Source organism: Actinocorallia sp. API 0066 (assembly GCF_020991275.1).
In the GTDB taxonomy this organism is placed as follows: Bacteria; Actinomycetota; Actinomycetes; order Streptosporangiales; family Streptosporangiaceae; genus Actinocorallia.
On sequence record NZ_JAJLQY010000004.1, the window covers coordinates 1 to 55,791 of the forward strand.

Sequence of the window (55,791 nt, forward strand, 5' to 3'; positions counted from 1 at the left end):
GTCCTTTATTGGTTGATGAGTCTTTAGTCCGCTTTATGGGGTCGAGGGTGGCGGGGTGTCCCACCCCAGCGCCTTTACGTAGTAAGGTAAGTCTCGGGCCGTTCCCGACAGGGGGCGGCCCGAGACTGGGGGGTCAGGGGGTGGGGGTTCGGGTGAGGGGTGGGGGGGTGAAGGGGGTGTAGCGGGGGGTGCCGCCTGTCTTCTTGACGGCGGTGTTCAGGGACTCTGGGGTGGCGGTGGACCAGGTGCCGGTGGTGAGGCGGTGTTCCAGGGCGTGGAGGGCGGCGATCGTCTCCTGGGGTTGGAAGGCGCAGTGGCCGGGGGCCCGCACAAAAGCCTGGTGGAGGTCGGGGGCGTGGCCCGCAGTGGTGACGCGGGCGGCGTACCAGTGGGCGTGTCCGACGGGGACGATGTCGTCGGCGGTGGTGTGGATGCCCAGGACGGGCACCTTCAGCGCCCCCGTGGGTGTTGACGTGTTCAGGAGGTTCCGCACGGCCTTCGGGTCGGGTTCGACCGAGGCGTCTCGGGTGAGGGCGGCGAGGTCGGCGGCCAGGTCGAGGCCGGCGCGCCGGTACAGGTGGTGGACCTGGTCGGCGGTGGCGCTGCGGAGCAGCACCGCCCGGTAGTCCACGCCCCTGTTGCCCGAGCTGTTGCCGCCCGCCGCCAGCTCGATCTGCCGCCGCGCGTCGGTGAACTGGCCGATCCGGCCCTCGGTCAGGATCCGGAACTGGTGCTCCTGCTGCGCCGCGTGGTCGCGCGGGCCGGGCGGGTCCTCGGCGTCCTGGCTCCAGGTCGGCAGGTTCAGCAGCGCGGCGGCGAGGGCGAGCCGGGCGCGGCCCCGCGGGGTCTTCTGCGCCTTGACGGCCGCGTCCTGAAGCAGGTCGGTCGTCTCCTTGGTCTGCTTGTCGTCCCGGTAGCGGACGAGCGGGACGTCGCGGCCGGGCAGCAGCAGCCGGGACAGCGCGTACTCGCCGTCGAGTTGGACGTCGTTCACGGTGACGGCGCCCGCGACGAGCCCGCACGTGGTGAGCACCCCGTCGATCTTCCCGCGCGGGTCCTCGGCCTGCCGGGCCGCGACGAGCCCGCCCATGGACAGGCCGAGCGCGATCGTCCGGCGGGCCGGGCCGATCCGGCGCTCCAGCGCGTCGAGGGCGGCGAACTGGTCGTCCGCCGCGGTCTCCAGCGGCCACAGCGACGGCCCCGAGTAGGACGAGCCGACGAGCGCGTACCCCTCGGCGAGAAGCCGGTCCTTCGTCTCGTCGTCGGGCGCGGAGCGCGCGGTGAGCTCGCCGTACCCGTGCGCGTACAGGACGGCGGTGCCGTTCCACTCCTCGGGCACGTCGGCGACCCAGGTGGCGCCGCTCGGCAGCGTCCCGGACTGGCCGCCGCGCGGGCGCGGTGACTCGCGGGCCTCGCCCAGCGCGCACGCCGCGCACGCGAGGGCCACGGCCGCCGCCGCGAGACCCGATCTCAGCTTCCCCATCGAACCACTTCCCCGTTCACTCGCGATTAATGGCTACAGCGTTGCCATTAATCGGGGATGTGTCAAGTGGGCGATACTTGCCGGGTGGCGACGACACACGACGACGAGGCGGGCACCGGCGCGGCGCGCGGGCGGCGCGGCAGGCCGCCCGTGCCGCCGGAGCGGATCCTCGCGACGGCGCTGCTGATCGTCGACGAGGAGGGCGCCGACGCCCTGTCGATGCGGGCGCTCGCGCAGCGGCTCGGCTCGGGCACCGCGACGCTCTACCGCCACTTCGACGACCGCGCCGCCCTCGTCGCCGGGATCGCCGACCGCCTCTACGGCGAGATCGACGTCCCGGCCGGCACGTTCGACCCCGGCACCGACTGGCGCGAAGCCTGCCGCGCCCTCGCCCTGGCCATGTTCGACACCCTGGCCCGGCACCGGAACGTGGCGCCGCTCCTGGTCGGCCAGACCCCCACCGGGCCGCACGCGACGGCGCTGCGCGAACGCCACCTCACCGTCCTGCTCGGCGCGGGCTTCTCCCCCGCCACCGCCGCCCGCGCGCACGCCACCCTCTCCCGCCACGTCCTCGGCTTCGCCGTCCAGCTCACCCCGCCCCCCCAGGACGCGCCGCACGAGCCGCCCGCCCCGGCGGACCCCCGGCGCCTCCCGGCGACGGCGGCCGTGGCGGACGTCCTGCCGATCCCGCTGGAGGAGGAGTTCGCCTTCGGCCTCGACCTGATCCTGGGCGGCCTCAGCGCCCTACGCGACACCCGGTGAGAACGGGACGCGGCAGGTCGCGCGGGGTGAGGCGGTCGGCTTGGGGTGGGCTTTACCTAGTAAGGTGAGGGGATGGAGACGTTGCGGGTGGGGGCGGCGCAGGTTCCTTCGGCGCCGGGGGACGTGCGGCGGAACGCGCGGACGGCGGCGGAGGTGGTGCGGCGGGCCGGGGAGCTCGGGGTCCGGCTTGTGGTGTTCCCCGAACTGTCGCTCATCGGCTACGACCTCGCCGCCGTCCGCGACCGGGAGAACGTGGTGACCGCCGACGACGTCCGCCTCGACGTGCTCCGCGACACCGCGCGCGCCGCCGGGGTCACCGCCGTCGTCGGCGCCGCGTGCCGCCGCGAGGGCGGCGCGGTGTGGATCGCCGCGCTCGCCGCCTGCCCCGACGGGCAGGTCCACGTGCACGGCAAGCGGTACCTGCACGGCCCGGAACGCGACCTGTTCCAGCCCGGCGGCGAGGGCGTCGTCCTCAACGTCGACGGCTGGAAGGTCGCGCTGGCCGTCTGCTACGACGCGGGCGTGCCCGACCACGCGGCCGAGGCGGCGCGCCGGGGCGCCGAGGTGTACGCGGGGTCGGTCCTGTACGACACGGGCGAGGCGCGCAGGTTCGACGTGCACTTCGCCGCCCGCGCCATGGACCACCGGATGTACGCGGTGGCCGCGAACTACCCGTGCGGTGAGGCGGGGCTCGGCGCGGGCTGGGCGTCGTGCGGCGCGAGCGGCGTCTGGCACCCCGACGGCCGCCGGATCCACCGCGCGGGCGCCGACTCCGGCCTCCTGCTCGCCGACCTGGCGCACGCCGAACTCCAGGCGCTGCGGGCCAGGGACACCCGCGCGGGCTACCCCAGGGGCGCGACCTGACGCCCGGCTCGGTAACGTCTGGGGCGAGTCTTTTCCTCCCGGGGGGTCGTCCATGCCCGTCATCCATCTGGTGCGGCACGCGCAGGCGTCGTTCGGCGCCGCCGACTACGACGCGCTGTCGCCGGTCGGCCCGGACCAGGCAGCCGTCGTCGGCAGGGCGCTCGCCGCGCGCAAGCCGCGCGAGCCGCTGATCACCGCGGGCACGCTGGTGCGGCAGCGGGAGACGGCGCTGGGCCTGGCCGGGACGGCGGGGTTCGCCGGTCCGGTGGACACCGACGCGCGCTGGAACGAGTACGACTTCCTGCACCTGGTCGCCGAGGCCGCCGAGGTCGGCCAGGCGCGGTCGAACGCGGACTTCCAGGGCCTGCTCGACGTGGCGTTGCGCGCGTGGATCGAGGAGGACGCGCCGGACGGGTGGCGGGCGTTCGCCGACGGCGCGCTGGCCGCCGTCACCGCGCTGGCCGAGCGGCTCGGCCGGGGCAGGGACGGGATCGCGGTCACCTCCGGCGGGGTGATCGCGGCGATCTGCGGGGCGCTGCTGGACGCGCCTCCGGCCGGGGTGGTGGCGCTGAACCGGGTCATGGTGAACGCCTCGATCACCACGCTGCTCGTGGGGTCGTCGGGCCTCACGTTGCTCACGGTCAACGATCACGCGCACTTCACCGGCGACGGCAGGGCGCTGCTCACCTACCGCTGACGGCCCCGCCGGTCACTGCCGGTACCGCTCGACCTCGTCGGCGGGGCGGGCGTGCGCCTCGCCGGGGTTGACGCCGTACTCGCGGGCGGCGCGGCGCTGGCGCAGCAGGTCCCAGCAGACGTCGAGCTCCTCCTCCAGCGCCCTCACCCGGGCCGCGTTGCCGGGCTCGCCGGACGCGCGCAGCTCGTGTTCCTCGGCGATCATCCGTTTGATCCGCTCCAGGATCTGTTCGTCACCCATGTGCGCAGCATTCCCCGGCGGCACGCGTCCAGTCACCCGCACCACGGGAACCGCCCCACCCGGCGACTTTACGCAGTAAGGTTACTTGAGGTCGCGGAGGGGAAGGACGGTCGGATGAACTGGACCCTGGAAGTCGTCGTGGTGCCCGTCGCGGACGTGCCGCGCGCCGTCGCGTTCTACGCCGACCGGCTCGGCTGGTCCCTCGACCACCACACGCCGCTGCCGGACGGCCGCGCGATGGCCCAGCTCACCCCGCCCGGCTCCGGCTGCTCGATCGTCGTGTCCGACGGGCTCACCGAGATGCCGCCGGGCTCGCTGCGCGGCCTCCAGCTCGTCGTCAACGACCTGCGCGCCGCGCACGCCGAGCTGCTCGAACGCGGTGTGGAGACCGGCGACATCGTCGTCTACGGGCGCACCGGCCAGCGCCCCTCCGACCTCGGCGACGACCTCAACAACGTCGGCTTCCTCCACTTCACCGACCCCGACGGCAACGCCTGGGCCGTCCAGCAGATCACCGACCGGCCCTGACCCCGGCGAGCGCGGACAGCACCCGGCGGCTCACCGGACCCGCACGCTGAGGCAGGTGACGCAGCCTTCGAGCTTCTCGAACTCGGAGATGTCGACCATCTCCACCGGGTACCCGAGGCCGGTGAGGAGCGCGGCGGTCTCCGGCGCGGCCGAGCTGAGCAGCAGCGCGGCACCGAGCAGCACGACGTGCGCGCCCGCCTCCTCCGGGACGGCCAGGAACCGGTCGAACAGGGACGGGTCGTCCACCAGCGGCGGGTACCCGATGACCGTCCCGTCCGGCAGCGCGGTGACCGCGCTCTTCAGGTGCATCGCCCTGGTCACCGGGACCGCCGTCACCGTGTAGCCGTGCGGTTCGACGAGCGCGGCGAGCTGGGCGACGCCGTCGGCGTTGGTGCTGGCCGTCAGCCCGACGTACACCCGTGTGCCGATCTTGAGCACGTCGCCGCCGTCGAGGGTGGCGGGCGCGGTGATCGTCGCGACGGGCAGGCCGAGGCCGCGCACGAACGCCTCGACCGCGACGGTCTCCGGGCCGCGCGGCGCGGCGGGCCTGGTCACCACGGCGAGGTCCCCGAACATGACGACGGAGTCCTCGATGAACACCGAGTCGGGCAGCGTGTCGTCACCGGGCACCTGGAGGGTCGGCCAGCCGTGCCGCTCCAGCGCGGCGAGGTAGCCGGCCCACTGGCGGCGGGCGAGGTCGAGGTCGATCTCCTGGCGTTCGGCGAAGAGGACGACGCCGTCGGCGAGGGTCGCGGCGGGCGGCCGGACGAGCGCGACGGGGCGGGTGAGCGTGGGCATGTGTTCCTCCCGGGTGGTGCGCGGCCCTGCGACGGGCCGGGGCGGACGGGTCAGCGGGCGAGCGCCGCGTAGGTGTCGGGGCGGCGGGTGCGCAGGAACGGGAACAGGGCGAGCCAGTCGGCGCGCTGCGCGAGGTCGAGCCGGGCGACGAGCACGGCGTCCTCGTCGCGGGGCGCCTGGACGAGGACGCGCCCGTAGGGGTCGCTGATGAACGACGACCCGTAGAAGGTCAGCAGCCCTTCGGCGCCCCACCGGTTCGGCACGACCATGAACAGCCCGTTCGCGATGCCGTTCCCGACGATGACCTGGCGCCACAGCGGCGCGGTGTCGAAGTCGGGGTGGTCGGGCTCGGAGCCGATCGCCGTCGCGTAGACGAGGAGTTCCGCGCCGCCCAGGGAGTAGGCGCGGGCGACCTCGGGGAACCACTCGTCCCAGCAGGTCGGCATGCCGAGCCGGGGCGCGCCCGGCAGGTCCAGGTCGAGCACCGGGTAGGGGTCGCCGTCGGCGGGCCCCGGCCGGAAGTAGGCGTCCTCGTAGTACCCGGCGGTGACGGGAATGTGGAGCTTGCGGGTGCGGGCCGCGATCCGCCCGTCGGGGCCGACGAGGATCGCCGTGTTGTAGCCCAGCCCGTCTTCCGCGTCGGCCCTCTCGTACAGGGACGCGTGGACGTGCACGCCGTGCGCGGCGGCCGTCTCGGCGGCGAACGCGTGGGTCGGGCCGCCTTCGAGCGGCTCGGCGAGGTCGGCGGGGGTGCCCTCGGGCTTGGTGTCGGCCGGGTAGCGGGACAGCGTCAGCTCCGGCAGGAACACCACCTGAGCGCCCCGCGCGGCGGCCGCGGCGATCCCGGCGGCGAGCACGGCGCGGTGCTCGGCCGGGTCGGCGTGCCAGCGGGTCTGCACGGCGGCGACGGTCAGCGGCTCGCGTCCGGTGGCGGTGACGCGGGCGGGCGAGCCGTGTTCGGGGGCGACGATGACCTTCATGGCTCCTCCTTCGGGGCGGGGAGTGCGGGCTGCTGCTGGGTGATGCAGTGGACGCCGCCGCCGCGCGCGAACAGCGGCCTGGCGTCCACCGGGACGACCGCGCGGCCCGGGTAGGCGGCGGCGAGGATCTCCAGCGCCTCGGCGTCGTGCGGGTCGGCGAACGCGCACGCGATGACGGCGCCGTTGGCGACGAAGTGGTTGACGTAGCTGTAGTCGACGAACCCGTCGGCGTCCCGGAGCGTGGCGGGCGCGGGCAGGCGGGTCACCTCCAGGCGGCGGCCGCGCGCGTCGGTCGCCCGCGACAGCAGGGCGATGAGTTCGGCGGAGACGGCCGCGTCGGGGTGGGCCGGGTCGCGCTGGTCGTGCACGAGGACCCGGCCGGGCGCGGGGAACGTCGCGACGATGTCGACGTGGCCGCGGGTGCCGTACCGCTCGGAGTCGCGGGTGAGGCCGCGCGGCAGCCACAGCGTCTTCTCCGCCCCGACGGTCCTGGCGAGTTCGGCCTCGACGTCGGCCTCGGTCCAGCCGGGGTTGCGGCGCGGGTCGAGCTGGACGGTCCTGGTGGCCAGGAACGTGCCCTCGCCGTCGGTGTGCAGGCCGCCGCCCTCGTTGACCAGCGGCGACGTGATCGGTTCCGCGCCGGACGCGGCGGTGGCGATCTCGCTGGCGCGCGCGTCGTGCTTCCAGGACGCCCACTCCTGCGCGCCCCATCCGTTGAACACCCAGTTCACCGCGCCGAGCCCGGCGGGCCCGACGACGAAGGTGGGGCCGGTGTCGCGGTACCAGGCGTCGTCGAGGTCGGCCTCGTGCACGGTGACGGCCGCGCCGAGCAGCCGCCGCGCCTCGGCCCGCTCGACCGGCGGGACGATCATGTGCAGGGGTTCGTGTTCGGCGACCGCGTTGGCGACCGCCGCCCAGGTGCCGCGCGCGAGGTCGGCCTCGGCGCGGGTGTCGCCGAGCGTGTAGGCGGCCGACGGCCACGCCATCCAGGCGGCGTCGTGCGGGGCGGTCTCGGCGGGCATGCTCCAGCCGGTCACGCCGTGCCCCCGGACGTCCAGGGGAGCTGCGGGCCGGTGAAGCGGGCCAGGATGCGCATGGCGCGGTCGCGGGTGAGCGGCCGGTAGCCGACGACGACGCGGATGGTCAGGCCGTCCAGCAGCGCGGCGACGCCCTCGATGACGTCCTCGACGTCCAGGTCGGCGGGCAGCTCGCCGCGCTCCTTGCCGTACTCGGCGATCTCGCGGAGCAGCCCGAGCCAGGCGGCCTCCAGCTCGGTGATGAGGTCGTGGACCGCCTCGTGGTGGACGGCCAGCGCCCACGCCTCAAGCCACATGAGCAGGCCGCTGTCGTGCAGGCCCATGGGGGCGCCCGCCTCCATCAGCCAGTCCCACCGCTCACGGGCGGACTCCCGTTCGGTGAACGCGGCGCGCGCCCGGTCCCGCAGGTCCTGTTCGACGACGCGCAGGGCGGCCATGAACAGGTCGTTCTTCGACTCGAAGTAGTAGAGCAGGTGGGCGCCCGACATGCCGAGGCTGGCGCCGATGTCCTGGAGGCGCACGTTGCCGAGGCCCTGCTCGCTGAGCGGGCCGATCGCGGCGCGCGCGATCTCGGCCGCCTTCTCCTGGCGTCGTGTGGTCTTCACTGCCGGTCCTTTCCCGACGGCGCCGCGCTGAGGGTGGGGGCGGCGGCGATGAGCTCGCGCGTGTAGGGCTCGGCGGGATCGCTGAGGATCTCCGCCACCGGGCCCGACTCTACGATCTTGCCCGCGCGCATCACGACGGCCGTGTCGCACAGGTAGCGGACGAGGTCGAGGTCGTGGCTGACCGCGACGAGCGTCACGCCGGTGGTGGCACGCAGCTCGGCGAGCAGGTCGAGCACCGACGCCTGCACCACGACGTCGAGGGCGCTGGTCGCCTCGTCGGCGATGAGGAGGCGGGGTTCCAGGGCGAGCGCGCGGGCGATCGCGACGCGCTGCTTCTGCCCGCCCGACAGCCGGTGCGGGCGCGTTCCGGCGACCCCGTGCGGGAGCCGCACCAGGTCGAGCAGGTCCGTGACCCGCGCGGCGACCCGGTCGGCCGGGACGATCCGGTGCACCCGCAGCAGTTCGGCGAGGATCGACCCGCAGGTCCGGGCCGGGTTGAGGGTGGTGCCGGGGTCCTGGAAGACCATCTGGACGGCGCGGCGGGTCGCGGTGTCGCGGCGCGGCCCGAGCGGACGGCCGTCCAGCCGGATCGTCCCGGCGGTCGGCGGCACGAGGCCGAGGACGGCGCGCATGAGGGTGGACTTGCCCGAGCCGGACTCGCCGACGACGCCGACGGCGCCGCCGCGCGGCACGGTGAGGCTGACGCCGTCCACCGCGCGGACCCCTCCGCCGGGCGCGCCCTTCACGCCGCGCCGGACGGCGCGGGCGAGCGGGCCGGGCCCGCCGAACCTGACGGTCAGCCCGTCGATCTCCAGCAGCGGTGTGCTCACGCCGACTCCTTAGGCCGGGCCGCGAGCCTGCGGGCCAGGTTGGCCTCCAGCAGTTCGCGGGTGTACGGGTGGCGGGGCTCGGTCAGGACCCGCGCGGCGGGCCCCTCCTCGACGAGGCTCCCGGCGCGCATGACGGCGATCCGCGCGCACACCGACGCGACGACGGCGAGGTCGTGGCTGACGAACACCAGCGCCATGCCCCGGTCGGCGATCAGGCCGCGCAGCAGCGCGAGGATCCGCGCCTGGACCCTGACGTCGAGGGCGGTGGTCGGTTCGTCGCACAGCAGGACGCGCGGGTCGGTGGCGAGCGCGGCGGCGATCATCACGCGCTGCCGCATGCCGCCGGACAGCTCGTGCGGCCAGGCGCGCGTCCGGGCGGCCGGGTCGGCGATCCCCACCTGGGCGAGGAGGTCGACGGTGGCGGCGCGGGCGGCGGCGCGGCTCGCGCCCGGGTGGTGGCGGCGCCACGTCCCGGCGACGAACGAGCCGACCCGCAGGGTCGGGTTCAGCGCGGTCGCGGGCTCCTGGAAGACCATCGCGGCGCGCCCGTCGCGGCGGATGCCACCGGTGGCCTCCAGCGTGGGCGGCAGGATGCCGAGGGCGGCGCGCAGGGTGAGGCTCTTGCCGCTGCCGGACTCCCCCACGATCCCGAGGGTGCCGCCCGCCTCCACGGCGAGGGACACGTCGGTGACGAGGGCGGCGCCGTCGGCGCGGCGGCGCACCCCGAGCCGGTCGAGGCTGAGCACGGCGGTCATCGGCGTCCCGTCCCGTCCTGGAGGCCGTCGCCGAGCAGGGCGAGGCCGAACGCGAGGACGGCGATGACGAGGCCGGGCACGACCGTCAGCCACGGCGCGGCGTCCAGGTAGGGCTGGGCGGCGGCGATCATCGCGCCCCACTCGGGGGTGGGCTGCTGGACGCCGAACCCGAGGAAGGAGAACGCGGCGAGCGCGGTCACCGCGAAGACGAGGTCGGAGGTGAGGTACACGAACGTCTGCCTCAGGGTGTTGGGGAGCACGTGCAGGGCGATGATCCGGGGCGCGCGCAGGCCGCCGGTGACGGCGGCCGCGACGTACTCGGCGGAGCGGACGCGGGCGACCTCGCCGCGCACCAGCCGGGCGTAGACGACCCAGCCGACGGCGGTGAAGCTGATCAGCAGCGACGACGTGCCGGGGCCCAGGCCGAACACCAGGACGATCATGAGGATGTACATGGGGAACGCCTGGAGCAGGTCGCTGACCCGCATCACCACGGCGTCCGCCCAGCCGCCGAAGTACCCGGCGACGACGCCGAGCGCGGTGCCGAGCAGGCACGGCAGCAGCGTCACCGCGAGCGCGATCGGCAGGTCGATGGACGCGCCGGTGAGGATCCGGCTGAGCACGTCCCGGCCGAGTTCGTCGGTGCCGAGCCAGTGCCCGCCCGACGGCGGCGCGAGCGCGTTCGCGACGTCCTGGGCGAGCGGGTCGGCCGGGCGCAGCCACGGCGCGAGCAGCGCGACCAGCACGTACAGGCCGGTGATGGACAGCCCGACCGTGATCTTGGTGCGGCTGCCGTCGCGCCGGGCGCGCGACTGGGAGACGGCGACGGCGGTCATGCGCTGATCCTCACGCGGGGGTCGGTGGCGGCGGTGACGAGGTCGGACAGCAGGTGCAGCAGCACGACGAGCACGGCGAACACCAGCGTGTAGCCCTGCACCAGCGGGAAGTCGCGGGTGCCCGCCGCCGTCACCAGGCCCTGGCCCATGCCGGGCAGCCCGAACGCGACCTCGACCACGACGGTGCCGAACAGCGCGTACCCGGCCTGCGCCGCCGTCACGGTGACGAGCGGCGGGAGCGCGTTGCGGGCCTGGAACAGCCGCAGCAGGTCGACGCCCCGGTAGCCGAGGGCGCGGGCCGCGACGACGAACTCGGCGTCGTGCAGCTCGATCATGGCCGCGCGCAGCGAACGGACCATCGGCGGCACGATCCCGAGCGCGACGACCACGGCGGGCAGCACCAGCGCGCGGGCGTGCCCGGCGGCGTCCGCGCCCCAGCCCGCGACCGGGAACCAGCCGGTCGGCAGCGCCACCAGCCTGATCAGCATGATCGCGACCCAGAAGCCGGGCAGGCCGAGCGCGAGCGCCCCGAACACCCGGACGGCCTGGTCGACCGGCCCGCCGGGGCGGCGCGCGGCCAGCACCGCGAGCGGCACCGCGAGCGCCAGCGCCAGCAGCACCCCGGCGGCGGCCACCGCGACCGTCACCGGGAGCTGCGCGGCGATCTGCTCGGACACCGACTGGCCGGTCTTGAAGGACGTGCCCAGGTCGCCGGTCAGGACGTCGCCGACGTAGTGGAGGTAGCGCTCCCAGACGGGCAGGTCGAGCCCCAGTTGGCGGGCGACGGCGTCCACCTCGTCCTGTCCTGCGCGCGGCCCGGCCACCATCCGGGCGGCGCTGCCGGGGGTGACGCTGAGCAGCAGCATCACCAGGAACAGGATGCCCGCGAGCAGCGGCACGAGGCTGAGCGCGCGCCGCCCGACAAAGCCGTAGCGCGATCCCCGCACCGTCACTCCGACTTCCAGACGGTGTCGAGGTAGTAGGTGCCCCACGGGGTGATCTCGGCGCCCTTCACCACGGTCCGCTGGCCCTCCAGCGCCGACACGTGCGCCAGCGCGAGGAACGGCGCCTGCTCGAACAGGATGTCCTGCACGCGGGTGACCGCCGCCGCCTTGGCCTTGACGTCGTCGGTGCCGGCGTAGTCGCCGAGCGCGGCGACGAGCGGGTCGGGGTTCAGGCCGGTGAACATCGAGCGGGTGCCCGCGACGTACCAGGCGGGGTCGGACACGTCGGGCGAGATCGCGTTGTAGGAGAACATGCCGAGCTGGTAGTCGCCGCCGGAGACCGTCGCGAAGGTCGAGGAGGCGTCGCCGGACTGGAGCTCCACGGTGACGCCGACCGCGCCCAGGTTCCGCTGGACGATCTGCGCGACAAGCCCGGAGCTGGGGTCGTTGGCGTAGTGCAGGGTCAGCTTCGCCGGGCCCGCCGTGCCGAGCAGGGACTTGGCCTTGGCGGGGTCGTGCGCGAAGTACGGCTTGCTGGGCGCCGCCCAGTTCTTGCTGTTGGTCGGCAGCGCGCCGGACGGGACGGTGCCGAAGCCCTTGTAGGCGCTGGTGACGAGCGCGGAGTAGTCGAGCGCGTAGCCGATGGCCTGCCTGACCTTCGGGTCGGCCAGCGCCGGGTCCTCGGTGTTCATCAGCAGCACCGGCGTGAGGTGCTCGGGCTGGGACTTCACGTACTCCTTGGGCAGGGTGCTCGCGGTGACCGCCCAGATCTCGTCGGCCATGTCGGCCTGCCCGGAGCGCAGCCGCAGCCCGATCGTGTTGGGGTCGGCGGCGAACGTGCTGACGACCTGGTCAAGGTGCGGGAGTCCATCACGCCAGTAGCGCGGGTTCTTCTTCAGCACGACCTCGCCGTTGGCGCTCCACTTCTCCACCGTGAAGGCGCCCGCGCCCACGGGCTTCTGCCAGAACTCCTTGGCGGGCTTCCCGCCGAAGTCGTCGGGCACCACGCCCGCCGAGCTCCACGACAGGAACGCGGGAAGCGCGGTGTCGGGGTAGGCGAGGCGGAACTCGACGGTGTGCTCGTCCACCGCCTTGGCCTTGGCGATGACGGCGTAGGTCGCGCCGTAGTTGGAGCCGGACTTCCACGTCTCGGCGGAGAACACGACGTCCTCGGCCGTCACGGGCGTGCCGTCGCTGAACACGGCGTCGGGCTGGAGCTTCAGGGTCAGCACCGTGTTGCCCGCGTTGTAGGACCAGGACGCGGCGAGGCCGGGTTCGAGGGTCTTGCCGTCGGCGCCCGCGCGGATGAGCGGCTCCAGCACCGCGTCGGAGATCTGGAACGACGAATTGAGGGTCTGCTTGTCCAGTTCGAATCCCTCGAACGGGTTGGCGCGCATGACGTTGAGGGTCCCGCCGGCGACGGGATTCCCGCTGCCGGAATTCTCGGCGGGAGCCGAGGAACAGGCGGTGAGGCCGGTGGCGAGCAGGGCGGTCGCGACGGCGATCCGCAGGTGAGCACGGTCGCGACGGACCGGAAGGCGGCGTGGCATAGGGGGCGACCTTTCCCTGGCGCAAAACTTTGAACTGGATTCAAACACCGGTTCAAGACGCAATTCAAGCCCCTCGGGTAACTCCGCGGTTAAGTCGGCGTTACGCCGCGCGCCCTTACGTAGTAAGGTGGCCGGTCAGCGGCCAAAACCCGCCTGGCGGGCCCGGACGATCGCCTGCGCCCGGTCGGCCACCTGGAGCTTGGCGAAGATCGCCGACACGTTGTTGCGGACCGTCTTGGGCGACAGGAACAGCCGCTCGGCGATCTGCGGGTTGGACAGGCCCGCCGCGATGAGGTCCAGCACGTCCCGCTCCCGCGAGGTGAGCTGCGGGAACGCCTCCTCGGTCGGCGGCTTGGCGCCGACCAGCAGCGCGAAGTACCGGGTGATCCGCGCCGCCAGCGCCGGACCGAAGATCACCTCGCCGTGCGCGACCGCCTTGATCGCGCGCAGGATCTCCTCCTGGTCGGCGCCCTTCACCAGGTAGCCGCGCGCGCCCGCGAGCATCGCCGCGAACACGCTCTCGTCGTCGTCGTGCATGGTGAGCGCCAGCACCGCCGCCGCGGGCTCCCCCGACGTCAGCCGCCGGGTCGCCTCGATCCCGTCGAGCACCGGCATCTGCAGGTCCATCACCACCACGTCCGGGGCCAGTTCGGCCGCCAGCGCGACCGCCTCGCCGCCGTCGGCCGCCGTGCCGACGACCTCGACCTCCCCGGTCGAGGTCAGCATCAGCCGCAGCCCGTCCCGGTACACCGGGTGGTCGTCGGCGATGAGCACCCGCGGCATCACGCGCCCACCCCCACCGGGCGGGCCTGCTCCCCCACCGGGATGATCGCGCGCACCGTCGTGCCGCCGCCCGGCCGTGGCGCGATCGCGCACCTGCCGCCCAGCTCCTCGGCCCGCTCCCGCATCGCCACCAGCCCCACCCCGACCAGCGCGCGTTCCGGCACCCCGCTGCCGTCGTCGCTCACCTCCACCCGCACCGTGCCCTCCCCCGACTCCAGCCGGACGGTGCAGCGTCCGGCGCCCGAATGCCGCGCGACGTTGCTCAGCGCCTCGCCCGCGATCCTGAACACCGCGACCTCGACGGCGGCGGGCAGCTCGTCCAGGTCGCCCTCGGCCACCACGCCGATCGCCAGCCGACCGCCGCCGAACCGCTCGGCCTGCCGCTGGATCGCGCCGACGAGGCCGAACTGGTCGAGCGCGGGCGGCCGCAGGTCGTGCACCAGGCGGCGCACGTCCGCGAGGATCGTGGAGAGGTCGCCGCCGACCTCGGCGAGGGTCCGGTCGGCCGCCGCCCGGTCGCGGCGCGCGAGGTTGCGGGCCGCCTGGATCTTCAGCCCGGACGCGGCCAGCGCCGGGCCCAGGCCGTCGTGCAGGTCCCGGCGGAGCCTGCGCCGCTCCTCGGCGATCCCCTTCACCAGCTCCTCGCGGCTGCGCTGCAGCTCCTCGGTGAGCGCCGTGGCGCGGGCCGCTGCCGCCGCCTGCCGCACCACGTCGGCGAGCAGCCGCTGGTCGCCGTCCGACAGCGGCGAGCCGGGGCGCGGCACCAGCGTGAGCCGCCCGATCGGCACGTCCCGGTAGGCGAACGGCAGGCACACCGCGTCCGCGTGCGGGCTGCCGTGCTCGACGATGACGGTCGTGCCGTCCGGCCGGTCCAGCTCCACCCGCACGTAGGGGGACCGGAACGCCTGCGCGACGCCCCGGGCCGTCGCCTCCAGCAGCTCGTCGGGGCCCGGCGACTCCTCCAGCCGCCGGGCCAGCGCCGACACCACGTCGTAGGGCTCCCCGCGCCCGGTGACGAGCCGGTTCACCCACCGCTGCAACCGCACCCGCACCGGCCCGTACAGCACCGCGACGACGGCCGCCGCGACGACGCCCGCGAACCTGTCCTCCACCAGGGCGCCCGCCCCGACGAACACCGCGAGGTCCACCCCGACCACCACAGCGGCGAGCGCGCCGTACAGCAGCGTCCAGCCGATGAGCAGGTCCACCTGGTACAGCCGGTACCGGGTGACCGCGACGAGCACGGCCAGCGACAGCGTCAGGTTCTCGAAGACGAACAGGAGGTCCACCACGATCCCCGACAGCGACCTCGGGTCGTAGGGCACGTGCACCTGGTACAGCAGCGTGCCGATCATCGTGCCGACCGTCACCGCGCCCGCGAGCAGCATCCACCGCAGCTGCGCGCGCAGCTCCCCCTGCGCGCCCCGGAACCGTCCGGCGAACACCAGGACGCCGGACACCAGCGACGCCGTCGCGATCACCTTGAACCCTGAGGTGCCGTAGGAGTTCCACACGGCGTCGGGGACGAACGGGGGCGTCAGGAGGTCCAGGTCGAACCCGGCGAGCAGGTGCGCCATCGGGTCGCCCTGCGCGTAGACGTCCCACGGCATCGCGACGATCAGGCCGATCGCGAAGACCATCGAGGCGAGCGACGCCACCCCCGCCCAGCGCGACCGGCGGCCCTGCGGGAGGCGCCCGGTCGGGAACAGGACGAGCAGGGCGGGCACCGCCAGATGGATGAGCGGGCCGAACTTGCCACCGGCGAACACCGCGAGCGCCGTCAGCGGCAGCTCGCCGCCGTGCGCGAGCAGCGAGTACCGGGCGTACTCGCAGCCGAACGCCGCGGCGACCGAGCTGCCGCCGGTCAGCACCAGCAGCCAGCCCAGCCAGTGCCGGGGCAGCCGCAGCGCGAGCAGCAGCCCGGGGACGGCGAGGGCGACGCCCGAGGCGACCGAGCCCCAGTACAGCCAGTCGAGCATCGCGGGCACCGGGCCCGGCGGGGTCGCCGCCGACAGCCAGACCGCGGCGCCGCCCGCGACGAACGTGGCGGCCACGCACACGACGGCCGTGAGGCGCAGCGCGCGGTCGGCGGCGGGCCGCGCGGCCGGGGGGTCTTCGGAAGGCACCCACCCAGGGTGGCACGCGCCGCGTCCCGCGTCGCGGGAGCGTTGTCCCGAACGTCCGGGGACAGGCGTCCCCGAACCACGCCCCCGGATCCGTGACCGGGGCGGACACCGGAATCCCTGGCCGCCCGGGACGCGCCCCGCCGATCCTGGAGGCTCCCCCGGCACCCCCGCCGGGTGGTTCGCGCGAGGAGAGCGATGTCGATCAGGGTCGAGCGCAGCGAGGTCCACCCGTCGGGGCCGCCGCCGCCCGGACGGCCGGGGGCCTCGGTGGTCCGGCTGGTCGGCGTCGTCCTCGCCGGGGGCGCGGTCGGGTGGGGGGTGGCGCTGCTGTCCGTCGGCGGCGGGCAGGACCTGACGATCCACGCCGTCGACATGCTGACGTCCAGCGTGTACCTGGTGGGGCTCGTCGGGTTGTGCGTCGTCGTCGCCCTCGCCGGGGCCGCCGGGGCGGGGCGGGGACGCTGGCTCGCGTGGGCGCCGATGGCGCTGCTGCCGTTCGGCGTCGTCACCAACACCGTGGCCCTCGGGTACACGTCCTACGCGGACGTGCCGGGCTGGATGAAGATCCTCGACCTGTCGTGGCCGCTGTCGCAGCTCGCGGTGCTCGTCATGGCCGTCGCGATCGCGCGGGTCGGGCGGTGGCGCGGCCCGCTGCGGTGGCTGCCGCTCGGCGGCGCGCTCTGGCTCGTCAGCGTGATGGCCGTGCGGTCCTTCGCGCCGCCGATGGCGGCCGCCTGGTTCTTCCTCGTCTGGATGACCGCCACCTACGGGGCGCTCGGCGCGCTCCTGGCGGCCAGACCCGAGGCGGCACGCGGCAGGTGCTGACCCGGAACCGGCCGCAGACGAACGCGGAACGGCCGTGCCCCCGGGGGCACGGCCGTTCCGCGTCGGGAGCCGCCCGTCAGTGGAGGCCGGGGCGGTGCCGGTGGTCGCCCGGCGCGTGCTTGTGCCAGTGGTGCCGCATCCACCGGCTCGGCGGGCCGGACGCGTGGTGCGCGCCCCACGGGCACGGCGCGGCCCGGTGGTGGGGCCCGCCGTGGTGGTGGTGCCAGTGCGGTTTCGTCTGGTGCGGCCTGTCGTAGTGCTTCCGGCCCCACACCCAGACCTCAAGGCAGTCGCTGCCGCCCGGCCAGACCACCGAGTTGCGGATCTCCCCGGCCCGCACCGCGCGGATCCGGTAGGTGACGACGGCCGTCTGGCCCGCCGCCAGGTCGCCGGTCCAGTTGAGGAACGGGCTTTCGAGGTCGACGGTGCCGGTGCTCGCGGTGGGTCCGCTGATGATCTCGGCGTGCCGGAGCACGTCGGTGAGGTCGTCGGTGAAGGACGCGCCGATGAGCGGCTCCGTCCCGTGGTTGGTCGCGGTCAGCGTGTAGGTGAGGGTCTGGCCGACGTCGATGTGCCGCCGGTTGGCGCTCTTGTCCACGGTGAAGTCGCCCGGCGGCGTCGGGCTCGGCGTCGGCGTGGTGGGCGTCGGCGTCGGGGTCGGGGTGGCCCCGCAGTCGAGGGTCGCGGCGAACGGGAAGTGGTGGAACTCCCCGCCGTTGTCGTCGGCCGTCCCGTGGGTGAGCTGCGCGACCACGATGTCGCCCTCGATGTTCGAGGAGTTCTCGTCGATCAGGTGCGCCCTCGGCGCGTACAGGGTGCCTTCGAGGGACGCCCCGGCGGACGCGGGCAGCGTGATGGTGGTCGCGGTGGCGAAGTTCCACAGCACGTACCGCGCCTGCTCGCCGCCGAGGCCGATGTTCGGCACCGCCCAGGTGAACGCGTCGTCCACGCCCGCCGTGTCCACGTCCACGAGCAGCGGCGCCGTCGCCGACGGCGACGTGTCGAAGATGAGGTCGGCGACGTTCGCGAGGTTCTCCGCGCTGATCCTCAACACGTTGGTGACGCCGGGCGTCAGCTCGATCCGGATGTTGCTGCCCGCCGGAACCGAGCCCTGGTCGGGCAGCGGCCTGCCGTTGTCGTCGTACAGGATCACCGTGTTGGCGCACTCGGCGAGCTCCGCCGACCGCTCCCGGTAGGTCGCGAACAGGGACGTGAAGTCCAGGCCGGTCGCCGCGCCGACCGAGGGTACCGGCTGCTGCACGGTCAGCTCGACGTGCGGGGTGCTGTCGTATCCGGCGCCCGTCGCGACCACCCGGGTGTTCACGGACGCGCCGTTGGAGTCGGCGTTGAGGACCGTGGCGTTGCTCAGGTCGCCGATCTTGGCGTACCTGCCGCTGAGCACCTGGAGCGTGGCGCCCGGCGTGCTGCCGGTGAAGTCCACCTGCCCGCCGACGACGAGCGCGGTCGCGACGGTGTCGCCGGGGAAGGTGAAGCCGCCCTGCCCCTGGTTCCCGACCCGGTAGTTCCCGGCGAGTGTGAGGTTCCCGCCGACGGCGAGACTCCCCTCGTTCTCGTTGCTCGTGACGCGCGCGTCGCCCTCCACGATGACGGAGAAGCCCTGGTTGCCCGCGACCGGGTCGATCGGCGCGCCCGGCGCGGCCCCCACGGCTCCCGTGGCGAGGCCGCCCACGGTCGCGGCGAGGCTGCCCGCGAGCGCGACCGCCGCCGCGGCCAGCGCGGTGATGGTGATCTGCATCCCCCGATGATCACGCACCGTGGCCGCGTGGGCAACGACCGTGATCGCGTCAGGCGGGGCGTTCGGCGGTCAGCCGCGCCGTCTCGGCCGACGGGCGGGCCAGCAGGAGCGCCGCGACGAGGTCCACGGTGTGGCTGGTGAACAGCCTGTCGTCGGTGTGCGGCGCGGTCTGGGCGCGGCGCGCGAGCTCGGTGATGGTGAACCGGTAGGTGACGAACCGCCGGTGCAGCCGCAGCGACGTCGGGTCGAGCAGCGGGGTCAGCAGGGTGCGCCACCGGTAGAGGCTGTTGGCGGGGTCGCCCATGGCCGCCGGGTCGATCCAGGGGCGGGGCCGGTTGGCGAGGTCGGCGAGCAGCCGCAGGTAGGACGGGCCGCCGTCGTCGGCGAGCTTCGCGGCCAGCGGCCGGACGAGCGCCCCGGCCAGGGCCCGCACGTCCGGTTCGCCCTGCGCCTCGTAGGCGTCGAGCAGGATGTGCCGCCGCGCCTCGACGTCGGGCGTGTGCCGGGCCAGGACGGCGCGCAGCAGGCCGTCCCGGTCGCCGAAGTGGTACTGCAGCGCCGTCGCGTTGCGGGCGCCGGACGCGCGGACGATCTCGCGCAGGCTGACCGCGTCGATCCCCTGCGCGGCGAACAGCTCCGCGGCCGCCGTGATGAGCCGCTCGCGGGTGCCCGTGCCGCCCGCCGTGTCCGCCACCGCGCCTCCAGACGACCGCATTGACCGTTAATGCAGCCGTATTATACGGTCGCGGCGCCCAGCACAACCGCCTTGAGGAGGCGTCATGTGGGACTTCTCCACCGAACCGGAGTTCCAGGAGAAACTCGACTGGATGGACGCGTTCATCCGGGACGAGGTCGAACCGCTCGAACTCGTCTGGGGCGGCGGGATCCACCGGGCGCTCAAGGGCGAGCTGCGGCCCGTCCTGGAGCCGCTGAAGCAGCGGGTGAAGGAGCAGGGCCTGTGGGCGTGCCACCTGGGCCCCGAGCTGGGCGGCCAGGGCTACGGCCAGCTCAAGCTCGCGCTGATGAACGAGCTGATCGGACGCTCCGCGCTCGCCCCCTGGGTGTTCGGCTGCCAGGCCCCCGACACCGGCAACGCCGAGATCCTCGCGATGTTCGGCACCGAGGAACAGCGGAAGCGCTACCTTCACCCGCTGCTCAACGGCGAGTGCTTCAGCGCGTTCTCGATGACGGAGCCGCACGGCGGCGCCGACCCGCGGCTGTTCACCTGCGCCGCGGTCCCCGACGGCGACGGCTGGGTGATCAGCGGCGAGAAGTACTTCACCTCCAACGCCGACATCGCCGACTTCCTCATCGTCATGGCCGTCACCGACCCCGACGCCGACCCGCGCCGCCGCATGTCGATGTTCCTCGTGCCCGCCGACACCCCCGGCGTCGAGATCCTGCGGAACGTCGCCACCATGGGCGAGCGGTCCGAGCAGGGCCACCACGCCCACCTCCGGTACCACGACGTCAGGGTCGGCGGCGACGCGCTGCTCGGCGAGCGCGGCGGGGCGTTCGCCGTCTCCCAGGCCCGGCTCGGCGGCGGCCGTATCCACCACGCGATGCGCACCGTCGCGGCGGTCAGGCTGGCGTTCGACATGATGTGCGAGCGGGCGCTTTCCCGTGAGGTGTACGGCGGGCGGCCGCTGGCGTCCAAGCAGCTCGTGCAGGCCGCGATCGCCGACTCCCACATCCAGATCCAGCAGTTCCGGCTGATGATCCTGCACACCGCGTGGCTCATCGACCGGTCGTCCACCAAGGAGGCGCGCACCCAGATCGCCGCGTGCAAGGTCGCGGCGGCCCGCGTCTTCCACGACGTCGTGTACCGGGCGATGCACCTGCACGGCGCGCTGGGTGTGTCGCGCGACACCCCGCTGGCCCGCCTCTGGCAGCAGGCGCCGCTGATGGGCATCATGGACGGGCCCACCGAGGTGCACCAGAGCTCGATAGCGCGGCGCGTGCTCGCCGACTACGAGCCGTCCCCAACCGACTGGCCGACCCAGTACCTCCCGGACCGGCGCGCCGCCGCCCGAGCCGCGTACGAGGGACCGGCCCCAACCCGAGGCAGCCACTCTTCATGACAACCCCGCCGGAAGCCGTCGATCTCGCCGCACTGTCCTCGTGGATGGACGACCAGGGCCTACCGCCCGGTCCCATCGAGGAGGTCGCGGAACTCGGCGGCGGCACCCAGAACATCCTCCTGCTCTTCCGGCGGGGCGGTGTCCGGTACGTGCTGCGGCGCGGCCCGCGCCACCTGCGCCCCCGCACGAACGACGTGCTGCTCCGCGAGGCCCGCGTGCTCACCGCCCTGGACGGCACCGACGTGCCCGCGCCGCGCGTCCTCGCCGTCTGCGCCGACACCGACGTCATGGGCGGCGCCGTCTTCTACCTGATGACGCCGGTCGACGGGTTCAACGCGACCACCCGGCTACCCGAGCCGCACGCCGGGTCCGCCGAGATCCGGCACCGGATGGGCATCGAGGCCGTCTCGGCGCTGGCCAGCCTCGGCGCGGTGGACCACGTCGCGGTCGGTCTGGACGGGTACGGGTCGCCGGAGGGGTTCCTGGAGCGGCAGGTCCCGCGCTGGATGAGCGAGCTGGAGGGGTACGGCAAGCTCGACGGGTATCCCGGCCCGGAGATCCCCGGCCTGGAGCACGTCGCGTCGTGGCTGGAGGACAACCGTCCGGCGGACTGGCGTCCCGGCATCATGCACGGCGACTACCACCTGGCGAACCTCATGTTCTCGCCGACCGGGCCGGAGGTCGCCGCGATCGTCGACTGGGAGATGTCCACGATCGGCGACCCGCTCCTCGACCTCGGCTGGCTCCTGGCGACCTGGCCGCACGGCGACGCCGTCTCCATCGCGGGCCCCCTCGGCGCCGCGGGCGGCCTGGCCACCCGCGACGAGCTCATCGCCGCCTACGCCGCCCGCTCCAGCCGCTCCCTGGACGCCGTCGACTGGTACGAGGTCCTGGCCTGCTTCAAGCTCGGCATCGTCCTGGAGGGCACGCACGCCCGAGCCCACGCGGGCAAGGCCGACAAGGGCACCGGCGACCTCCTCCACGCGATGACCCTCGGCCTCTTCACCCGGGCCCGCCGCATCACCGGCTGACCGCCCTTCCGGGCGGGGCCCGACCCGGCCCCGCCCGAAAGTAGTTAGGCATGCCTTACTTTTGTCAGGGGCGGCTTATATATTCGGGTCATGGACGTCTCCGGGATCAGCGTGGTGCGGAGTGAGGACGAGCTTCGGGGGATCGTGAAGGAGCCCGTGAAGCCCGTCTGGGAGAAGGACATCGGACGGATCGACGAGCACGCGCGGACGATCATCGCGCACTCGCCGTTCGTGCTGCTGGCCACGGCCAACGAGGACGGCACGTGCGACGTCTCGCCGCGCGGGGACCCGGCCGGGTCGGTGCTGGTGCTGGACGACCAGCGGCTCGTCCTGGCCGACCGGCCCGGGAACCGGCGGCTCGACAGCTTCCGCAACGTGCTGCGCAACCCGCACGTGGGGCTGCTGTTCCTCGTGCCGGGCATGAACGAGACACTCCGGGTGAACGGCCGCGCGACGCTCGTGTCGGACGCGCCGTTCTTCGCCGACCTCGCCGTCCAGGGCAAACGCCCGCAACTCGCGGTCCTCGTGGACGTCGAGGAGCTGTACATGCACTGCGCGAAGGCGTTCCTGCGCTCGTCCCTGTGGGACCCCGAGACCTGGCCGGACCGCAGGACCCTGCCGACGCTCGGCCGGATCACCAAGGACCAGATGGGCCTCAAGGGCGTCCCCGCGAAGGTCATCGACGCGGGCCTCGCGCTGGACTCCAAAACCAACCGGTACTGACACACGACGCGCGGAGGACCGCCCCGGCCACCTGGGACGGTCCTCCCTGCTTGTCGTCAGCGGCGGACTTTGCTGCGGCCAGGCGTACGCGTGCCCGAGCGTGTGCTCGTGATCGGGTACGACGACCCCGAGGGTTACGCTCGCCAGCGGATCCTGTTCCAGCCCGAACTCGTCGTGCGGGAGTCGACAACGCCGTGAAGATCGCCCTGTTCGCCACCTGCGTGAACGACACGCTCCACCCCGGCACGGCCCAGGCCGTCGTCACGGTGCTGGAGCGGCTCGGCCACCACGTGGTCTTCCCCGAGGCGCAGACCTGCTGCGGGCAGCTGCACCTCAACACCGGCTATCCCGAAGAGGCCCTGCCGCTGGTGCGGTCCTTCACCGAGACCTTCGAGGACCACGACGCCGTCGTCGCCCCGTCCGGCTCGTGCGCCGCGATGGTCCGCGACTGGCACGGCAAGCTCGCCGCCCGCCAGGGCGACCACCGGCTCGCCGAACGCGCCCACGCGCTCACCCCGAGGGTGCACGAGCTGAGCGAGCTGCTCGTGGACGTGCTGGGCGTCACCGACGTCGGCGCCGTCTTCCCGCACCGGGTCACCTACCATCCGACCTGCCACGGGCTGCGCGTGCTGAAGCTCGGCGACAAGCCGCTCCAACTGCTGCGCGCCGTCAAGGAGATCGACCTCGTGGACCTGCCCGACGCCACCGAGTGCTGCGGCTTCGGCGGCACCTTCGCGCTGAAGAACGCCGACGTGTCCGCCGCGATGTGCGCGGACAAGACGGCGGCGGTCAAGCAGACCCGCGCCGAGGTGCTGTGCGCGGTGGACAACTCGTGCCTCACGCACATCGGCGGCACCCTGTCCCGGCAGCGCAGCGGGGTGCGGGTCATGCACCTCGCCGAGATCCTGGCGAGCGGCGCGTGAGCCGCCTGGACGCCTCGCCCGCCGAAGTGCTCCGGCGCGCCGAGCCCGAACACGACGGGCTTCACGCCGACGAGACAGCCGCGCGGATGCCCACCTACGTGGGGATGCCGTCGTTCCCGGAGGCGGCGCACGACGCCGTCGCCGACACCCAGTTGCGGCGCAACCTCGCGCACGCGACCGGGACGATCCGGGCGCGCCGGGCCGCCGCCGTCGCCGAGCTCGACGACTGGGCGGAGCTGCGCGACGCGGGCAGGCGGATCAAGGACCACACGCTCCAGTACCTCGGGCACTACCTGCGGCTCCTTGAGGAGAACGTCACGGCGGCCGGGGGCGTCGTGCACTGGGCGCGGGACGCCGGGGAGGCCAACACGATCGTCGCGCGGCTCGTCGCGGAGACGGGCGAGCGCGAGGTCGTCAAGGTCAAGTCGATGGCCACGCAGGAGATCGGGCTGAACGAGGCGCTGGCCGAGCACGGCATCACCGCCTACGAGACCGACCTCGCCGAGCTGATCGTGCAGCTCGCCGACGACAGGCCGTCGCACATCCTCGTCCCGGCCATCCACAAGAACCGGGCGGAGATCCGCGACCTGTTCAGCAGGCGGATGCCGTCCGCGCCCGCCGACCTGTCCGACGAGCCCGCCGAGCTGGCCGAGGCGGCGCGGCGCCACCTGCGCGCCAAGTTCCTGTCGGCGAAGGTCGCGGTGTCCGGGGCGAACTTCGCGATCGCCGAGACGGGCACCGTGCTCGTCGTGGAGTCCGAGGGCAACGGGCGGATGTGCCTGACGCTGCCCGACACGCTCATCACCGTCATGGGCATCGAGAAGCTCCTGCCGACCGCGCGCGACCTTGAAGTGTTCCTCCAGTTGCTGCCGCGCTCCTCGACGGCCGAGCGGATGAACCCGTACACGTCGGCGTGGACGGGCGTGACGCCGGGCGACGGGCCGCGCAACTTCCACCTCGTACTGCTGGACAACGGGCGCACCGAGATCAGGGACGAGGAGGTCGGACGGCAGGCGCTGCGCTGCATCCGCTGCTCGGCCTGCCTGAACGTGTGCCCGGTGTACGCGCGGGCGGGCGGGCACGCCTACGGGTCGCCCTATCCGGGGCCGATCGGGGCGATCCTGTCGCCGCAGATCCGGGGCATCGGCTCGACGGTGGACGCGTCGCTGCCGTTCGCTTCGTCGCTGTGCGGGGCCTGCTACGACGTGTGCCCCGTCGCGATCGACATCCCCGAGGTGCTCGTGCACCTGCGGGCCAAGACCGCGAAGAAGCTTCCCGAGAAGGCGGTGATGGGGCTCGCCGCGTGGGGGCTGCGCTCGCCCGCCCGGCTCGCCCTGGGCCAGGCGGTGGCGAGCCGGATGCGGCGGATCGCGCCGCATGTCCGGTTCCCCCGTGCCTGGGCCGACACCCGCGACCTGCCCGCGATCCCGAAGGAGTCCTTCCGCGCCTGGTGGAAGCGGACTCGGGGCTTCGCGGCGGCGCCCGACCGGAAGGACGGCTCCCGATGAGCGCCCGCACCGACATCCTCGCCCGGCTCGGCACGCCCGAGGGCGACCCCGAGACCGAGTACCGGCTGCTGCGCCGCGCCTACCGGGAGCGGCACCACGACGGCGACGTCACCGGGCTCTTCGCCGAGCGGGTCGCCCACTACAAGGCGGTCGTCCACCGCCTGTCCGAGGCGGAACTACCCGACGCCCTCGCCGCCGCCCTGCGCCCCCGCCCGGAGTCCGGGCACTCCCGGCAAGTCCAGGGCTCGCCGAGCGCGCGGCCTCCAGGCCCCGACAAGCACAGCCCTTACGTGTTGCCGGACGGCTTCCCTGAGGCGTGGGCGGCCGGGATCGACGCGTCCCTGCGCGCTCCGCGCGACGCCGACCTGGACACGGTGTCCGGGGTCGTCACCGCGTGCGCGGTCGCGATCGCCGAGACCGGCACCATCGTGCTGGACCACGGCCCCGGCCAGGGCCGACGGGCGCTGACCCTGGTGCCGGACCACCATCTTGTCGTCGTCAAGACCTCACAGATCGCCCCCGACGTACCCGGTGCGCTCGCCCGGCTCGACATCACCCGGCCGCTCACGTTCATCTCGGGGCCCTCCGCCACCAGCGACATCGAGCTGTCCCGCGTGGAGGGCGTCCACGGCCCCCGCACGCTGGAGGTCTTCCTCATCTGACCACCCGGTTCCGGGCGGTCGGGAAGAATCCCATATTTCCCATTGATTTCGTAGGGAATTGGGGGGATCATCGCTGTGACCTGACGTGAGGGTGGGTTCGGGGGCCGCCCGTGGACGGCTGAATGCCGTGGAAAGGCACGCGATGAGCGACCCCGACAAGCCCGCTGTCGCGCCCCCGCCGACCGAGGGCGAGAGCAAGACCGCGTTCAACGAGGACTGGGCGGCCACCATCCTCGGCCTGCTCCTGCTGGCGCTGGTCCTCACCGGCGTCATCCCGACCGGGGTGGTGCCGTAATGAGCACCGAACCGCAGGCGGCGCCCGCCGAGCCCACCCCCGAGTCCTCCTCCCCCGCCCAGAACGCCCTCGTGTGGGGCCTGCTCGGCTTCCTCGTCGTCCTCGTGATCGGGGCGCTCACGCGGCTGCTGGAGACCAAGGTCCCCGAGTGGTTCGACGGCTCGGACCTCGCGTCCGCGATCGAGTACCCCGTCTACGCGATCCTCCTCGGCCTGGCCGGGAACGCCATCCTCACCATCACCGGGGTGCGCGACAGACTCGCGGGCGGCTTCCGCACCGAGTTCCTGATCAAGACGGGCCTCGTGCTGCTGGGCGCGTCCATCAACCTCAAGGTCATCGTGACCGCCGCCGGGCCCGCGATCATCCAGGGGCTCATCCTCATCAGCTCGGTGTTCCTGTTCACCTGGTGGCTGGGCGGCAAGCTGGGCCTGGACGACAAGCTGCGGGCGCTGCTCTCGGCGGCCGTCTCGATCTGCGGGGTGAGCGCGGCGATCGCCGCGGCCGGTGCGGTGCAGGCGCGGCGCGAGCAGCTCGCCTACAGCGCGAGCCTGGTCATCGCGTTCGCGCTGCCGTCCATCTTCATCCTCCCGGCCCTGGCGTCGGTGTTCGGGCTGTCCGACGTCGTCGCGGGCGCCTGGATCGGCGGCAACATCGACACCACCGCCGCGGTGACGGCCGCCGGCGAGCTCGCCGGCGAGGACGCCCTGACCATCGCCGCGATCGTGAAGAGCACCCAGAACGCGCTCATCGGCGTTGTCGTCGTGGCGCTCACCGCCTGGTTCGCGTTCAAGATCGAGCGCACGCCGGGCTCGGCCCGCCCGTCGCTCGGCGCCTTCTGGCAGCGGTTCCCGAAGTTCATCATCGGGTTCGTGCTCGCCTCGGCCATCGCGACCTGGTACCTCACCACCGTCTCGTCGGCCGACGGCAAGGAGACCATCGGCGTCGTCAACGACCTGCGCACCTGGTTCCTCATCCTGGCCTTCGTCTCCATCGGCCTGGAGTTCAAGGTGACGGCCCTGAAGGAGGCCGGCTGGCGCCCCGTCATCGTCTTCGCCTCCGCCACCCTCGTCAACATCGTCCTGGCCCTCGGCCTGGCCCTCCTCCTCTTCCGCAACTTCACCATCCCCACCTGACAACCCGACCCCGCCCAGGTCCCCCACCGGACGCCCACCCAAGAACTTGACACCATCAAGATCTTCCGTGGGTGCCCGCCCGGGGGACCTGGCACCTCCCCCAACCCTCCTGCCCCTCGCGGACGCCGAGACGCAGGAACCTGGCATCGTCAAGATCCCCCGAAGCCACTCGCCCACGGGAATCCGGCATCGCCGATCCCCCGCTGGTGCCCGCACGGGAACCTGGCATCGTCAAGATACGACAACCTGACAGCGTCCGGACGTGGGAGCTCTCCCTCGACAAGATGTGAGAACTTGTCGCCGTCAAGATATGGGAACTTGCCACCGTCAGGATGCGGTACCTTGCCACTGTCAAGATGTTGGAACTTGTCGCCGACTAGATAGGGCCCGCTCCCCGCTGGGGGGCGGGCCCGGTGTCTGGTTTTGGCCACTGGGGCGGGAGCTCTTTGGATTGACGTCGGGGCGGGGGGTGCCTACGGTCGGTGGAGGCCCGTCACCGCGTGCGTTCGGCAGGTGCGGTGGAGACCCGCCGGTCCGTCCTGGCCGCGTTCTCGGGCGGCGCGGGCGGGGCGGGGCCGGTGTGCTCCGATGGACGGGCTCGCGGGTCAGAGGCGGACGATCATCTTGCCGATGTTGTCGCCTCTGAGCAGGCCCAGGAAGGCGTCCAGGGCGCTGGCGATGCCGTCGGTGAAGGTCTCGCGGTAGCGGAGTTCGCCGGACGCGACGCGCGGGCCCATCTCGGCGAGGAACTCCGGGCGGAGGTCGAGGTGGTCGCCGACGAGGAAGCCCTCGATCCGGCCCCGCGTCTGGATGAGGCGGGAGAGGTTGTCGGGGCCCGGCGCGGGGCTCGTGTCGTTGTAGCGGGAGATCATGCCGCAGACCGCGATCCGGCCGCGCAGCCGCAGCGCGCCGAGCGCCGCCTGGAGGTGGTCCCCGCCGACGTTGTCGAAGTAGACGTCGACGCCGTCGGGCGCGGCCACGGCGAGCTGTTCGGCGACGGGCGCCTTCTTGTAGTCGAACGCGGCGTCGAAGCCGAACTCCTCGCGCAGCAGCCGCACCTTCTCGGGGCTGCCCGCGGATCCGACGACGAGCGAGGCCCCCCTGATCCTGGCGATCTGCCCGACGGTACTGCCCACCGCTCCGGCCGCGCCGGACACGAACACCCTGTCGCCCGGCTGGAAGGCCGCTGTCCGCAGCAGGCCCGCGTAGGCCGTCAGACCCGTCATGCCGAGCACACCCAGGTAGACGCTGGCGGGGACCCCCTCCTGCGGGCGCAGGACGACACCCTGCCCGGCGTCCAGCACCGCGTACTCGCGCCAGCCCAGCATGTGCAGGACAAGATCACCCGGATCGAATCCGTCGACCGTGGAGGCGACGACCTCGCCTATCGCGCCGCCCGTCATCGGCTCGCCCAGCCCGTACGGGGCGATGTAGGACGGCACGTCCGACATCCGGCCCCGCATGTAGGGGTCCACCGAGACGAACACGTTGCGGACGAGGAGCTGGCCCGGGTCCGGCACGGGGACCTCGACCGTCGCGAGGTCGAAGTCCCCGGGGACGGGCACACCGACGGGCCGCCGCAGGAGCCGCCATTCGCGGCCGGTGAGAGCTGCCATGCCCCTCCCCTACCCGGCCGGGGTCACGTCCCGGTCAAGGACCAGCCCTGCCGTGGGTTCAGCCGCCGCAGCACGTCGGTGATCGTCACCACGCCGATCGGCTCGCCGCCCTCGGTGACGACGACGAGCTGGTTGCCGGTCTGCCGCATCTGGGCGAGCGCCGTGTAGACGGGCAGGTCGGCGTCCATCAGGTAGGCGGGCCGGACGAGCGCGTCGATCGGCGCGCCGTCGGGCAGCGCCAGGGTGTCGCGGACGTGCACGACGCCCCAGTCGGCCAGCGGCCCCGTCACCAGGATCCGCAGGTGCCCGGAGGTGCGGCTCACCTCCTGGACGTCGGCGACGGTCGAGCCCGGCGGGACGGCGCTGGGCGTCACCCCGCGCCGGACCAGCTCGCCGATCCTGAGGTTCTGCAGGTCGATGGCGAGCGAGAACTGGGCCGAGTAGCGCGGTTCCAGCGCGCCGACGTTCGCCGAGTGCTCGACCAGGTGGCGCAGCGCCGCCGGGTCCTGCCCTGCCGCGACGTGGTCGGCCGCCTCGACGCCGACCCGGCGCAGGCACCGGTTGGCCGCGTTGTTGAGGGCGATGAGCAGCGGCCGGGTCAGCCACATGAACGCCCGCATCGGCAGCGCCAGCAGCGTCGCGGACTTCTCCGGGTGGGCGATCGCCCAGGACTTGGGCGCCATCTCGCCGATCACCAGGTGCAGGAACGTGACGATCACCAGCGCCAGCACGAACCCGGCGCCGTCGGCCAGCCACAGCGGCGCGCCCCAGCGCTCCAGGAGCGGGGTGAGCCAGTGGTGCACGGCGGGTTTGGTGATCGCGCCGAGCGCCAGGGTGCAGACGGTGATGCCGAGCTGGGATCCGGCGAGCAGCACGGTCAGTTCGGACGAGCTGCGCAGCGCCGCCCGCGCCGACCTGCTGGTCTGCGCGGCGTCCTCCAGCCGGTGCCGTTTGGCGCCGATCAGGGCGAACTCGACGGCGACAAAAAAGGCGCTCAGCGCGATGATCGCCGCCGTCACGACGATGACGATCCACGGGTCGCTCATTCCGCGCTCCCCTCGTCGGTCTCCTCGGCGGGTTCGTCGACCTCAAGGCGGATGGACGACGGGACGTGGTTGTCGATCTCCAGGACCTCCACGTGGATCCAGCGGCGGGGCGGGTCGTCGGCGTGGGCGAGGTCGGCCGGGTCGGGCGGCAGCTCGATGTGGAGCTTTGTGCCGACGGACGGGAGCGCGCCGTGCTCGGCGATCACCAGCCCGGCGATCGTCTCGTAGTCGCCCTCGGGGAGCGCGTGGTCGATGGTCCGCTCGACCTCGTCCACGTGGAAGTCGCCGGGGATGATCCAGGCGTCGCCGCCCGCGGGGGCGGGTTCGTCCTCGTCCACGTCGTGCTCGTCGGTGATCTCGCCGACGAGTTCCTCGGAGAGGTCCTCCAGGGTGATGATCCCGGCGAAGCCCCCGAACTCGTCGACGACGCAGGCGAGTTGGGCCCGCGCGGCGGTCATCGCGTCCAGGGCGGCGGGCAGCGCCATGAGGGTCGCCACCACGGTCGCCGGACGCATGATCTTGGTGGCGGGCACCGTGTTGTCGGGCGCGGCGAGCACGTCGTCGAGGTGGACGACGCCGACCACGCGGTCGTCGTCGTCCAGGACGGGGTAGCGGGAGTGTCCGGCGCTCATCGTCATCCGGACGTCGGCGACGGTGTCGTCGGCCTCCACGACGTCCACCCGGGAGCGGGGGATCATGGCGTGTTCGACGTCGCGTTGGGGGAAGTCGAGGATCCGGTCGAGCAGGATCGACAGGTCGGGGGGCAGGTCGCCGGAGCGCCGCGAGTCCTTGACGATGTGGGCGAGGTCGCGGGCCGTCGCGGAGTGCTCGACGTCGTGGACGGGCTCGATCCGCAGCATCCGGAGCAGCGTGTTCGACGCCTGGTCGAACACCCAGATCAGCCAGCCGAACGCCTTGAGGTAGCCGAGGGTCGAGCGGGACAGCCAGCCCGCGACGGGCTCGGGCCTGGCGATCGCGAGGTTCTTCGGGAACAGTTCGCCGAAGACCATCTGCACGATGGTCGAGAAGGCCAGCGCCAGCACGGTGCCGACGGCGACGCCCACGCCGACCGGGACCCCGGTGACGCCGAGGAGGTCGCCGAGCGCGCGGCCGATGAGGGGTTCGGCGACGTAGCCGACGAGCAGGCCGGTCACGGTGATGCCCAGTTGGGCGCCGGACAGCATGAAGGAGGTGCGGCGGGTCACTCGGAGTGAGCGCGCCGCTGTCTTGTCACCGGCGTCGGCCCTGGCGTGGAGCCGTGAGCGGTCCACCGCCATGAAGGCGAACTCCTGGGCCACGAAGTAGCCGGTGAGCGCCGTGATCAGGAACACCACCGCGACGCCGAGCAGCAGTGAGAGCACCGCGGTCATCGGCGGCCCGCCAGGGGCTCGGTGGTGTCGGGACTAGGAGGATGGTCGGGGTCCAAGGTCGCTCTCTGCTGGTTGGATTCGGTCACGGATACAACGATCAGCACGGATGTCCGGTTCCCGGCCGATCACTCAGGTCATACCCGTCGCGCGGGGTGCGTCCGACACCGCCCCCTGGCGAAGGCCGGACGGCGCCGGGGCGGGCCCGGCGCCGTCCGGGGGTCAGTCGGCCACGAGGAGGGCGCGGCGGCCGTACAGCTCGCGCTGGCGGCGCACCGCGTAGACGCCGGGCGCGCACCCGGACGCGCCGTGTTCGGGGTGCAGGAGGTGGACGGGTTCGGTCGCCTCGAACAGGGCGACGGCGAGGCCGTCCCGGTCGTGGGGCCGCACGGTGTACCGGCAGGCGCCGGGGTCGGCGACGAGGGTGTGCGGGTTGCCGCCGTCGGCGCCGCGCACGAGCACGACGCCCTCGGGCGGCACCGGGGTCCACGGGGCGCTCGGGTGGTTCCGGCAGCCCGGCCGGTCGCCGCACGGCTGGACGCGGTCGGCGATCATCGGGAGGGGGACGACGATGAGGTCGCCCTGGGCCTGGATCCCGGCGGTCACGGGGATCGTGACGGCGAACTCCAGGTGGTCGAGGGCGGTCATCCCGGTCTGGTGGCAGAGGTCGGCGAGGGTCACGGAAGAGGTCATCGGCATCACCTTCAGGTCCGGCGGGTCAGGGTGGCGTACTCGTCGCGGGCCAGGCCGTACGTCCAGGCCGCGGCGGCGACGGGATCGGTGAAGCCCTCCGGCACGGTGAGCCCGTACCGGCGGCGGCGCCCGTCCCGTTCGACGGAGCCGTTGACGGCGAGCAGCACCCGCGTCCCGTCCCGTCCGAGGTCGTAGAGGCGCAGTTCCGCGCCGGGGTTGCCGGGGTCGGGGGCGGTCGCGAGCAGGGCGAGGCCCGCCTCGTCGAGGTAGCGGGCCCAGCCGATCCGCTCGATCGCGCAGCGCCGCACCTCGGCGTTGCGCTCCCGGCCGATCCGGCCGGGGTCGGGGTCGTCGATCACCCAGGCGGGCACCGTGGTGCCGTGCCAGGCGTGCAGGGCCCACCCGTCGGCGTAGCGGACGGCCGGTCCGTCGGCCCGGTGGAGGCGGACGGCGTCCGGCCGGTCGGCGGGCTCGGTGTGCAGCTCCACGGGCCGCTCGGCGACGACGCACACCCGCTGGCGCGGCCACCATGGGCCCGTGGACCGCGCGGCGGCCGTCCACAGGTCGAGGAGCCGCCGGAGGTCGGGGGCGAGGTGCAGGCCGGCGAGGCGGCACAGCGTGTCGTGGTGGGCGGCCCACGGCGCCGCCAGCGCGGTGTACCAGCCCCTGCCCCCGGCGTAGGGGTCGTCGTCGGCGGCGCGGAGGATCCGGTCGTGGACGGCGGCCTGGGTGGCGTTCAGCGGCACGTGGAGCATCGGCCTGAGGAGCCTGTCGGCGGTGACGTGGCCCGGCCGCAGCGCGGCGTCGGCGGCGAGGCCGAATCCCGTGACGAGGTGCCTGAGCGCCCTGACGACGGGCCAGGAGTCGAGGTCAGCGACGTCCTCGGCGCCGTCCCGGTGGCCGGGCGGCCGGGTGTGCAGGGCGGCGAAGGGCGAGGGGACCCAGTGGAACCGTGGTGGGGGGTGTCCGGCGAGCTGGTAGAGGCCGGAGATCGCGGCCTCGGCGGCCGGGCGGTCGGCGGGCGCGGTGGACAGCATCGTGTCCCGCCAGGCTTCTCGGATGGGCGCGACTTCCCGTCGCCCGAGAAGGCTCATCGCAGGGGGGCTTCGAGCCCCTTTCGCTTGATCATGTCCCTCAGGGTGCCAGAGGCCCGGCGCGGCTGTCCAGCCCCCGGCCTCCGGCCGGGACCTCGGCCAGCGCGGCGACGAGCGGCGCGAGCCGCGGGTTCTCGGCGGCGGCGGCCAACGCCTCGCGGAGCGCGCGGTCGTTGGTGGGGCGGGCTTCGGCGAGCAGTTCCAGGCCCGCGGGGGTGACGTCGGTGTAGATGCCGCGCCGGTCGGTCGGGCAGAGGTGGCGGGCGAGCAGGCCGCGGTTCTCCAGCCGGGTGACGAGCCGGGTCGTGGCGCTCTGGCTGAGCACGACGGCGTCGGCGACCTGCTTCATCTGGAGGTGGCCGCCCTCGCCCGCGTGCTGGCGGCTGAGCACGTCGAGGAGGGAGAACTCCCGGACGCTCAGGCCGTGCCCGGCCTGGAGCGCCCGTTCGAGGTGGGCGTCGATCCTGCCGTGCAGGAGGGACAGCGCGCACCAGCCCTGGGCCAGGGCCGTCGGCTCGGGGTGGGCGGTCATGCGCACAGCGTACCAAGACAGGCCGGTATCCCGCGCTTGCAAGTAATCGGCGTATGCAACTATTGTCTTCGCCTGTTAAGTGTGGACGCAATCTTTGGGGGACCCACATGCCCGTCGCGCTCCTGGCCCTGGCCATCGGGGCCTTTGCCATCGGCACCACCGAGTTCGCCATGATGGGCCTGCTGCCGCTCACCGCCGCCTCGTTCGACGTGTCCATCCCGACCGCGGGCTGGCTCGTCACCGGATACGCGCTCGGCGTCGTCGTGGGCGCACCCGTGATGACGGCGCTGGGCACCCGGGTCTCACGCAAGCGGATGCTCATGCTGCTCATGGTGCTCTTCGTCGTCGGCAACGCGCTGTCGGCGCTCGCGCCCACCTTCGGGATCATGCTCACCGGACGGGTCGTCGCCTCGCTCAGCCACGGCGCGTTCTTCGGCATCGGCTCGGTCGTCGCCGCCGGGCTCGTCGCGCCCGAGCGGGCCACCGCCGCCATCGCCGCGATGTTCACCGGGCTGACCGTGGCCAACCTCGTCGGCGTGCCGCTCGGCACGCACGTCGGGCAGGTGTTCGGGTGGCGCGCCACGTTCTGGGCGGTCGCCCTGCTCGGCGTCGCCGGGCTCGTCGGGATCGCCCGGCTCGTCCCGGAGATCCCCGCTCCTGAGGGCGTCCGGCTGCGGCACGAGATCCGCGCGCTCGGCGACGCGCAGGTGCTCCTGGCCATGGCCATGACGGTGCTGGGCTTCGGCGCGGTCTTCGCCGCCGTCACCTACCTCGCGCCGATGATGACCGAGACCGCCGGGTTCGCGGCGTCGTCGGTGAGCTGGCTGCTCGTACTGCTCGGCCTCGGCATGGTCGCCGGGAACCTGCTCGGCGGGCGGTTCGCCGACCGGGCGCTCCTCCCGACGCTCTACCTCTCGCTCGCCGGGCTCGCCGTCGTGCTGACGTTGTTCGCGTTCACCGCGCACGCCAAGCTGCCCGCCGCCGTCACGCTCGTGCTCGTCGGCGGGCTCGGCATGGCGACCGTGCCGCCGCTGCAGAAGCGCGTCCTGGACGGGGCCGCCGCCGCGCCCACGCTGGCGTCGGCGGTCAACGTCGGGGCGTTCAACCTCGGCAACGCGCTCGCCGCCTGGCTCGGCGGGCTCGTGATCGCCGCCGGGCACGGGTACACCGCGCCGAACTGGGTCGGGGCCGGGCTCGCGGGCGCGGCGCTCGCCGTCACCGGGCTGTCCCACGCGCTGGAGCGGCGGGCCGCCGGAGCGCCCGTGCCCGTCGCCGTGTGACGGCCGCCCGGTACGGGCAATCCATCCGTAACGGCCACGGAACGGGACGGACACCGGAATAAGCCAACTTGGTCGTCAACGGACGCGGCGGCCAGAATGGACGCCGGGAGACGGCCACGGACGGAGGTGGGACGGGTGCGGACAGCGGGTGACCTGCGGCGGCTCGTCCACCGGACCGCGTGGACGCGCGGCAGAGTCGCGCACGGGAGACAACGGGACCAGGCTGTAACAGCCTGAGCGCAGCACCGGACGCGCCCGCGTCCGGCCGGGGCCGCGCGCCCCTCCCCCCGCTCTCCCGAAACGGAGTCCCCGATGACCGCGACCGAGTCGCTGCCGCGCGGCTGCACCTTCGACCCCGCCGACTGGGCCATCCTCGCCCGGCACTGGTACCCCGTCGCCCTTACCCGCGAGGTGGATGGCGCGCCCTTGGCCGTCACCCTTCTCGACGAGCGCCTCGTCGTCTACCGGGCCAACGGCTCCGTCGTCGTCGCGCCCGACCTGTGCCCGCACCGCGGCCTGCCGCTCAGCATGGGCTCCGGCGACGGCACCGCGCTCGCCTGCGCCTACCACGGGCTGCGGTTCGGCGAGGGCGGCAGATGCGTCGGGATCCCCGCGCACCCGACAGCGAAGATCCCCGAGCGGATGCACCTGGCGACGTACCCGTCGGTCGAGCGGTACGGGCTGGTGTGGACGTGCCTGCGGCCGACATCGGACGAGCCGGACATCCCGCGCATGGCACTGTGGGACGAACCAGGATTCCAGCGGATCAACTGCCCGTGGATCGACATCGCCGCGTTCGCCGGACGCCAGGTCGAGGGGTTCCTCGACGTCGCCCACTTCGGGTTCGTCCACCTGGAGTCCTTCGGCGACCCCGGCAACACCGAGGTGCCCGAGTACACCCCCGTCCGGCACGAGAAGGGCTTCTCCGTCGACTACTGGAGCACCGTCAGCAACTACGCCCGAGGCGGACCCAAGGCGCCCGACGGGTACCTGTGGCTGCGGCACTTCGACGTGCACCTCCCCTTCACCGCGACGCTCGTCGTGCACTTCCCGGGCGGCGGAAGGCTCAACATCATGAACGCGGCCTCGCCCGTGTCGGCGCGCCGGACCCGGATGTTCGCGCCGATAGCCCGGGACTTCGACACCGACCAGCCCGTGCAGGGCGTGTACGACTTCAACCGGACGGTCTTCGAGGAGGACGCCCGCATCGTCGAGGCGCAGCGGCCGGAGAACCTGCCGCTCGACCCCCGGATCGAGGTCAACATCCCGGCCGACCGCAGCTCCGTCGCCTACCGGCGCGGCCTGCGCGACCTCGGCCTCAGCCACTTCTTCACCGCCTGAACCCCACCCGAGGAGAACACCCATGGACGTCTCGACCCTCGCCACCTCGTTCGGCGCGCGGCTGCCCGCGTGGGTGCTGGCGGAGCTGGCGGACGTGCCCGCCGCCGCGCCGTCCGACGCCGAGCGGCTCGCCCTCACCAACCGGCTCGCGGCCCGCAACCACCGGGAGGACACCGGCGGCCCGTTCGCGGCGCTCGTGGTGGAACGCGACAGCGGTCTGATCATCTCGGCGGGCGTGAACGTCGTGCTCGCGTCCGGGCTGTCGTCGGTGCACGCCGAGGTCACCGCGCTCTCGCTCGCGCAGACCCGGCTCGGCCGCTGGGACCTCGGCGCGCCCGGCACGCCCGACCTCGAACTCGTCGTCAACTGGCGGCCCTGCGTGATGTGCTACGGCGCCGCCATGTGGTCGGGCGTGCGGCGGCTGCTCATCGCGGGCGACGGCCCCGAACTGGAGGAGCTGACCGGCTTCGACGAGGGCCCGATGCGCGAGGACTGGGCGGCCCAGTTCGCCGCCCGCGGCATCGAGGTCGCCTTCGGCGACGCCCGCGAGGAGGCCATCGCCGTCTTCGCCGAGTACGGCGCCCGAGACGACGCCGTCGTCTACAACGCCCGAGGCACCGCCACCGTCTGAGCCCCTCCCCCTCCCCTGACCCGCGCGCGGGTCAGGGGGCGGGGGCCTGGGCGGCGGCGGTGAGCATGGCGGTGAGGTCGGCGGTGAAGACGTCGTGGGGCAGGAGCGGGGGGTCGGGGCGGGCGGCGCGGTCGGCGAGGACGGCGGTGAGGAAGGCGATGAGGGCGGCGACCCGCTCCAGGGCGACCGGCTCCGGCAGGCGCGCCATGAGTGCCTTCTCCAGGACGGAGAGCTGGCGGGAGATCTCGGTGCCCGCGAGGAACGCCGGGGACTCGCGGGTGCGCACCCCGGCCTGGCCCGCGACCTGGGCGACGACCCGCAGGAAGTGGCGGCCCTCGTCGGTGCGCAGCTCGGCGGCGATCGGCGCGACGATCGCGGCGACGATCTCCGGCACGTCGGCGGCGGCGAGGTCGGCGGCGGCGCGGACGGGCTCCATCCGGTCCATCCCGGCCTGGAGGATCGCTTCGAGCAGGCCGCGCCGCGAACCGAAGTGATAGGTGATCGCCGAGTCGTTGCCCTGGCCGGCGAGCCACACGATGTCGCGCGTCTTCGCGGCGTCCACACCCTGCTCGGCGAACAGGCGCGCGCCGGCCCGCACGAGCCGGGCCCTCGTTCCGGTTGCGTCCCTGGCCATGGGGTGATAGTAACAGGAGGTGTTAATAACGGGGTCCGTTAGTTCGGGTCGATCGGCGCGGTCGGCTCGGCGGGCGGGCTCCGTGCCGCCGCCCACCCCCGGCGAGGTGCCCGATGCGTTACGACCCGTTCGACCCCGCGTTCCAGGCCGACCCGTATCCCGCCTACCGCGTCCTGCGCGACACCGAGCCGGTGCACCGGCACCCGGCGCCGCACTACTGGGCGCTGTCCCGGTTCGCCGACGTCTGGGCCGCGGTGCGCGATCCGGCGACGTTCTCCTCGGCGCGGGGCCTCACCTTCGCGCCCGACGAGATCACCGCGCTGGGCCTGCCGCCGACACTCGTCATGCTGGACCCGCCACGGCACACCGCGCTGCGGCGGCTGATCTCGGCCGGGTTCACGCCACGCCGGATCGCCGCGATGGAGGAGGAGTTGCGCGGGTTCGTCCGGGGGCGGCTCGCCGCGATGGAGCGCACCGCCGCCGAGGGCGGCGTGCCCGACCTGCACCGCGACTACTCCTCGCCGCTCCCCACCTTCGCGCTGGCCCGGCTGCTCGGCGTGCCGGAAACCGACAGGGCCCGGTTCGACCCGTGGGTCACCGCGCTCACCACGATCCAGGACGAGGGCCTGTCCCTGGACGACACGGCGGCCGTCACCGCCGTCGGCGAGATGTTCGAGTACTTCGGCGCGCTCATCACCGCCCGCCGCGCCGACCCGGCCGACGACCTCATCAGCGCCCTCACCCGCGTCGGGCTCGACGGGCCCGACGGCGAGCGCCTCACCGACTGGGACATCCTCGGCTTCTGCTTCGTCATGGTCGCGGGCGGCAACGACACGACCGGCAACCTCATCTCCCACGCCGTCGTCCTGCTGGACTCCGACCACGCCCAACGCGAACGCCTCGTCGCCGACTTCTCCCTCATCCCGAACGCCCTCATGGAGTTCCTCCGCCTGGAGGGCTCCGTCCAGGCCCTGGCCCGCACCACCACCCGCCCCGTCACCCTGCACGGCGTCGAGATCCCCGAGGGCGAGAAGGTGATGATGCTCTACGGCTCCGCCAACCGCGACGAACGCGAGTACGGCCCCACCGCCGCCGCCCTCGACATCACCCGCCCCCACCCCCGCCACCTCGGCTTCGCCAGCGGCCCCCACTTCTGCATCGGCTCCCACCTGGCCAAACTCCAAGCCCGCGTCGCCCTCGAAGAGCTCTACACCCGCCACCCCCACCTCTCCGTAGACCTCCCCTCCGCCCACCGCATCTCCTCCCCCTTCACCCGAGGCTGGCACTCCCTCCCCACCCCCACCCTCAACAACCCACCCCCCTGACCCCAACCGCCCCCGCCTCCCTCCTCGAACGCCTCCACGCCACCCTTCCCCCACCCGACACCCCCACAAGCCCACAACACTGACCCAACCGCCCCCGCCGCCCCCACCTCCCTATCCGGCATCTCCACGACGACGAAGGACATCCGCGCGCCGCCCACGAGGCTCCACGACCCGTGGCGACCCGCGCCGCACGCGAGGGGTTCCAAGACCCGTGGCGACCCTCGCCGCCCGACTCCCACGGCGGCACTGTCGGCGCCTTGCGGCGGGCGTCCCCCGGGCCGTGCACACGCCCGGGGAACTCTGGCAGGGTGGGCGGATGGCCGCAAAGGGGCATCGCGCACGTTTCCAGGACCGGCGCGAGCACCTGTACGACTTTCTGGACGAGGTGCTGGTCCGGTGCCCCCGCTGCACGGCCTGCGCCGTCGTCGTACCCCGGCCCAGCACTCCGCCAGACAGAACCAAGCCTCCCGGAGCCCCGCACCCCGACCGACGACTCCGCTGCGACACCTGCGCCCTCGTCCGGGACACCACCGCCACCACCCTCACCTTCGGCACCCCGCACGACCCCTACTTCCACCACCCGCTCTGGCTCCAGGCCGACGTCCGCGGCCACATCCTCTGGGCCTACAACGCCCAACACCTCACCCTCCTGGAAACCTACGTGTCCGCCCACCTCCGTGAACGCGGCACCGCCGCCCCCGCCGCTCCCACCTCCCTACTCGAACGCCTACCCACCTGGATCAAGTCCGCGAAGAACCGAACCAAGATCCTCCAGACCATCCACCACCTCCACGCCACCCTCCCCCCACCCGACACCCCCGCAGGCCCACAACCCTGACCCGCGAACGGGGTTTGTGGTGAGGCCGCGACCCATCCATCGCACCGCGCGCTTCGCCTCCGTGCGGGCGCTGGCGGGTGGAGGTGTCGCGCTGGTGAGAGGCGGCGGGCGAGGAGAGTGGGCTGTTGGGCTTTGGCGTGGGAGGGCGGATGGGCGTGGCTTGGGTTTGTGGTGAGGCCACAACCCATCCACCGCACCGGGACTTCGCCTTCCCGGGTGCGCTGGTTGTTGGAGGTGTTGCGTTGGTGAGGGGTGGCGGGCTTTGGCGGGGTGCGGTGGGTGGGGAGAGCGGGTTGGGGGTGGCCCCCGGGCTTGGTTTGGGGTGGTAGGGCCCGGGGGCGTTTTTTGTTCGGCGGGGGTGGGGTGGTTGGGGGCGGTCAGGGGGTTCGGTGGGTGTTGGGGGGTTGGGGGCCTATGTGGAGGGTGGAGGGGGTGGGGGTGGCTAGGTGGAGGCGGCGGGGGGTTGGGGAGGTGGGGAGAGTGGTCCAGGGGTTGGTGGTCGGGGGGGATTCGGGGAGGTAGTCGGGGTAGTCGCTGCTGGTGATGTCGAGGGACAGGGTGTGGCCTGGGGGGAGGCGGTAGGCGATGGGTTGGAGGTCGATGATGACGGGGGAGGCGGAGGCGCCGGTGGGGAGGTGGGTTTGGCCCTTGGTGATGAGGTGGGCGGTGCCGTCCGGGGACAGGTCCAGGAGGCGGGCGTGGATGTTCGCGCCTTCCGGGGCGTCCAGGAGGAGGCGGGCGACGGCCCAGCCGATGAGGTCCACCGGGGTGCGGACGGGGGTGCCGGTGAAGCGGAGGACGTCCGGGCGGTCGGCGAGCGGAGCGAGGTCGGGGCGGTCGTGCAGGGCGGCGAACGGGTTCGCGCTCACGGACGGCACCAGGTTCGCCGGGTCGTGCACCCAGACGGCTTCGCCCCCCTCGTCCGGATCATGCAGCGAGACCGGTTCGTCTTCAGCGGCCGGATCGTGCGGCCGGGCGGCTTCGCCCTCCTCGTCCGGATCGCGCAGGCGGGCGGCCTGGCTCTCCGGCTCCGGGGCGTGGACCGAGATGGCTTCTTCGCCCTCGGGGTGTGGGTCGGGCGCCCAGGAGGCTTCGGTGAGGAGGCGGCCGCCTGGGGCCAGGGGGAAGGTCCAGGAGGGGGTTCCGGACGGGGGGAAGGAGACGTCGTCGGGGACGGTTCGCCACTCGCCGTGGCAGATCTCGTAGGTCAGGCGGGGGACGGGAGAGGAGGAGCGGCCCAGGACCGCGTCGAAGAACTCCAGGGCCGGGTCCAGGTACTCCGGGAGGAGGCGGGACCGGGCGGCGGGGTTCAGGGTGTGGTCGTCCTCGGGTCGGATCGGGGAGCGGGACAGGCGGTTGTTCTCGTGGTCGATGGCCTCGACGCGCAGGTGCAGTGTGTCGGCCCAGCCGGGGGTCGCGGTGAGCGCCCGGACGTCGAGCCACGACCAGAGCGCGCAGTTGTCGAACCAGCCGATCGTGTAGAGGGCGGGCACCGGCGGCGCGGCGGGCAGCTCCTTCGGTGACGGCGGCACAAAGCCGGGGCCGTCGCCGAACTCCGCGTCGAAGTTCGCGGAGCGGCGGCCCAGCGCGGCGAAGAACCGTTCGAACTCGGCGCGGAGCGGCCGTGCCGTCCAGTCGACCTCCCACTCGTAGGTGTCGCGGTCCACGAAGTGGGTGGCGAAGTACACCTTGCGGGCGGTCTGTTCGACGTCGCGGGTGCCGTCGCCGTGGTCGAGCACCGTGGAGAGTTGCGACCCGGTGACGCGCGGCGCGATCGCCCGCAGCGCCGGATGCCCGCCGATCGCGGCGGCGATCGCGGTGTAGCCGAAGTAGGAGTCGCCCCACATGACGATGTCGCCGGTGCACCAGGGCTGGGCGGCGATCCACGTCAGGGTGTCCTGCCCGTCCTCCACCTCGTGCACCCCGAACTCGGGGACGCCCTCGGACCGGAACTTGCCCCGGACGTCCTGGACCACGACCGTGTACCCGCGCGCCCGGAAGTACCGGGCGATCTCCGGCAGGAAGCAGTACTCGCCGTCCTTGTCGTACGGGACACGGGTGAGGATCACGGGAGCGCGCCCGTCGGCGGTGTCCGCCCGGTAGACGTCGGCGGCCAGCCGGACACCGTCCCGCATCGGGACGAGCACCTGTTCGGCGTCCGCCGGAACAGGCGCGGGCGTGATCCGATCAATCGTCGGCATAACGGGTTCTCCTGTTTGTCGTGGTCCAGAGGGCGCGTCACGGCCCGATGTCGTCGGGCGCGCGCGATCCCCGGGAGTGGTTCGAGTGGGGCGGCGAGAGCCCCGTGAGGCGAGGGTCAGGGGACGTCGAGGGCTCGGCGGCCCGCCGCGACGCGGTCGGGGTCCCAGCCGGGGCCCGGGACGGAGTCGAGCAGCAGCCGGGTGTAGGGGTGCCGCGGGGCGCGGAGCAGGTCCTCGGTCTCGCCGCGTTCCACGACCTGGCCGCCGCGCATCACGAGGGCGCTGTCGGTGAGGTACCTGACGACGGCGAGGTCGTGGCTGACGAACAGGTAGGCGATGCCGGTGTCGCGGCGCAGCCCGTCCAGCAGCGTCAGGATCTGCGCCTGGATGGACACGTCGAGCGCCGCGACCGCCTCGTCGAGGATGAGCACCCGAGGCCGCACGGCCAGGGCCCGCGCGATCGCGGCGCGCTGCCGCTGCCCGCCGGACAGCTCGCGCGGCAGCGCCGCCCCGAGCCGCTCGTTCAGCCCGACCTGGTCGAGCAGCTCGGCGACGCGGGCGCGCCGCGCGGCGGCCGGTCCCGGCGCGTGCAGCCGCAGCGGTTCGGCGACGGACTCCGCGACGGTCCGGCGCGGGTCGAACGAGCCGTACGGGTCCTGGAAGATCATCTGGAGCGCGGCGGCCTGCCGGAGCCGGTCGCGCCGCGACCGTCCCCCCAAGGGCCGCCCCTCCAGCAGCACCGTCCCGGCGGTCTGGTGTTCGAGCCCGGCGAGGATCCGCGCGACGGTCGTCTTGCCGGAGCCTGACTCGCCGACGATGCCGAGCGACTGGCCGGGCAGCAGCGTGAAGTCCACCCCGTCGACGGCGGTGAAGGACCCGAACCGCTTCACCAGCCCGGCGACCTCAAGCAGCGGCGCGCCGCCCGTCGCCCCCGAGGGCAACCCCTTCCCCGCGCCGCTCATGCCGCCTCCTTCCCGGGCCGCAGGCAGGCGACCGCTGAAAGCCCGTGCGAGCGCGTCTCGGGAACCCCGGCCGCGCACTCCTCCACGGCACGCGGACATCGGTCCCGGAACGCACACCCGGAAGGCGCCTCCGCCAGCGCGCGCGGCGCCCCCTTGATCGCCCTGATCTCCGCCCGCCCGTGCAGCGACGGGCTGGCCTCCAGCAGCGCCCGCGTGTACGGGTGGGCGGGCTCGGCGAACAGCGCGGCGCCGGGCGCCTCCTCGACGATCCGGCCCGCGTACATGACGTAGATCCGGTCGCAGATCGCGGCGGCGAGGTCGAGGTCGTGCGTCACGAACAGCATCCCGGTGCCGCGTTCGGCCTGGAGCCGCCGCAGCAGCCCGACGACCTCGGCCTGGGTGGTGACGTCGAGCGCCGTCGTGGGCTCGTCGGCGAGCAGCAGGTCGGGTTCGGCGGCGAGCGCCCCGGCGATCATGACGCGTTGGAGCATGCCGCCGGAGAACTCGTGCGGGTAGCGGCGCAGCGCCCCGCGCGGGTCCCGGATGCCGACCTGGGCGAGCAGGTCGGCGGCGCGCGAGCGGGCCGCCTTCGCCGGGACGCCACGGGCGCGCAGCCCCTCGGTGAGGTGGTCGCCGACCCGGCGCACCGGGTTGATGGCCGACCTCGGGTCCTGGAAGACCATCGCGGCCCGGTGCCGCCGCACGTCCCGCAGCGCGGCCCGGCCCGCGCCGAGCACGTCGCGTCCGGCGACGGTGACCCGGCCGGTGGCGCGCGCCCCGCGCGGCAGCATGCCGAGGGCGCTGCGCGCGGTGAGGGACTTGCCCGAGCCGGACTCCCCCACGAGGCCGACGGTCTCGCCGCGCGCGACCCGCACGGTGACGTCGGCGAGCAGCGGCACCGGCCCGAGGGAGAGGCCGAGCCCGCGGATGTCCAGGGCGTCGGCGGCGGTGCCGTCCGTGGTGTCCTTCGCTCTCTTCTCCAGCACTTTCACGTGTCCTGCTTTCTGGCGATGGTCCCGCCGAGGTGCCCGCCCAGCACGTTGACGGCGATGACGGTGAGCAGCACCGCGACGCCGGGGACGAGGCCGCTCCACGGGGAGCCCTGGAGGATGGCGCTCTGCGCCTGGCTGATCATGGAGCCCCAGTCGGCGGCCGGGGGCCGGACGCCGAGGCCCAGGTAGGACAGCGACGCGAGGTCCACCAGCGCGTATCCGAAGGCGAGGGCGCTCTGTGCGACGAGCACGGGCAGGATGTTCGGGAGCAGGTGCCGCAGCGTCACCGACACCTCCCCGTACCCGAGGACGCGTGACGCCTCCAGGTACGGCCGGGCGCCTTCCTGGACGGCGGCGCTCCGCACGATCCGTCCGATGAACGGCGTGTAGGCGACGGCCAGCGCGCACACGGGCGCGGTGAGCCCTGGCCCGGTGACGGCCGACGCGAGGATCGCGAGGAGCAGGCCGGGGAAGGCGAACACCACGTCCATGCCGCGTGAGATGACGGCGTCGGCCCAGCCTCCGGCGCGCGCGGCGAGCAGCCCGAGCGCGGTGCCGAGCACGAGGGACAGCGCGACGACGCCGAGCGGGGCGAGCAGCGACAGCCGGGCCCCGTACATGACGCGCGACAGCACGTCGCGTCCGGTGGAGTCGGTGCCGAGGAGGTGGCCTTCGGTGCCGGGCGGCGCGAGCGAGTTCAGCAGGCTCGTCGTGTCGGGGTCGTGCGGCGCGAGCAGCGGCGCGAGCAGGCCCGCGAGCGCGACGACCACGAGGAACCCGGCGGAGGCGACGACGGCCGCCGGATGCCTGCGCCGGAGCCGGAGCCGACCGGGCCGGAGTTTGGCGACGGCGAGCGTCATGCCTTCACCCCCCGGGCGGTGCGCGGGTCGAGCAGCGGCAGCACCAGGTCCACGACCGTGTTGACCACGACGAACAGGAGCACGGCGATGAGCGCGATGCCCTGCACGACGGGGAAGTCGCGGCGGGAGACGGCGGTGATGAGCAGCGAGCCGACCCCGTCGAGCCCGAACGCCGTCTCCACCACGGCGGTGCCGACGAACAGGCTCGCGACCATGACGCCGATGACCGTCACCAGCGGCGCGAGCGCGTTGCGCACCACGTGCCGGGCGATCAGGGCGGCGCCGCCGACGCCGCGCCCGCGCGCCGCCTCGACGTGTTCGCGGTCGAGTTCGGCGCGCAGCGCGGCGTGCCCGACCCGGGCGAGCACCCCGAACACGGCGATCGCCATGGCGACGGCCGGGAGCGTCAGGTGCCAGAGCCGGTCGGCGAAGCCGCTGCCCGCGCCGGTCGCGGGGAACCAGCCGAGCCCGACGGCGAACACCGCGAGCAGGATGATCGCCGCGACGAACGAGGGCGTCGCGGTGGCGACGGCGGCGGCCGCGGTGGCGATCCGGTCGGCGAGCCCGCCGCGCACCGCCGACACGAGCGCGGTGCCGAGGCCGAGCACGAGCGCGAGGATCGCGGCGTACGCGATGAGCAGGCCGGACACGCCGAGCCGGGCCGAGACGAGCGTGCCGACCTCGGTCTGGAAGCTCAGCGACGTGCCCAGGTCGAGCCGGAGCGCGTGCCCGAGCCAGTCCAGGTAGCCGGTGACGACGCCCTGGTCGAGCCCGTACCGCTGGCGCAGCGCCTCGATCTGGTCGGGCGACAGGCGGCTGGCTCCGCTGACGGCCAGGACGGGGTCGCCCGGCATCAGCCGCAGCGACCCGTACACCGCCGCCGAGGCGACGAGGACCGTGGCCGCCGCGCCGAGGACGCGGCGGCCGCAGTGGACGGCGAAGGAACGCACCGTCACTTCCCGCCGAGGGAGGCGGCCCACGGCGTGTACACGTCGCGGTGGGAGGGGGCGAGCCCGGTCAGCTTCGATCCGTAGTACACGTTGACGTACTGCGTGGCGATCGGGATGTTCACCAGGTCGGCGGCCATCACGGCCTGCGCCTTGACGACGTGTCCGGCGCGCTTGACGGGGTCCTCCTCGCCCTGCGCGGCGGCGACGGCCTTGTCGTAGTCGGTGTTGCGGTATCCGGCGAAGTTGTAGAAGTTCCCGGTGGTGAAGTACGAGTAGTAGGCGACCGGCTCGGGGAAGTCGAGGTAGCCGGTGACGATGAACGCGTCGAGTTCGGCGCGCGCCTCGGCGGAGGAGAAGATCCCGCCGTACTGCTGCGGGTTGAGCGGCCGCAGTTCGACGTTCAGCCCGGCCTGCGCGGCGGAGTCGCCGATCGCGGTGGCGATGCGGGTCTCCTCCTCGCTGGAGGTCGCGTAGGCCAGGACGATCTTCTCCTTGGCCTTGGCGGAGCCCGCGGCGAGCTTCTTGGCGCCGTCGAGGTCCTGGGCGGGCTCGGGCAGCGCGTCGTATCCGGCCTTCAGGGCCTCGGGCGCGTAGCCCCAGGCGCCGGGCGGGACGAGGGAGCGCAGCGGCTGGGCGGTGCCGCCGTAGACGGACTCCAGGATGCCCCGGTAGTCGATGACCTTCTGGAGGGCGGCGCGGACGGCGGGGTCGCCGAGCGCGCCGTCCTGCTTGAGCACCGCGAGGAAGGTGGCGCCCAGGCCGGTGTTGAACAGCAGGTTGCCCTTGCCGGCGAGCTGGGCGTGCGCGGCGCGCGGCGCGGTGAACTGGCCGTCGACGTCGCCGCTGGCCAGCGCGGCGGCCTGGGCGGCGGGGTCGGTGACGAACGTGAAGTCGACCTTGCCGACCTTCGGCTTGGCCGTCTCCGCGTTCCACCAGCCGTCGTTCCGCTCGATGGTGATGCGCTGGCCCTGGGCCCAGGTGCCGAGCTTGTAGGCGCCGGTGCACATGAGGCCGCCCTGGGCGGTGCCGAACGCCTTCCCGGCCCGCTCGGCGTACTTCTTCTGCACGACGCTGAACGCGGGCGTGGCCAGGAAGTTCGGGACGAGCACGTCGGCCTTGCGGAGCCGGATGGTGATCTCGTGCGCGCCGGTGACGCGCACGTCGCGCAGGTGCGCCGACCAGCCGATCCAGGCGGAGCCGAGCGCCGGGTTGAGGATGCGCTGGATGCTGTACAGGACGTCGTCGGCGGTGACGGGGTCGCCGTTCCAGAACCTGACGCCCTCGCGGAGCTTGACGACGTAGGTCAGCGGGTCGGGGTGCGCCAGGTCGGTGGCGAGCGCGGGCAGGCGCTCGTAGCCGGGGCCGAAGGTGAACAGGCTCTCGCAGAGGTTGGCGACGACGGTGCTGACCGGCTCGATCGAGGACGCCGCCGGGTCGAGGACGGGCGGTTCGCCGCTCGGGATGTTCCAGGTGATCGAGGCGACCTCGGACGTCGGGGCGGGCACGGCGGTGGTGACGGGTACCGGCGCGGTCCCGGCCGGGTCGGCGCCCTTGCCGCCGCCGGAGCCGGAGCAGGCGGCGAGGGGGACGAGTCCGGCGAGGACCGCGGCGACGGCGGTCAGACGAGAACGGTGCATGGGGACGGGGACCCTTCGTGTCAGGTGCGGGATGCGGTGATCTGCGCGGCCCGCTCAGGCGGCGCGGCGAGGGGTGGGGGCGACCCGATCCAGGTCTTCGGGGTCGAGCATGGACGCGGCCGAATTGATTGTCAATACTGCAAAACTAAAACGTCATCGACCGGGCCGGAAGGTGAACGGCGGGCACCCCGGGCGCACAGCGGCGCAGCTCGGGACGGGTGCGGGGGCATGCGGGCAGCACCGCATGAGGGCTTGCCGAGGCCCCGGTTTGCGGCGGCGCGGGACCCCTTGGCATGCTCGGAGGCCCCGGACGGGACCCGGTGCCCACACGGCACCGGGTTATTGAGCAATATTGCAGAACTAATCAGGAGAAGGGCGGATCCCGGTGGGAAGACCGAGCCTCGCCGGACAGCGGCGGCGGGAGATCCTGGAGGCCGCGGCGCGGGCCGTCGCCAAGCACGGGCTGGCCGGCGCCACCCAGGAGCGGATCGCGCTTGAGGCGGGCATGAGCAGGTCGCACGTCCGGCACTACGTGGGCAACCGGGACGAGCTCCTGCACGCGCTGTGGGAGCACGAGATGACCCCCTACCTCGCCGGGACGCGCGCCGCGACCGAGGGGCGGGAGCCGCGCGCGGCGCTCGGGGCGCTGGTGGACTTCCTGTTCGGGCCGCAGATGGCGCGCAACGACGACGACCTGGTGATCGAGAACCTCATCAGCGGCGCGATGCACGACGTAAGGCTCCGCGGCCGCATCTACGAGACCTACCGGGGGCTGGAGCGGGACATCGCGGCGGCCGTCCGGGCGGCGGTGCCCGGCTGTGACGCGGCCGAGAGCAGGCAGCTCGCCTACTCCCTCATCTGCATGGCGTTCGGCCACTCGATGCTGGCCGGGCTGCCCTTCCCCGCGTCCCGGCAGGCCGGGATGAAGGAGCTCGCCCGCCAGCTCACCGACGCCCTCGCGGCCCGGACGCCCGACCCCGAGCGGCCCGACACGGACGTCTGAGCGCGCGGCCCCCGCCCGGCCGCCGCGCCGCGCGCGGGGGCCGGGAACCGGGGACGTGCCGGGTCGCGCCATCGTGCGCCTAGGAGGGCCGGGGGGCGGCGGCGAGCAGTCCGACGAGCCTGTCGATCACGGGGACGACCCGTCCCTCGTGCCAGCGTTCGGGGTCCTCCAGGCTGGACAGGTAGAAGCCGCGCAGCACGAGGTGCAGGACGTCGGCCACGAAGGCCGGGTCGGGGGCGTTCGCGTCGGCGGCGGCGGCCGCGATGGTCTCCTGGCCGCTCCTGGCGTCCGCGCGGACGACGGCGAGGGCGGCCGAGCCCGGCTCCTCGCGGCCGAGCATCTCCATGAGCAGCCGCCGCAACACCACGTCGTCGCCGCCGGTGGAGCACGCCCACCGGGTGGAGACGGCGAGCCGCTCGTGCGGCGGCACCCCGTCCAGCGCCTCCTCCATCTCCGCCCCCCAGTTCCGGACGGCGTGCTCCAGCGCGTTGCCGAGCAGCGCCGCCCTGGTGGGCAGATAGTTGGTGACGAGCGTCGTGGAGCCGCCGACGCGCTGGGCGACGGCCCTGATGGTCACCCCGTCCACCCCGTCCTCCGCGACGATCCGCAGGGTCGCGTCGGCGATGGTCTGGAGGCGCTGGGCCACATCGATCTCAACCGGCATGGCGGCAGCGTAACGGTGACCACGGCGTTGTACAACACTATTGTACATTGGCGTTGCATAACGTACGGTGTGCTGCCATCACCGATCGCGGCGGACCCGTCGGGCCCGCCGCGTCATGGACGCCGAGGAGCGCACACATGGAGCTGTGGCAGTTGCCCGCGACCCGGCTGGCGGCGGGGATCAGGGACCGCGAGTTCTCCGCGACGGAGGTCGCCCGCGCGAGCCTGGACCGGATCGCGGCGGTCAACCCGACCGTGAACGCCCTTGTCGAACTGCGGCCGGAGGAGACCCTCGCCGAGGCGGCCCGCGCCGACGCCGCCGTCGCGGCGGGCGCACCGCTCGGGCCACTGCACGGGGTGCCGGTCTCCACCAAGATCAACACGGCGGAGAAAGGCAAACTGGCCAGCCAGGGCCTGTCCGCGCTCGTCAACCAGTACGCGCCCGGCGACGAGGGCTGTATCAGCGCGCTGCGCGCGGCGGGCCCGGTCTTCCTGGGCCGCAGCAACGCGCCGGCGTTCTCGATGCGCTGGTTCTCCACCAACGACCCGCACGGCAGGACGCTCAACCCCTACGACGCCGCGCGCACGCCGGGCGGCTCCAGCGGCGGCGCCGCCGCAGGCGTCGCGACCGGGATGACGCCGATCGCGCAGGGCAACGACATCGGCGGCTCGATCCGCTACCCGGCCGCCTGCTGCGGCGTCGTCGGGGTCCGGCCGACGGTCGGGCTGGTGTCCAACTGGATGCCGCCGCTCGACATCGAGCTGGAGGGGCCGCTGACGTTCCAGACGTGGGCGGTGCAGGGCCCGCTGGCCAGGACCGTCGAGGACGCCAGGCTGGCGCTGCACGCGATGGTCTCCCCCGACCTGCGCGACCCCTTCGGCATCCCGGCCGCGCCGCCCTCCACCGCCGGACGTCCCCCGGCGAAGGTCAAGGTGGTGCGGGACGTGGGCCTGGCCAAGTCGCTGCCCGCGATGGACGCCGGGGTGGACCGGGCGGCGGCCTGGCTCGCCGAGGCGGGCCACCAGGTCGAGGAGATCGACCTCCCGCTGCTCGGCGAGGCGGCCCGCCTGTGGTCGCTGCTCCTGTTCGAGGACATGCGGCCGATGCTGCCCCAGATGCGCGCGATGGGCGACGAGGCGACCCGCCGGGGCCTCGTCCACTGCTACGAGGCGGCGGCCGAACTGTGGGGCGCGGAACCGGGCGTCACCGCCTACATCCAGGGCTGGGCGCGCCGCGCCACCCTCATCACCAGGCTCCAGGAACTCCTGGGCGACGACACGGTGCTCCTCACCCCGGCGTCCGCCGAGCCCGCGTTCGAGCAGGACGCCGACTACCTCGACGGCGCGAGGGCCCGCAGCCTCTTCGCCGCCCAGTGGCCGATGATCGCGGTGCCCGTACTCGGGTTCCCCGCAGTAAGCGTCCCCACCGGCCAAGACACCGGCCTCCCCATCGGCGTCCAACTCATCGGCGGCCGGTTCACCGAGGACCTCCTCCTGGACACCGCCGCCGCCATCGAGGCACACAGCGGCTTCGGCACACCCATCGACCCGCGCTGACACGGAGGCGGCGGGCTCCCCCCAAGGCGCCCGCCGCCCGTCAGCCCGCCACCCCCTCCAACCGAACAACCACACACACATTCCGCCATCCGCGATCATCAGAGAGGCCCACAGGTGCCTTTCCCCCGCCCCGCGTGGTCGCCCCTCGGCGATCATGGATGGATGCGCGGCGATCGAGACCGATCCCGATAGCCGACCATGAGGGACGGAACTATCCGTCCCCTCTGAGGAGATAGGCGCTAGGCACCAGACATCCTCCAGGGTTAGCCTCGTCTCATGGAAGCTCAAAATCTTGGGACGCGTGGGCTACGAAGTGGCCATACGACGCAAACCGGGTGAGGCGGAAGTGAAACGACGCAAATTTCTCGCCAGCATGGCGTCCGTTAGTTTGGTGCCGAGCGCCAACGGTAACCCCTACCGAGATCCGGAATATGTAAGCCTACTCTCAGGCAAGATCAGAGAATCTTACTACGGATCGGGGGGATTTTCCGCGCTCCAAGACGCCACCCGGCACCTTCGCCGTGTCCAGAGTGTCATCACTAACAGTAAGGACACCCGACTCCTCAGCGCGGCGTCGTCACTGGCCCGGCAGGTCTCGCTCGTACACTACGACATCAAGGATCTTCCGCAGGCCCAGGAGGCGGGAAAGCTCGCCGCCGTCTTCGCTGAACGAGCAGGAGACAGCGATGGGCAAGCCAGCGCGCTCAACGAACTCTCCGTGTTCTACCTTTATGATAAAGATGGGCAACGCGGGCAGTACTACGCGCGTCGCGCGCTGACGGTTCCAGATATATCGATAGAGCGGGAATCGCAGGCGCACGCGAATCTCGGCGGTGCGCTCGGAATACTCAACGAAAAGAAGAACGCGTCCACACACCTGAACCGAGCACAGGAGATCGGCGTCGAACTGCCAGACTTCCGACGTGCGATTGTGGTGGGAGACGTAGGTGTCTCGCACTACCATCAAGGTAACTGGAAAGCGGCACAGAGCACCCTCGGCGAAGCGGTGAAACTCCTGGATTCCACATCTCCCCTGCTCGGAGCAAACTACCTGGCCCGGCAAGTTCTCGTGGCCTTGCGAACGAACCAGCCGCTGCTGGCCGCCGAATTGATGGGCACCCTAGGCCGTATCGCTCCGATGGTCTCCTCAGCTCGTCTGGACGGCTACCTGGCTGAGATCTTCGCCCTTTCCCACTCCCCCGCCCCGTGGCGAGACGGGCGAGAGATCAAGACCATGCGCCAGCAGTTGCGAACGTTGCTGATGTAGCAGGGCGTGCCCTGTTGACGGGGCTGGAGTTTGACTCCGCCCCGCTGCCCGGACAACGCGTCAAAGGGTCATGAACTGCGCGGATCAGCTTCCGTCTAGGACGTCCAGGACGTGTTCGGCGATGGCCATGGCGGATGTGGCGGCGGGTGAGGGGGCGTTGCGGACGGCGGTGACGGGGCCGAGTCGGTGGATGCGGAAGTCGTCGACGAGTGTGCCGTCGCGGTCCAGGGCCTGGGCGCGGACGCCGGATCCGGCGCGCACCACGTCGGCCGCCCCGATCTCCGGGACATACCGCCTCGCCGATCTCATGTAGGCGCGCTTGGAGAAGGACCCGTACATCTCCCGGACGCCGGTGCGCCAGTGGCGTCGGGCCATCCGCCACATTCCGGGCCAGCCCGCGATGGCGGCGAGGTCGGCCGGGGAGACGTCCGACCGACGGTAGCCCTCCCGCGCGAACGCCAGGACGGCGTTGGGGCCCACCTCGACGTCGCCGGAGACCCGCCGGGTGAAATGGACGCCGAGGAACGGGTAGCGCGGATCGGGCACGGGATAGATGAGGCCGCGCACCATGTCGCGCTTCTCGGGACGGATCACCATGTACTCGCCGCGGAACGGGATGATCCGGGGCTCGGGCGTGTCCCCGGCCATCCGGCCCACCACGTCGGCGTGGATGCCCGCGCACAGGATCACCCTGTCCACCCTGACCGTCTCGGTTCCCGACGTCACCTCCATCCCTCCGGCGCTCTCACGCACCCCGGTGACGGGGAAGCCGAACCGGATCTCGCCGCCCGCCCCGGTGATCTCGGCCGCGAACGCCTCGGCGATCCCGACGTAGTCGGTGATCGCGGTGACGGGCGAGTGCAACGCCGCCAGGCCCGTCGCGTGCGGCTCGATCTCACGGATCCCGGCGGGGCCGATCCGGCGCAGACCCGGCACCGCGTTGGTGTCGGCCCGCCGGTGCAGCTCGTCCATCCGAGCCACGTCCTCCTGGGTGACCGCCACAACGAGCTTCCCGCACTCGTCATAAGGCAAGCCGCGCTCCTGGCAGTACTCCCGCAGCAGCAGCCTCCCCCGAGTACACAACTCCGCCTTGAGACTGCCCGGTTTGTAGTAGATCCCCGCATGCACAACACCGGAGTTGTGCCCCGTCTGATGGACCGCGACCCGATCCTCCTTCTCCAGGACCACCACCCGCGTCCCAGGCCGCCGCCGAACGATCTCCCGCCCCACCGCCAACCCGACGATCCCCGCCCCAACAATCCCCACACTCTCTTCACCCATACCCCGGCCAACCCGTCCGTCTCCCACGCACCCCGGCTGGCGCGCGCCTCACCCCCTAGTGAATCGCGACGGTGAGACGCCGAGCCGCGTGGGCCCGCCCCGGAGGTCGGGGCGGGCCCACGCCGTCGCCCTGGCACCCACCAGGGCCCCGGCCGTGCTTTTGTCGGCGCGGCCGGGGGTCAGCCCGTTGTGGGGGCCGGGTCGAGGGCTGTGCCGTCCAGGCGGGTTGTCATTGTCTGGAGGGATTCGAGGGTGACGCCGTGGGCGCCGCGCAGGTCGGCGCCGGAGAGGTTGGTGTCGGTCAGGTCGGTGTTGCGCAGCCGGGCGCCGCGCAGGTCGGCGCCCTCCAGGTCGGCCCCGGCCAGGTTGACGCGGCGCAGGTCGGCGCCCGCCAGGGTGGCGCCGCGCAGGTCGGCGCCGGAGAGGTCGCCGCCGCGCACGCGGATCGCCGACAGGTCGAGGTGCTCTCCGGCGGCGCGCGGCTGCTCGGCGAGGACCCGCAGCGCGACGGCGACGTCGGGCGCCGGGGTGGCGGGCAGCGGCAGGTCCGGCGCCGGGTCGTGCTCGCGGACGAACGCGGCGAGCACGCCACGGACGGCGGGCCGCTCACGCGGCGCGTCGGCCGCGACCCGCTCCAGCGCGTAGACCGCGCCCGTCCGGATCTCGGTCTTGGCCGAGCCGAGCTGCCGCACCGCCCGCGTGTACCGGTCGGCGGCCTGCGCCTCCTGGGCGACCCGGATGTTGTCGCGCGCGACGTCCACCTGGCCGTTGTCGCCGCGCACGGTGACGGCCCCGGCGACCAGGCCGACCACGGCGAGCGCGCCCACCACGAGCAGGGCGTTCCCGGTGATCCGCTCGCGCCGCCCGCCCGGCGTCAGGTGGCGCGGGCCCCGCGTCACCTTGGCCGCGACGTGCTTGGGCTCGGCGTGCCCGTCCCGGCCGCGCACCACGGGCATCCCGTCGGTCGTCTCGCCGACCGTGAGCACCGCCTGGGGCCCGGTGGAGAGGAGCGCGTTCGGGCCGGTCGTGACCACCGCGAACCCCTCGGTGGGCGCCTCGGCGGAATCCCGGTGCGCTGACACGTCCGCCCGGACGGCCCCGGCCAGCACCGGCTCGGGTTCGGCATGCCCGCCGGTGAGGTCGGTGATCGTCGTCTCGGCGGGCCCTGCGACCAAGGGCTCCGCCGCCGCGTCGCCTTCGACGGGCTCGGCCGCGTGCAGGTCGAGGCTCTCGCGCAGCGCGGGCGGCTTGAGGAAGACGGCGGCGACGAGGCCGACCACGGCGACGCCCAGCGAGACGAGGAAGATGTGCCCGGTCGCGTCACCGTAGGCGAAGCGGACGATCTCCTGGAGCGGGGCGGGCAGCGCGGCGATGTCGAGGTTGCCGCCCCGCGACCCGGACGGCGTGACGCCGATCTTCGCGAAGCCCTCCTTGATCAGGTCGGTGACGCGGGTGGCGAGGATCGCGCCCAGCACCGAGACGCCGATCGTGCCGCCCAGGGAGCGGAAGAACGTCACGGCACCGCTGGCCGCGCCCATGTCCTGGAGGGACACGCTGTTCTGGACGACGAGGACGAGGTTCTGCAGGGACGCGCCGACGCCGATCCCGATCAGGGCCATGGCGAAGCCGATGTAGTACAGGCTCGTCTCGTGGTCGATCACCGACATGGCGGCGAACCCGGCGATGAGGACGACGAGCCCGGCGATGATGTGCGGCCGGACGGTGCCGGTCCGGGAGATGATCCGGCCGGAGACCGTCGCGGCGACCAGCACGCCGAGCATCATCGGGATGGTGAGCAGGCCCGCCTCGGTCGGCGAGTAGCCGCGGCCGATCTGGAAGTACTGGCCGAGGAAGACCGAGCCGCCGAACATGGCCATGCCGACGGCGAGGCTGGCGATGATCGCGAGCAGCGGGGTGCGCTGCCGCACGATGTGCACGGGCACCACGGGCTGCGGGTGGCGCAGTTCGACGACGGTCGCCAGGCCGAGCAGGGTGATGCTGCCGCCGACCATGGCGGCGGTCTCCCACGACCACCACGGGTAGCTGTCGCCCGCGAAGGTCACCCAGACCAGCAGCAGGCTGACGCCCGCCGCGATGAGGCCCGCTCCCCAGTAGTCGATCTTGACGTTCTCGGCCCGGACCGTCGCGACGTGCAGGAACCGGTGCAGGATCACCGACGCGATCAGCAGGAACGGCACCGCGATGAAGAAGCACCAGCGCCAGCCGAGCGGCGAGTCGGCGAGCACCCCGCCGAGCAGCGGGCCGCCGACCGTGGCGAACGCCATGACGCCGCCGAGGTAGCCGTTGTACTTGCCGCGCTCCTTCGGCGCGATCATCGCCGCGATGATCACCTGGACCAGGACCTGGAGCGCGCCCGCGCCGACGCCCTGGACCGCGCGGAACGCGATGAGCTGCCCGGTGTTCTGCGCGAACCCGCAGGCCAGGGACGCGATGACGAACATCACGATGCCCACCTGGAGCAGCATTTTCTGGTTGAAGAGGTCGGCGAGCCTGCCCCAGATGGGGGTGCTGGCCGTCATGGTCAGGAGCGTCGCGGTGACGACCCACGTGTACTGCGCCTGGGAGCCGCCGAGCGACCCCACGATCTGCGGCAGCGCCACCGACACGATGGTGCTGCTCATCAGGCCGATGCCCATGACCGTCAGCAGGCCGACCAGGGATCGGTTGATCTCCTGCTGGCTCTTCGGTTCGGGAAGCACGGCCGCGGATGCCTTGTTTGTCACCAGACGTCCCCCAAGTAACGATTGCAACGCACCGAGGTTACCTGCACTTTGTGCAAAGTTGCACAATGGGCATCCTTGGCCGCGCAGCCGCGTACGATGTGGGGCATGAGCAGCACGCGGGGCCTGCGCGAGCGGAAGAAGGCCGAGACCCGGCTGGCCGTCCACCGCGCCGCCCTCCGCCTCGCCACCGAGCGCGGATTCGACGGGATCACCGTCGAGGAGATCGCCGACGCCGCGCGGGTGTCCCGGCGCACGTTCTTCAACTACTTCGCCGACAAGGCGGAGGCCGTCGTGTTCGGCGAGGAGGACCTGTGGCGGCGGCTGATCGAGCTGATGGACGAGCAGCCCGCCGCGCTGTCCGGCTGGCGCGCGCTGCGCGCCGCCTCCGAGCTGCTGCTCGCCCCGCTGGCCGAGCCCGACCGCGAGTGGGTCGCCCGCTCCAAGCTGGCCAGGCGCCACCCGTGCCTGCTGGCCAGGCTCCTGGCCAACCAGGCGGTCCTGGAACGTGATCTCGCGCGCCGG

Annotated in this window: 53 protein-coding genes (1 of these 53 only partly in view); 22 read left to right on the forward strand and 31 right to left on the reverse strand. The window is 73.2% G+C overall.

The window, feature by feature from the left end; genetic code table 11:
* Positions 1-133: 133 nt before the first annotated feature.
* On the reverse strand, positions 134-1,483 hold the full coding sequence (locus LO762_RS33070) for an alpha/beta hydrolase (protein WP_304523638.1): 1,350 nt from the start codon (positions 1,481-1,483) through the stop codon (positions 134-136).
* 84 nt (positions 1,484-1,567) lie between these two features.
* On the opposite strand from LO762_RS33070, the gene LO762_RS10955 reads away from it, so the two are divergent.
* From LO762_RS10955 to LO762_RS10965, 3 genes are all read left to right on the forward strand, one after another.
* Positions 1,568-2,245 (forward strand): TetR/AcrR family transcriptional regulator, encoded by a 678-nt coding sequence (locus tag LO762_RS10955; RefSeq protein WP_230614485.1) that lies wholly within the window; start codon positions 1,568-1,570, stop codon positions 2,243-2,245.
* A 72-nt stretch (positions 2,246-2,317) separates the two neighbouring features.
* Complete coding sequence (locus LO762_RS10960) at positions 2,318-3,109, forward strand: carbon-nitrogen hydrolase family protein (protein WP_230614486.1); 792 nt, start codon at positions 2,318-2,320, stop codon at positions 3,107-3,109.
* A 52-nt stretch (positions 3,110-3,161) separates the two neighbouring features.
* Positions 3,162-3,806, forward strand: a complete 645-nt coding sequence (locus tag LO762_RS10965; RefSeq protein WP_230614487.1) for a histidine phosphatase family protein — start codon at positions 3,162-3,164, stop codon at positions 3,804-3,806.
* 12 nt (positions 3,807-3,818) lie between these two features.
* Here LO762_RS10965 and LO762_RS10970 read toward each other — a convergent pair whose 3' ends face one another.
* The gene (locus LO762_RS10970) at positions 3,819-4,046 is read right to left on the reverse strand and encodes a DUF2630 family protein (RefSeq protein WP_230614488.1); all 228 of its coding nucleotides are present in this window, start codon (positions 4,044-4,046) and stop codon (positions 3,819-3,821) included.
* Between the two features lie 114 nt (positions 4,047-4,160).
* On the opposite strand from LO762_RS10970, the gene LO762_RS10975 reads away from it, so the two are divergent.
* Positions 4,161-4,574, forward strand: coding sequence for a VOC family protein (locus LO762_RS10975; protein WP_230614489.1), 414 nt, complete (start codon positions 4,161-4,163; stop codon positions 4,572-4,574).
* A gap of 30 nt (positions 4,575-4,604) precedes the next feature.
* On the opposite strand, the gene ddaH is transcribed toward LO762_RS10975, so the two are convergent.
* The 11 genes from ddaH to LO762_RS33455 all read right to left on the reverse strand — a co-directional run bounded on the left by ddaH (position 4,605) and on the right by LO762_RS33455 (position 15,818).
* Positions 4,605-5,372 (reverse strand): dimethylargininase, encoded by a 768-nt coding sequence (gene ddaH, locus LO762_RS10980; protein WP_230614490.1) that lies wholly within the window; start codon positions 5,370-5,372, stop codon positions 4,605-4,607.
* A 50-nt stretch (positions 5,373-5,422) separates the two neighbouring features.
* The gene (locus LO762_RS10985) at positions 5,423-6,352 is read right to left on the reverse strand and encodes a nitrilase-related carbon-nitrogen hydrolase (RefSeq protein WP_230614491.1); all 930 of its coding nucleotides are present in this window, start codon (positions 6,350-6,352) and stop codon (positions 5,423-5,425) included.
* Positions 6,349-7,389 (reverse strand): agmatine/peptidylarginine deiminase, encoded by a 1,041-nt coding sequence (locus LO762_RS10990; protein WP_230614492.1) that lies wholly within the window; start codon positions 7,387-7,389, stop codon positions 6,349-6,351. The genes LO762_RS10985 and LO762_RS10990 overlap by 4 nt, the downstream gene beginning before the upstream one ends.
* Entirely contained in the window at positions 7,386-7,994 is a 609-nt protein-coding gene (locus LO762_RS33450; protein WP_230614493.1) for a TetR/AcrR family transcriptional regulator, read from the reverse strand. Before LO762_RS33450 ends, LO762_RS10990 begins: the two co-directional genes overlap by 4 nt.
* The gene (locus LO762_RS11000; RefSeq protein ID WP_230614494.1) at positions 7,991-8,824 is read right to left on the reverse strand and encodes an ABC transporter ATP-binding protein; all 834 of its coding nucleotides are present in this window, start codon (positions 8,822-8,824) and stop codon (positions 7,991-7,993) included. Before LO762_RS11000 ends, LO762_RS33450 begins: the two co-directional genes overlap by 4 nt.
* On the reverse strand, positions 8,821-9,579 hold the full coding sequence (locus tag LO762_RS11005) for an ABC transporter ATP-binding protein (protein WP_230614495.1): 759 nt from the start codon (positions 9,577-9,579) through the stop codon (positions 8,821-8,823). Before LO762_RS11005 ends, LO762_RS11000 begins: the two co-directional genes overlap by 4 nt.
* Positions 9,576-10,415 (reverse strand): ABC transporter permease, encoded by an 840-nt coding sequence (locus LO762_RS11010; RefSeq protein WP_230614496.1) that lies wholly within the window; start codon positions 10,413-10,415, stop codon positions 9,576-9,578. The genes LO762_RS11005 and LO762_RS11010 overlap by 4 nt, the downstream gene beginning before the upstream one ends.
* Positions 10,412-11,362: an ABC transporter permease gene (locus LO762_RS11015; protein WP_230614497.1), complete on the reverse strand. Its 951-nt coding sequence runs from the start codon at positions 11,360-11,362 to the stop codon at positions 10,412-10,414. The genes LO762_RS11010 and LO762_RS11015 overlap by 4 nt, the downstream gene beginning before the upstream one ends.
* Positions 11,363-11,364: 2 nt before the next feature.
* Positions 11,365-12,909, reverse strand: coding sequence for an ABC transporter substrate-binding protein (locus tag LO762_RS11020; RefSeq protein WP_230614498.1), 1,545 nt, complete (start codon positions 12,907-12,909; stop codon positions 11,365-11,367).
* A 135-nt stretch (positions 12,910-13,044) separates the two neighbouring features.
* The gene (locus LO762_RS11025; RefSeq protein WP_230614499.1) at positions 13,045-13,692 is read right to left on the reverse strand and encodes a response regulator transcription factor; all 648 of its coding nucleotides are present in this window, start codon (positions 13,690-13,692) and stop codon (positions 13,045-13,047) included.
* A complete protein-coding gene (locus tag LO762_RS33455; RefSeq protein WP_230614500.1) occupies positions 13,692-15,818 on the reverse strand; it encodes a sensor histidine kinase in 2,127 nt (708 codons plus the stop codon). Before LO762_RS33455 ends, LO762_RS11025 begins: the two co-directional genes overlap by 1 nt.
* Before the next feature lie 195 nt (positions 15,819-16,013).
* Here LO762_RS33455 and LO762_RS11035 point away from each other — a divergent pair, with 195 nt between their 5' ends.
* Positions 16,014-16,643, forward strand: a complete 630-nt coding sequence (locus LO762_RS11035; protein ID WP_230614501.1) for a hypothetical protein — start codon at positions 16,014-16,016, stop codon at positions 16,641-16,643.
* Positions 16,644-16,719: 76 nt separating this feature from the next.
* On the opposite strand, the gene LO762_RS11040 is transcribed toward LO762_RS11035, so the two are convergent.
* Together LO762_RS11040 and LO762_RS11045 are read right to left on the reverse strand one after the other, a co-directional pair.
* Positions 16,720-18,399: a collagen-binding domain-containing protein gene (locus LO762_RS11040; protein ID WP_230614502.1), complete on the reverse strand. Its 1,680-nt coding sequence runs from the start codon at positions 18,397-18,399 to the stop codon at positions 16,720-16,722.
* Between the two features lie 49 nt (positions 18,400-18,448).
* Entirely contained in the window at positions 18,449-19,093 is a 645-nt protein-coding gene (locus tag LO762_RS11045) for a TetR/AcrR family transcriptional regulator (protein WP_230614503.1), read from the reverse strand.
* 85 nt (positions 19,094-19,178) lie between these two features.
* Here LO762_RS11045 and LO762_RS11050 point away from each other — a divergent pair, with 85 nt between their 5' ends.
* The 8 genes from LO762_RS11050 to LO762_RS11085 all read left to right on the forward strand — a co-directional run bounded on the left by LO762_RS11050 (position 19,179) and on the right by LO762_RS11085 (position 26,755).
* On the forward strand, positions 19,179-20,480 hold the full coding sequence (locus LO762_RS11050; RefSeq protein WP_230614504.1) for an acyl-CoA dehydrogenase family protein: 1,302 nt from the start codon (positions 19,179-19,181) through the stop codon (positions 20,478-20,480).
* Complete coding sequence (locus LO762_RS11055) at positions 20,477-21,511, forward strand: phosphotransferase family protein (RefSeq protein WP_230614505.1); 1,035 nt, start codon at positions 20,477-20,479, stop codon at positions 21,509-21,511. The genes LO762_RS11050 and LO762_RS11055 overlap by 4 nt, the downstream gene beginning before the upstream one ends.
* 90 nt (positions 21,512-21,601) lie before the next feature.
* Positions 21,602-22,234 (forward strand): pyridoxamine 5'-phosphate oxidase family protein, encoded by a 633-nt coding sequence (locus LO762_RS11060; RefSeq protein WP_255685560.1) that lies wholly within the window; start codon positions 21,602-21,604, stop codon positions 22,232-22,234.
* A gap of 194 nt (positions 22,235-22,428) precedes the next feature.
* On the forward strand, positions 22,429-23,157 hold the full coding sequence (locus tag LO762_RS11065; protein WP_230614506.1) for a (Fe-S)-binding protein: 729 nt from the start codon (positions 22,429-22,431) through the stop codon (positions 23,155-23,157).
* A gap of 104 nt (positions 23,158-23,261) precedes the next feature.
* The gene (locus LO762_RS11070) at positions 23,262-24,665 is read left to right on the forward strand and encodes a lactate utilization protein B (RefSeq protein ID WP_230614969.1); all 1,404 of its coding nucleotides are present in this window, start codon (positions 23,262-23,264) and stop codon (positions 24,663-24,665) included.
* Entirely contained in the window at positions 24,662-25,327 is a 666-nt protein-coding gene (locus LO762_RS11075) for an LUD domain-containing protein (RefSeq protein WP_230614507.1), read from the forward strand. Before LO762_RS11070 ends, LO762_RS11075 begins: the two co-directional genes overlap by 4 nt.
* Positions 25,328-25,469: 142 nt before the next feature.
* Entirely contained in the window at positions 25,470-25,622 is a 153-nt protein-coding gene (locus LO762_RS11080) for a hypothetical protein (RefSeq protein ID WP_230614508.1), read from the forward strand.
* Entirely contained in the window at positions 25,622-26,755 is a 1,134-nt protein-coding gene (locus LO762_RS11085) for a YeiH family protein (protein WP_230614509.1), read from the forward strand. Before LO762_RS11080 ends, LO762_RS11085 begins: the two co-directional genes overlap by 1 nt.
* 605 nt (positions 26,756-27,360) lie before the next feature.
* Here LO762_RS11085 and LO762_RS11090 read toward each other — a convergent pair.
* The 6 genes from LO762_RS11090 to LO762_RS11115 form a co-directional block, all read right to left on the reverse strand.
* A complete protein-coding gene (locus tag LO762_RS11090; RefSeq protein ID WP_230614510.1) occupies positions 27,361-28,371 on the reverse strand; it encodes an NADP-dependent oxidoreductase in 1,011 nt (336 codons plus the stop codon).
* 23 nt (positions 28,372-28,394) lie between these two features.
* Complete coding sequence (locus LO762_RS11095; RefSeq protein ID WP_230614511.1) at positions 28,395-29,417, reverse strand: hemolysin family protein; 1,023 nt, start codon at positions 29,415-29,417, stop codon at positions 28,395-28,397.
* Positions 29,414-30,787, reverse strand: coding sequence for a hemolysin family protein (locus tag LO762_RS11100; protein WP_230614512.1), 1,374 nt, complete (start codon positions 30,785-30,787; stop codon positions 29,414-29,416). Before LO762_RS11100 ends, LO762_RS11095 begins: the two co-directional genes overlap by 4 nt.
* 219 nt (positions 30,788-31,006) lie before the next feature.
* Positions 31,007-31,477, reverse strand: a complete 471-nt coding sequence (locus tag LO762_RS11105; protein ID WP_230614513.1) for a hypothetical protein — start codon at positions 31,475-31,477, stop codon at positions 31,007-31,009.
* 11 nt (positions 31,478-31,488) lie between these two features.
* Positions 31,489-32,571, reverse strand: coding sequence for a DUF6745 domain-containing protein (locus LO762_RS11110; RefSeq protein WP_230614514.1), 1,083 nt, complete (start codon positions 32,569-32,571; stop codon positions 31,489-31,491).
* A 40-nt stretch (positions 32,572-32,611) separates the two neighbouring features.
* Positions 32,612-33,103, reverse strand: coding sequence for a MarR family winged helix-turn-helix transcriptional regulator (locus LO762_RS11115; protein WP_230614515.1), 492 nt, complete (start codon positions 33,101-33,103; stop codon positions 32,612-32,614).
* 107 nt (positions 33,104-33,210) lie between these two features.
* Between LO762_RS11115 and LO762_RS11120 the strand changes: the two genes are divergently transcribed.
* The 3 genes from LO762_RS11120 to LO762_RS11130 all read left to right on the forward strand — a co-directional run bounded on the left by LO762_RS11120 (position 33,211) and on the right by LO762_RS11130 (position 36,355).
* Positions 33,211-34,383, forward strand: a complete 1,173-nt coding sequence (locus LO762_RS11120) for an MFS transporter (protein WP_230614516.1) — start codon at positions 33,211-33,213, stop codon at positions 34,381-34,383.
* Between the two features lie 312 nt (positions 34,384-34,695).
* Entirely contained in the window at positions 34,696-35,724 is a 1,029-nt protein-coding gene (locus tag LO762_RS11125) for an aromatic ring-hydroxylating dioxygenase subunit alpha (protein WP_230614517.1), read from the forward strand.
* Positions 35,725-35,746: 22 nt separating this feature from the next.
* Positions 35,747-36,355, forward strand: coding sequence for a nucleoside deaminase (locus tag LO762_RS11130; RefSeq protein WP_230614518.1), 609 nt, complete (start codon positions 35,747-35,749; stop codon positions 36,353-36,355).
* Positions 36,356-36,386: 31 nt separating this feature from the next.
* On the opposite strand, the gene LO762_RS11135 is transcribed toward LO762_RS11130, so the two are convergent.
* Entirely contained in the window at positions 36,387-36,989 is a 603-nt protein-coding gene (locus LO762_RS11135; RefSeq protein WP_230614519.1) for a TetR family transcriptional regulator, read from the reverse strand.
* Positions 36,990-37,102: 113 nt separating this feature from the next.
* Here LO762_RS11135 and LO762_RS11140 point away from each other — a divergent pair, with 113 nt between their 5' ends.
* Positions 37,103-38,314 (forward strand): cytochrome P450, encoded by a 1,212-nt coding sequence (locus LO762_RS11140; RefSeq protein ID WP_230614520.1) that lies wholly within the window; start codon positions 37,103-37,105, stop codon positions 38,312-38,314.
* A 316-nt stretch (positions 38,315-38,630) separates the two neighbouring features.
* Positions 38,631-39,152 carry a hypothetical protein gene (locus tag LO762_RS11145; RefSeq protein ID WP_230614521.1) on the forward strand — a complete coding sequence of 174 codons (522 nt, stop codon included), beginning with the start codon at positions 38,631-38,633 and terminating at the stop codon, positions 39,150-39,152.
* A gap of 377 nt (positions 39,153-39,529) precedes the next feature.
* Here LO762_RS11145 and LO762_RS11150 read toward each other — a convergent pair whose 3' ends face one another.
* From LO762_RS11150 to LO762_RS11175, 6 genes are all read right to left on the reverse strand, one after another.
* Positions 39,530-41,353 carry a CocE/NonD family hydrolase gene (locus LO762_RS11150; RefSeq protein WP_230614522.1) on the reverse strand — a complete coding sequence of 608 codons (1,824 nt, stop codon included), beginning with the start codon at positions 41,351-41,353 and terminating at the stop codon, positions 39,530-39,532.
* 116 nt (positions 41,354-41,469) lie between these two features.
* Positions 41,470-42,315, reverse strand: a complete 846-nt coding sequence (locus tag LO762_RS11155; protein ID WP_230614523.1) for an ABC transporter ATP-binding protein — start codon at positions 42,313-42,315, stop codon at positions 41,470-41,472.
* Entirely contained in the window at positions 42,312-43,301 is a 990-nt protein-coding gene (locus tag LO762_RS11160; RefSeq protein ID WP_230614524.1) for an ABC transporter ATP-binding protein, read from the reverse strand. The genes LO762_RS11155 and LO762_RS11160 overlap by 4 nt, the downstream gene beginning before the upstream one ends.
* 2 nt (positions 43,302-43,303) lie before the next feature.
* Complete coding sequence (locus LO762_RS11165; protein WP_230614525.1) at positions 43,304-44,167, reverse strand: ABC transporter permease; 864 nt, start codon at positions 44,165-44,167, stop codon at positions 43,304-43,306.
* Positions 44,164-45,117: an ABC transporter permease gene (locus tag LO762_RS11170; protein WP_230614526.1), complete on the reverse strand. Its 954-nt coding sequence runs from the start codon at positions 45,115-45,117 to the stop codon at positions 44,164-44,166. The genes LO762_RS11165 and LO762_RS11170 overlap by 4 nt, the downstream gene beginning before the upstream one ends.
* Before the next feature lie 2 nt (positions 45,118-45,119).
* Entirely contained in the window at positions 45,120-46,754 is a 1,635-nt protein-coding gene (locus LO762_RS11175) for an ABC transporter substrate-binding protein (RefSeq protein WP_230614527.1), read from the reverse strand.
* A 385-nt stretch (positions 46,755-47,139) separates the two neighbouring features.
* On the opposite strand from LO762_RS11175, the gene LO762_RS11180 reads away from it, so the two are divergent.
* A complete protein-coding gene (locus LO762_RS11180; protein ID WP_230614528.1) occupies positions 47,140-47,757 on the forward strand; it encodes a TetR/AcrR family transcriptional regulator in 618 nt (205 codons plus the stop codon).
* A gap of 79 nt (positions 47,758-47,836) precedes the next feature.
* Here LO762_RS11180 and LO762_RS11185 read toward each other — a convergent pair whose 3' ends face one another.
* Positions 47,837-48,421, reverse strand: a complete 585-nt coding sequence (locus LO762_RS11185; protein ID WP_230614529.1) for a TetR/AcrR family transcriptional regulator — start codon at positions 48,419-48,421, stop codon at positions 47,837-47,839.
* Between the two features lie 137 nt (positions 48,422-48,558).
* Here LO762_RS11185 and LO762_RS11190 point away from each other — a divergent pair, with 137 nt between their 5' ends.
* Together LO762_RS11190 and LO762_RS11195 are read left to right on the forward strand one after the other, a co-directional pair.
* The gene (locus tag LO762_RS11190; RefSeq protein WP_230614530.1) at positions 48,559-49,977 is read left to right on the forward strand and encodes an amidase; all 1,419 of its coding nucleotides are present in this window, start codon (positions 48,559-48,561) and stop codon (positions 49,975-49,977) included.
* 301 nt (positions 49,978-50,278) lie between these two features.
* Entirely contained in the window at positions 50,279-51,244 is a 966-nt protein-coding gene (locus LO762_RS11195; RefSeq protein WP_230614531.1) for a hypothetical protein, read from the forward strand.
* 84 nt (positions 51,245-51,328) lie between these two features.
* Here the strand turns inward: LO762_RS11195 and lhgO are convergent, their stop codons facing one another.
* Positions 51,329-52,525: an L-2-hydroxyglutarate oxidase gene (lhgO, locus tag LO762_RS11200; RefSeq protein ID WP_230614532.1), complete on the reverse strand. Its 1,197-nt coding sequence runs from the start codon at positions 52,523-52,525 to the stop codon at positions 51,329-51,331.
* Between the two features lie 179 nt (positions 52,526-52,704).
* Positions 52,705-55,182, reverse strand: a complete 2,478-nt coding sequence (locus tag LO762_RS33075) for an MFS transporter (RefSeq protein WP_304523644.1) — start codon at positions 55,180-55,182, stop codon at positions 52,705-52,707.
* A gap of 192 nt (positions 55,183-55,374) precedes the next feature.
* Between LO762_RS33075 and LO762_RS11215 the strand changes: the two genes are divergently transcribed.
* On the forward strand, positions 55,375-55,791 hold the 5' portion of the coding sequence (locus tag LO762_RS11215) for a TetR/AcrR family transcriptional regulator (protein ID WP_230614533.1). It continues 168 nt past the right edge of the window; only the first 417 of its 585 coding nucleotides appear in the window; its start codon is at positions 55,375-55,377; its stop codon lies beyond the right edge, outside the window.

What these genes read in the sequence shown, in the direction of transcription:
- LO762_RS33070 (WP_304523638.1), bottom strand. Translation starts at nt 1,483, where the DNA reads ATGGGGAAGCTGAGATCGGGTCTCGCGGCGGCGGCCGTGGCCCTCGCG.
- LO762_RS10960 (WP_230614486.1), top strand. Translation starts at nt 2,318, where the DNA reads ATGGAGACGTTGCGGGTGGGGGCGGCGCAGGTTCCTTCGGCGCCGGGG.
- LO762_RS10965 (WP_230614487.1), top strand. Translation starts at nt 3,162, where the DNA reads ATGCCCGTCATCCATCTGGTGCGGCACGCGCAGGCGTCGTTCGGCGCC.
- LO762_RS10970 (WP_230614488.1), bottom strand. Translation starts at nt 4,046, where the DNA reads ATGGGTGACGAACAGATCCTGGAGCGGATCAAACGGATGATCGCCGAG.
- LO762_RS10975 (WP_230614489.1), top strand. Translation starts at nt 4,161, where the DNA reads ATGAACTGGACCCTGGAAGTCGTCGTGGTGCCCGTCGCGGACGTGCCG.
- ddaH (WP_230614490.1), bottom strand. Translation starts at nt 5,372, where the DNA reads ATGCCCACGCTCACCCGCCCCGTCGCGCTCGTCCGGCCGCCCGCCGCG.
- LO762_RS10985 (WP_230614491.1), bottom strand. Translation starts at nt 6,352, where the DNA reads ATGAAGGTCATCGTCGCCCCCGAACACGGCTCGCCCGCCCGCGTCACC.
- LO762_RS11005 (WP_230614495.1), bottom strand. Translation starts at nt 9,579, where the DNA reads ATGACCGCCGTGCTCAGCCTCGACCGGCTCGGGGTGCGCCGCCGCGCC.
- LO762_RS11010 (WP_230614496.1), bottom strand. Translation starts at nt 10,415, where the DNA reads ATGACCGCCGTCGCCGTCTCCCAGTCGCGCGCCCGGCGCGACGGCAGC.
- LO762_RS11020 (WP_230614498.1), bottom strand. Translation starts at nt 12,909, where the DNA reads ATGCCACGCCGCCTTCCGGTCCGTCGCGACCGTGCTCACCTGCGGATC.
- LO762_RS11025 (WP_230614499.1), bottom strand. Translation starts at nt 13,692, where the DNA reads ATGCCGCGGGTGCTCATCGCCGACGACCACCCGGTGTACCGGGACGGG.
- LO762_RS11035 (WP_230614501.1), top strand. Translation starts at nt 16,014, where the DNA reads ATGTCGATCAGGGTCGAGCGCAGCGAGGTCCACCCGTCGGGGCCGCCG.
- LO762_RS11040 (WP_230614502.1), bottom strand. Translation starts at nt 18,399, where the DNA reads ATGCAGATCACCATCACCGCGCTGGCCGCGGCGGCGGTCGCGCTCGCG.
- LO762_RS11050 (WP_230614504.1), top strand. Translation starts at nt 19,179, where the DNA reads ATGTGGGACTTCTCCACCGAACCGGAGTTCCAGGAGAAACTCGACTGG.
- LO762_RS11055 (WP_230614505.1), top strand. Translation starts at nt 20,477, where the DNA reads ATGACAACCCCGCCGGAAGCCGTCGATCTCGCCGCACTGTCCTCGTGG.
- LO762_RS11060 (WP_255685560.1), top strand. Translation starts at nt 21,602, where the DNA reads ATGGACGTCTCCGGGATCAGCGTGGTGCGGAGTGAGGACGAGCTTCGG.
- LO762_RS11070 (WP_230614969.1), top strand. Translation starts at nt 23,262, where the DNA reads ATGCCGTCGTTCCCGGAGGCGGCGCACGACGCCGTCGCCGACACCCAG.
- LO762_RS11075 (WP_230614507.1), top strand. Translation starts at nt 24,662, where the DNA reads ATGAGCGCCCGCACCGACATCCTCGCCCGGCTCGGCACGCCCGAGGGC.
- LO762_RS11080 (WP_230614508.1), top strand. Translation starts at nt 25,470, where the DNA reads ATGAGCGACCCCGACAAGCCCGCTGTCGCGCCCCCGCCGACCGAGGGC.
- LO762_RS11085 (WP_230614509.1), top strand. Translation starts at nt 25,622, where the DNA reads ATGAGCACCGAACCGCAGGCGGCGCCCGCCGAGCCCACCCCCGAGTCC.
- LO762_RS11090 (WP_230614510.1), bottom strand. Translation starts at nt 28,371, where the DNA reads ATGGCAGCTCTCACCGGCCGCGAATGGCGGCTCCTGCGGCGGCCCGTC.
- LO762_RS11095 (WP_230614511.1), bottom strand. Translation starts at nt 29,417, where the DNA reads ATGAGCGACCCGTGGATCGTCATCGTCGTGACGGCGGCGATCATCGCG.
- LO762_RS11100 (WP_230614512.1), bottom strand. Translation starts at nt 30,787, where the DNA reads ATGACCGCGGTGCTCTCACTGCTGCTCGGCGTCGCGGTGGTGTTCCTG.
- LO762_RS11105 (WP_230614513.1), bottom strand. Translation starts at nt 31,477, where the DNA reads ATGACCTCTTCCGTGACCCTCGCCGACCTCTGCCACCAGACCGGGATG.
- LO762_RS11110 (WP_230614514.1), bottom strand. Translation starts at nt 32,571, where the DNA reads ATGAGCCTTCTCGGGCGACGGGAAGTCGCGCCCATCCGAGAAGCCTGG.
- LO762_RS11115 (WP_230614515.1), bottom strand. Translation starts at nt 33,103, where the DNA reads ATGACCGCCCACCCCGAGCCGACGGCCCTGGCCCAGGGCTGGTGCGCG.
- LO762_RS11120 (WP_230614516.1), top strand. Translation starts at nt 33,211, where the DNA reads ATGCCCGTCGCGCTCCTGGCCCTGGCCATCGGGGCCTTTGCCATCGGC.
- LO762_RS11125 (WP_230614517.1), top strand. Translation starts at nt 34,696, where the DNA reads ATGACCGCGACCGAGTCGCTGCCGCGCGGCTGCACCTTCGACCCCGCC.
- LO762_RS11130 (WP_230614518.1), top strand. Translation starts at nt 35,747, where the DNA reads ATGGACGTCTCGACCCTCGCCACCTCGTTCGGCGCGCGGCTGCCCGCG.
- LO762_RS11135 (WP_230614519.1), bottom strand. Translation starts at nt 36,989, where the DNA reads ATGGCCAGGGACGCAACCGGAACGAGGGCCCGGCTCGTGCGGGCCGGC.
- LO762_RS11140 (WP_230614520.1), top strand. Translation starts at nt 37,103, where the DNA reads ATGCGTTACGACCCGTTCGACCCCGCGTTCCAGGCCGACCCGTATCCC.
- LO762_RS11145 (WP_230614521.1), top strand. Translation starts at nt 38,631, where the DNA reads ATGGCCGCAAAGGGGCATCGCGCACGTTTCCAGGACCGGCGCGAGCAC.
- LO762_RS11150 (WP_230614522.1), bottom strand. Translation starts at nt 41,353, where the DNA reads ATGCCGACGATTGATCGGATCACGCCCGCGCCTGTTCCGGCGGACGCC.
- LO762_RS11155 (WP_230614523.1), bottom strand. Translation starts at nt 42,315, where the DNA reads ATGAGCGGCGCGGGGAAGGGGTTGCCCTCGGGGGCGACGGGCGGCGCG.
- LO762_RS11165 (WP_230614525.1), bottom strand. Translation starts at nt 44,167, where the DNA reads ATGACGCTCGCCGTCGCCAAACTCCGGCCCGGTCGGCTCCGGCTCCGG.
- LO762_RS11175 (WP_230614527.1), bottom strand. Translation starts at nt 46,754, where the DNA reads ATGCACCGTTCTCGTCTGACCGCCGTCGCCGCGGTCCTCGCCGGACTC.
- LO762_RS11185 (WP_230614529.1), bottom strand. Translation starts at nt 48,421, where the DNA reads ATGCCGGTTGAGATCGATGTGGCCCAGCGCCTCCAGACCATCGCCGAC.
- LO762_RS11190 (WP_230614530.1), top strand. Translation starts at nt 48,559, where the DNA reads ATGGAGCTGTGGCAGTTGCCCGCGACCCGGCTGGCGGCGGGGATCAGG.
- lhgO (WP_230614532.1), bottom strand. Translation starts at nt 52,525, where the DNA reads ATGGGTGAAGAGAGTGTGGGGATTGTTGGGGCGGGGATCGTCGGGTTG.
- LO762_RS33075 (WP_304523644.1), bottom strand. Translation starts at nt 55,182, where the DNA reads ATGGGCATCGGCCTGATGAGCAGCACCATCGTGTCGGTGGCGCTGCCG.